Raw genomic sequence first — 56,417 nt, forward strand, 5'->3', positions numbered from 1 at the left:
ACCTCAAGCCGTCCTCATCACAAGACCCCAACCCGCAAGCCCGTAACGCAACGGCATTGGGCCTAGAGCGTGTCTCTTTTGTGAGTTGATCAACTGACCGGCGACCCCCTGAGGTCGTGCTCTCGGAGCGCGAGACGATCGCCTCCCTCCTGTCGGTGGCCCATCCGAGCGTTGTTTGGCGGCTGCGCGTTCGACCTCGATGGTCGGACTGCTGTGGCGGCTAGCGTGGACGCACCGTCCAGGTGCGGGCGTACCTCACTCGCCCCCGAACGGCCGTTCAGGCGGTGGCGGTTCTCCGACCTGCGAGCAATGGAAGGGCCTGACATGTCCAACCACTTCACCGGCCTCAGCCTTGGGCCACCACTGGGCGACCAGCGCCTCGATCTGTGCGACCTGTACGCCTTCGGGGCACCCGGCGATCCGAGCAGGACCGTTCTCATCCTCAATGCCAATCCAAATGCCGATGCCCTGCACCCCGACGCCGTATACCGACTGAACATCGACAACGACGGCGATTACCTGACCGACATCGCCTTCAGCTGGGTCTTCAGCCCGCCGGCATCCGACGGCTCCCAGACCTACAGCGTCTTCATGGCAACCGGTGCGGAGTCCTGTATGCCCGAGGCGGTCGGCACCAAGATCGTGTCGAACGCCGCCGTCTCTTTCGGCCCTCAGGCCAAGGTGGTCAGCAGCGGCGACTACAAGGTGGCCGCCGGTAGCCGCAGTGATGCCTTTTTCTTCGACTTCGACGGCATCAAGAATCTGTTCGATACCAGCGGCAACCGGAATTTCACCGCGCCCCATCTGGGTGGAAAGTCCCCGTGGACCGGCGTCGACTCCAACAGCACGGCCAACGTCTTCTCCATGGCCATCGAGCTGCCGACCGCGGAGCTGGCCCCCGAGCCCGAGCTGCACATCTGGGGCCGGTGCAGCGTCCTGCGCGACGGCGAACTCGTCCACGCGGACCGGGCCGGGCACCCCTCAATGAGCAGCTTCTTCAACACCGACGACACGAAGGAGGAGTACAACGCCAGCGAGCCGGTTAACGACCGGGCCAGGTGGACGGATCAGTTCGTCCACCTGTTGGGCCACACCGGCGGCTACTCGCGTGAGGAGGCGATCACCGCGCTCGACGAGCACGGCCTCCTGCCGGACGTGCTGCACTTCGACCCGTCCAAGCCTGCCGCGTACCCGAATGGCCGGACATTCACGGAAGACGTCATCGACGTCCGCGTCGCGTTCCTCACCAAGAACGAGGCGCCGCCCACCGGTCTGACGCCGCACACCGACACCCTGGACCGGTTCCCGTACCTCGGCAACCCGCACCCGGCAACCACCTCCTGACGGATCGCTGCGGGACGCACCCGGGGCTCCGACGGCCGAGCCGGGACAGGCCGATCGATCAGTAGATCGGACTGGCGCCTGTCCCTTTGGAGATTCCTAGGAGCGCCATTCCTGCTGGTAGGCGGGATGCTCGGCATACGACTGGGCAAGGACACGAATCGCGTGGTTGAGGCCCGCGTGACGCGAGTCTGCAGGGCCCATGGCCGTGTAGTCCCGTGCCGGCATGTCGATCAGATCGAGCATGGGCAGGTGGCTGTCGAGCAGGGCGTCTCCGCCGAACGTCTGGGCAACGTAGACGTAGGCGTGGTTTTCCTCCTCGATGCGAGCGCGGAGGAACTGCAGGAGGTCGTCCATGCGCTCATCTTCGCGCGCGGCCCTTCGCCTCTGTGAGGCGTGCCCGTAATCGTCTTCGTGGTCAGCTGCTGGTCCAAATGAGGATGGCGGCGAGGTGGAGTGCGGCCTGGTAGGCAAGGGCGAGTTTGTCGGTTCGCATGACCAGGCCCCGCCACTGTTTGAGTCGGGCGACGCAGCGTTCGACGGTGTTGCGTTCTTTGTATGCCTCGCTGTCGAAGCCCGGCGGGCGGCCTCCGGCACGGCCTCGCCGGAGGCACCGAACTGGTCGGCGGGCTGCGGGATGACAGCTCGGATGCCGCGCCGGCGGAGATGCGCGCGGATCGCGCGGGAGGAGTACGCCCGGTCGTCGAGGACGAGTGCCGGTCGAGTCCTTGGTCTCTCAAGTCCCGTTCGTGGAACCCGGATTCTGGCCATGACCGCCTCGAAGGCCGGGGCGTCACCGGCCTGGCCAGCGGTGAGGTGCAGAGCTTATGGTCGCGCTCGACTGTCACTGGCCAGGTGGACTCTCGTGCTCAGGCCGACGCGGGAGCGTCCGAGTGCGTGATCGTGAGGTTCTGAACGGTCGGGTGCCCCCTTTTCCTGGCTCCGGCAGCGGGTTGGTGGGCCCGGCAGATGGTTGAGTCCACCGACATCGTCCAGCCCACGTCGTCACCGGCGTCCGCCGAGGCGAGGATCGCCGAGAGAATCCGTTGCCAGGTGCCGTCAACGGCCCATCTGAGCAGCCGTTTATGTGCGGTCTGGAACGACCTGAGCTCACAGGGCAGGTCCCGCCACGGGGAGCAGGTGCGGTACTTCCACGCGATGGCCTCAAGGGTCCGACGGTGGTCGGCCCACCGTCGGCCACGGACCGGATCGGCCGACATGAGAGGCTCGATCCGGGCCCACATCGCGTCAGTGATCACTAACCGGACAGGCGCATCCGATCAACTGACCAACCCATCAAAGAGACATGCTCCAGATGCCTCGACACCATGAGCGAGGAAGAGTTCGAGGCTGTCGGACTTCTGGGCTGCTGATTGTGCCGAGCATGTACTCGCCTCATTCTCAGGGCTCGCGCGGCACCAACGGGCCGGCAGCGGTGTCCCCCTCCGCCGCCAGCTCAGCGTAAGACGGCAGTTCGCGCATCCGGCGCAGCGGCGACAGGAAAACGGGCAGGAAGGTGAGTGATTGGCCGACCGCCCCGGCCAGCAGCGTGCCGCGGACGCCGATCGTCGAGCCGAGCAGGCCGCCGAGCAGCGCCCCGAAGGGCATCGTGCCCCAGACCAGGAACCGCATCGTCGCGTTCATCCGGCCGAGCAGCCCAGGCGGGCACAGCGCCTGCCGGAAGCTGACCTGGTTGATGTTGTAGACCACGATGCCCATCCACATCGCTGTCTGCGCTGCCGCGAGCAGCCCCACCGTCCAGTCGCGCTGCACGAACGGGGTGACCAGCGCGCACGGTCCGGCGACCGCGCTCGCGATCCAGATGGCCGGGCCCTGGCCGACCTTTGCCGCGAACCGTCCGGCCACCAGCGCACCGATCAGGCCACCCACCGCCGCGGTCGAGGTAAGCAGACCGATGACGCCCGGCGAGAGCCGCAGTTGGCGGGCGAGCAGCACGTAGAAGACGGCGGAGATCACCGAACCGAAGAGGTTGGCCGAGCTGGTGCACATGGCGATGGCGCGGAGTATCCGGTTGGCGAGCACGAACCGCAGACCGTCGCGGATCTCCCGGAGCAGGTTGGGGTCGGGGCTGCGCTCGGGGCGCGGCGGCCGGACCTCGATCCGCGTCACCCACGCAGCCGACCACAGGAAGCTCACCGCGTCGACGAGCAGCGCATAGGGCGCGGTGAGCGCCTGGATCAACGCGCCGCCGAGGCTCGGGCCCGCGATCTGGCTGACCGACTCGCTGGCCTGGAGCTTCGCGTTGCCCTCGACCAGCAGCTCCCGGTCGATCAGCTGGGGCAGGTAGGACTGGTAGGCCACGTCGAAGAAGACCGTGCTCACCCCGGTGGCGAGCGTGACCACGTACAACTGCTCGATCGTCAGCACGCCGAGGAGCTGAGCCACCGGAACCCAGGCCAGCAGGGCGGCCCGAACCAGGTTGTTGACGATCAGCACCCAGCGGAAGCGCATCCGCTCCACCCACGCGCCGGCCGGCAAGCCCACGGCCACGAACGCTGCGGTCTCGCACGCCGCCAGCACACCGACCTGCCAGGTGCTGGCGTGCAGCACCAGGATGGCGACGAGAGGAAGCGCCAACTGGCTGACCATTGTCCCGAACTGACTGACCGTCTCACCGACCCACAGTCGACGGAAGTCGGCGTGCCGCCACAGTCCGCCGCGATTAGCCGGTCGGTCGGGCGAGGGCTCCGGAGCAGTCATGGGAAACTACCGTGGAAGAGTGATTGGGTTTTGTCAATCACTTATCCCCCCGGCCCTTAAGTAGGCTGCTGACCATGACCGAACGCCGGCTGGCGACCGACGCGGAGGCGAAGGCGCTCGCCTCCGCGCTCCGCCTGCGTATCCTGCGCATTTGCCTCGGCGAGGCGCGCACCAACAAGGAGATCGCGGCGATCCTTGGCGGCGATCCCGCCAGCGTGCTGCACCACACCAGGACGTTGGTGCGCACCGGTTTTCTGGAGGCCCAGGAGGAGCGACGCGGCGCGCGCGGCGCACGGGAGATTCCCTATCTGGCGACGCGGAAGTCCTGGCAGCTTGATGCGGCCGCGCAGGACCGGTCGATGCTCGACGCGTTCCTGGAGGAGCTGGCCCTGGCCCCCGCGACCGAGGTCGACAGCACCCGGCTCGGGCTGCGCCTGCCGCCGGCGGAGATGGAGGAGTTCCAGACCCGGCTCCGCGCCCTGCTCGAGGAGTTCGCCGCCCGTCCGGACGACCCGACCGCGCCCGCCTGGTCGCTCTTCATCGTGGTGCACCCCGACCCAAACCGGCCCTGACGATCCGACCCGGCCCTGACCGGACACGATCGCCTCCGGTGTCCGCTCCAGCCAAGTCAGGCAGCGGCGGATACCGTCCTCGATGTCCACCTGCGGGACCCAGCCCAGCACCCGACGCATGCGGGTGGTGTCGGGGCAGGCACCGAGCGGGTCGCCGCGGCCGGGGGTCTCGATGATCTGCGCGTCGGGATAGTGGTGGCGCACCAGGTCGGCGACCTGCCTGATCGATGTGGCGCGGCCGGTGCCGACGTTGAGTGTCGCCCCATCGGCGCCCTCGGTGATGGCCGCCAGGAGGGGCGCATCGGCGATGTCGTCGACGTGCACGAAGTCCCGGACCTGACTGATCGGGAGTTGCCGGTGTCACGGTTGCTGGTATGGCGTGCGGCAGGTTACGCGGACCAGCGCCCTCTGGCACCGTGGCGCCGACCGCTACCCCTACCTACGCGATGCGGTGGCTGCCTGGCTGAACGTCCTCACACTGGGCTGGCGCACCGGCACAGGCCGCGACAGCGGCCGCATGGCCGGATATTTTGTTTGGCTGCTCGCCGAGAGCTTTCTTCGGATGTCCTTGTCGGTTACGAACTGACCGCGCCGGCCTTCTCGTGCTTGCTGTTGTCCTGCTCGGTTTGGGGCAGTGCGGGAGCCGGGGTCTTCTCAGTCGCGGTCTGCATGGCAACTGACGTGTAGAGGACCGAGGCGCCCTGCTTCGACCGGTGAGCCTGGCTCTTGGCGACAAGGTTCTCGAGCGTGGTGCGCACGACGGTCGACTTGATGGTGCGCTGGGGGTGGGTCTGGGCCAGCGCCGAGGTGACCTCCGCTGCGGAGCGGGGTGCTGTCTGCTGGTCGAGGTGGGTGCGGATGAGGGCGATCAGTGTGGGCTGCGCCGATGCCGATGCCGATGCCGATGCCGATGCGGTAGCCGCCTTCGGCTCCGCGTCCTGGGTCTTCTCTTTCTTGGCCTGTGCAGTGGTCTTTTTCGTGCTGGGGGCCTTGGCTGCGGTCTTGGACGGGGCGCGCCGGGTGGTGGTGTTCTTGCCGGATGCCTGCTGCGGGAGGGACGTCGAAGGCTCCGGGGTGCTCGGCGCGGCTGCCGGTCGGCTGCCGAGCGTCTTCTGGATGCTGTGGAGCACGCTCTGGTCGTCCTGCAGGATGCGCAACTGCGCCTGCAGGGCGGAGAGCTCGGCGCCGATACGTTCTTGCTCTTTGGTATTGAGCTTGAGGTCCTGTGCGACCTGAGTGGCGTACTGAGATGTCACGCTGGTGATGGTGACGGGGTTGTCAGTCATGGTGTTGGCCTCTTTTCAGTTCGGCAGTAATGGCGGACCAATGTGGGTGCTGCCGAGGTAGGTGCGCCCGCCTGTTCGTGTACTGCCGTGGCGAATGGTGGTGTGGCGGCGTAGCGATAGTACGCATGGGTGATGGCTCATGTTCCCATCGAGTGATGGTTCCACCCTGCATTGAGGGTTGAACCTTCGCGCAGGGAGGCCCGATCCGCGAAGCCGTCGACCGGACGCTGACGTCGAAACTCGTTAACAAACGCTGTCGCAAGAAGTGTCGAAGCCAGTCCAATTTTGGGGCCCACGGGTACGTCATGAACATCGGCTTCGCCGCCTGACCTTCCACCTCATCGATTCGGCATCACCTCGTGCTGAGCCGAAACACGTCAGCTGTCACATAGGCAGGCTGGTTGAATCTCCGATTGGGCGTCCGGCTCTTGCTGGGAACTATGTCCAGCAGGGCGATGCTCCCGAATGGCGGGTCAGCAAACGCGGGTCAGTCCTCGCTCCGGTGGGTGACCGGAGCGTCGGTGCGCTCACCGGGGAACTCGTTCCTGCCCGCCGAGCGGGCCATGCTCACGTCATTGAACGGCCAGATCGCCCACGCCCTGGACCGCGCCGCCTCTACGACGCCAACCACACCATCGCCCATACCCTGTAGACCGGACTGCTGCCCCACACCCTGCCGCGCCTCCCCGGCTTTGACGTCTCCGCCCGCTTCCGGCCAGCCGGGTACGGCATGGGCATCGGCGGCGACTTCTACGACCTCATCGTCTCCACACCCACGACGGCCGCCGCGGTGATCGGCGACGTGCAAGGCCACAACACCACCGCCGCTGCCCTCATGGGACAGGTCCGCACCGCCGTCCACGCCTATGCCGCCACCGCCGGCGCCTCCCCCGGCGAGGTCCTCGCCTGCACCAACCGCCTCCTGGTCGACCTCGCCCCCGGCCTGTTGGCCAGCTGCCTCATCCTCGACCACACCCACCACCGCGCCCTTCTCGCCACGGCCGGACACCCTCCTGCCCTGTTCCGCCCCCCGACGAGCACGACATCCTCCGCGTGCCACCAGGGCTGCTGCTGGGCATCGACCTAGACGCCAACTACCCCACCACCGAGATCCCCCTGCCTCCCGGCGCCGTCCTCGCCCTGTACACCGACGGACTCGTCGAAACCCCCGGCATCGACATCGACGACGCCACCAACACGCCCGCGGGCCACCTGGCAGCAGCGGAACCCGAGAAGCTCGACGCCCTCGCCGATGTCCTCCTCTACCACGCCGAACAATCCGCGCCCCGCTATGACGACATCGCCCTGCTTCTCATCCGCCCGCACGACGGACCATGAGCCCGAACTGTGACGTGCCCGCCGGCAGCGCTTGCCGCACCCGGGGCGGGAAGACCGCCGCGAAGTACCACACCCCGCACTTCGTCCTCGTCCCCCGCTCCGCGAGGAACCGGAGATCCCAACCCGTTCGACGCCGATGCCTTTGAGGCCGGGGCGGGCCCCGACTTCACGCCCACTCTCCTGTAGGGCGCGACTCGGCTCAACTCATCCATTCCGCCTCGTACTTGGCGTACGTCCCGTCGTGCGTCGCCAGATGCACGAACTGGGTCACGTACTCCTGGAAGTCGCGGTCGCCGCGCGGCGTCGCGTACGCCTTCTCGGCGAACGTGAACGGCTTGTCGGGGTGGACCGAGCACAGTTCGGGGTGGAGCTTCGCCTGGTAGAGAGTCTCGCTCGCGTCGGTCATCATCACGTCCGCCCGGCCCGCCACGATCTCGTCGAAAATCGTGGTGTTGTCCGGGTGGACCTTGATGGTGGCCTGCTTGATGTTCGCGCGGGCGAACTGCTCGTTCGTGCCGCCCGGGTTGACGACCACGGTCGTCCCGGCCTGGTCGATGTCCTTGAGCGTCTGGTACTTGTCCTTGTCCGCGCAGCGCACGATCGGTGTCTTGCCGTCCTCGCGGGCCGGCTCGCTGAAGTACACCTGGCGGGCGCGGGGAAGCGTGATCGAGACGCCCCCGACGCCGATTTCGCACTTCCCGCCCACCAGGTCCTTCGTGAGATTCGCCCATGTGGTGTCCACGAAACGGGCCTTGGCGTCCAGGCTCCTCGCGAGGTCCTGGGCCATGTCGATGTCGATGCCGCTGTACGAACCGTCCTTCGGGTCCTTGTACGTGAACGGGCGGTAGTCGCCCGTGGTGCACACGCGCAGCACCTTGGACTTCGGCACGGCGTCCAGCAGGCTCTCCTGCGGCTTCTTCGCGGGGCGGTCCGCCGCCGACGGCGCGGCGGGCGCGGCGGCGGTCACGGCCAGCAGGCAGACCAGGGCGGACAGGGTGGCAGCACGTTGTCTGGACGCGCGGCGGCTCATCGCGACTCCTCGGCACAATGGTTGCAGGATGAAGTGATCACCCTGGCAGAAGAGTTCACGCAGGTGAAGACGGTGTCCACGTGCCGGGAAGGCTGAGCCGTGCGAGACGCGTCCTACCTGGGACGGAGAAGCATGACGCGCATGGAGGCGCAGTTCGGGCCCTGAGGGCCCGCGCCGGTGAGCGAGGTCGCCGCCCGATTCGCCGCGATGGACGCGTCCTGGTGGGCGGCCGGCGGGATCGCCATCGAACTGGCCGTGGGGCGGCGCCTGTGCGCGCACAGCGACATCGAGCGGGCCGCACACGTAGGCGCGGGTGCCCGGCGCGGAGATGTTACGCCGGCCACCGGGGTCACGTGCGTACCGCCCGACGCTGGCACGGCGACCAGGGCCAATCCACCTCATTGTGTCAGCCGCTGTAAGTCACTGGTATTGCGGCTATAACTCAAGCTGAGGCGAACGGTATCTGGTCAGCGGCGCTTTGCAATATCCGAGCGTGGCCAGCGCCCACTGCGCCACGATTGCCTCGAACACTCCTCAGCGCCGTGCGCTACGCCTGTGCCGTCCGGTTCTATCCGCTCGCACCGCGCCCTCGCGACTCGCCGCCGCCACTCGCCATCACCCAAAATTTCTGCTTCGGCACGATACTTACGTCAGGTGGCCGCAATAGCTGGCACACCACGGACATTAAGTTCGGAGAGGGTCAGAGATGAGCAATCCAGCACGGCGCAATATGCTCAAAGGGACCGCGACGCTGACCGCTGCAGTCACTCTCGGAGCGCTGGGGACGCCGGCCCAGGCGCTTGCGGCACGGGCGCCACTGCGCGGCGCTGGTGGGAGCGGGATTGACCCCTGCGGCCCCTCACCCTCCGGCCCCTCTCAGTCAGCGGAACTCGGCCCCCTTCAGTCAGTGGAGCTATTTGCCGACGGGGAGTCGATCGGATGGCTCGGGTGGGGTGGATTTACCGGTACATGGTGCGTGGTAACTTCTTCGCTTGACTCGGATTCCGCTTCAGTTCAATCCCTCACGGATAACGGCGTTCTCTACTATCAGGCTCACAACGGATCTTTGCTTAATGAGTACTTGTCGGTCAGTCGCCACAACTACGTAGGCGCCTACCACTGGATCGGAGCCACCGGCTGGACGGTGAGCGGAAATGTGATGACCTCGCTCTATACCGGAGACCAGCTATCGTATCGGACCGATGAAGCGCCTGCATACGTCTATGCATATTCGGGAAGCGGGTATACGCCCTTGACTGTCGAGTTCCATTCCCTGTGAGGGATAGCTCTTCAGCGGCATTTCGCTGTCCGACGTGTAGTTCTGGTGGCTTACGGCGTTTCCGCAGGTGAGGACGAGGCCCGAGCCGCAATGGTGTCAGCTGACCCCGACGACCAGGGCAACCTCGGGAGTGCTGAGTTGGACGAGCTGGAGCAGGTCAGCGCCTCTCGACAGCGACGGCATGCCGAAGAGACAGCACTCCTCACCCGCCACCGTCATGCGCATGCTGCGCGAGCACGACGAACAGGCCGGGGCGGCAGAGATCACATGATCATCCCGCTACTTTGCGGCTGGTGTCTGGGCTAGGACTACGAGCTCGTAACAAGAGCATGTTGCTGACACGGACTCGGCGGCGCGCCCCGAGGACCAGCTCCAGCCGTAAGAACCGGCTTGCACCGGGCGTTGTCAGAGGCGTCAGGCACACTGCGCCGTATGAACCTGGTGACCGCGCACGACTACGCCTGGATCCGCACCTCGCCGCTCTTCCGCCACATGATGGCGAGCGGATACTCCCTGACACTGATACGGGGGCGGACCCCGCGCGAGGTGCTGCGCGCGATGGAGGCGGAACCGCGCGGCACCGGGGAGGGAACGGCCGGGCTGATCGAGGCGGACGACGCTCACCGCGCCGAGGTGGATTACGACTACTGGGACGAGTCCTACGTCGCGGGTGCCTTCAGCGCTCCGGGCGAGAACGGCGACTGGACACTCGTTCTCGGCTTCGACGGTGGTCTGGGGGTAGCGGCGCCGTGCGTGGAGACGCTGTCGAAGGGCGGCCGGGTCGTGGCGCACTCGACCAACGGCGGCAAGCCCATCCACCTCTTCCACTGGTTCGAGGACGGTGAGCTTCGTACGACGTTCGAGGGCCCCTCGTCGCGCGACGGCAACTCTCCCGATGAACTGGTCCCCCTGCTGCGGGAAGTCGGCTTCCCTCTGACCTCCGAGGGAGAGCACGACGAGAGCGCCCCGGACGTCGACCGGAAGGCGGCGGTCCTCGCTCTGGCCGAGAGACTCACCGGCATACGCGTCACCGAATCCCTCCTCCAGGACGCTACGTACGAGCTGGGACTCGTCCCCGAACAGCCCGCCGAGGAGTGGACCAGCGTGGTCATCGACATCACCGATGCCCACGGGGAGCGCCTGCACAGGGAATGGACCTACCAGGAGATCGCGACGGCGTCGGACCGAGCACGGGCGGAGGCGAACGCGGCGGTGGTGATCACCTACAACGAGCCGCCGGCCATGGATCGTTCGGAGCACTAGAGAGGTGAGTAGTGAGCGAGCGCGTGGAGGGTGCCCCGGCGTACTCGCCGCCCTCTACAAGGGAGCGTGCCGCCACGGGGGCCTCTGCGATCCGCGTCCGGCAGCCTTCTTGAGCCGTCGCCGGCACCCCCGCACAGGAATCAATGAAGTCCCCGCCCGAGTTGGACGGGACCGAGACTGTCGCCGGCCGCCAAAGCGGGACTCGTGGAGGACGGACCCTCGAGTACCGCAAGGGCGAGAAGGGGCAAGACCTCGTCATTGCCGTGCGATGCCAAGGCAAGGGGGAGATCAAGGTCTCCCTGAAGCCGGTGAAGGTTGGCTTCCCACTCAAGTGCGTCGATGGTGAAGTCACCACCACCTACAACCAGGTTGGCGTCGTCGGAGTGGAGAAGAAGGGCACAGTCTCGGGTCCAAGCACCGTCAACGGTGCGCTGGTCAATGACGATGGGCCGCGGAGAGCCGCCGGAAGGCGCGGGGTAGGGCAGTCTGCCCCGCCAGAGTAAGAACTCCTAGCGAAATGATCTATGCAGTGGTTGGATCACCCCACGACTGCCGACCTGGGGGTGCGTGGTGTCCGTCTTCACGTTCTTCGTCACGCCCGCGATCACGCTCCTCCTCTTCGCCGTCGGCACACTCCCCTACGCATTGTGGGCGAGCCGGAGGAAGCCCTCGCGGCCAGCCCGCTGGGCTGCGATCGGCAGCGCTGCGGCGATCGCCGCCTATGGGGCTGCAACGGTCTACGGGCTTGCCTTCACGAACCCACTCGCCGTATGCGGGGACGAAACCAGCAACGGCCTGTACGCAGATGCCGAGGGGGATTCCCTTCTGACATCGGTGAGCGTGGACAGCTTCCCTCCGTCGATCACATGCCACTGGTCCGGTGGCCACAGCACCGACGCGGTGTGGTTCTGGACCCTGCCCCTGCTGTACGCAGGGCTGGCCTGCGCCGTAGGTTGCGTCGCCGTACTCCTCATCAAGCGGATGCGAAGACTCTGAGGAACTCTCCCGCGTCAGAGCGCGAAGATCACGGCCGTGGAGTACGTGATGGACGCGGCCGGCCTCGGTCTCAACCTCGACGAGCGCGCAGGCAAGTGGACCCTCGGCTGAGGGGCCTCGATGTGGACGTGACCTGGATGTGAGCAGCGGCAGCGGCCTTGCGTCGTGGAAAGCGGTTGCCCGGTTACGCCTGCCGGCCGTATCGCTGCCGCGGTGTCCACCATGGACGGAACCAGTCCTGCTTCGTCAGGTCGGGGCTGCGCTGGTGCTGTGCAGGTGAGGGGCTCCGCCGGGATCAACGCCCGGGCGGACCGACCGTCACCCCTTGGAGGTGACCTCCCGGATCAGCGGCTCGAACTCCCGCCGCACGTAGGTGTCGAAGGGCTCCCTCAGCGCGCCGTCGATCACCCGCCGCACCCCGTGCTCCGCCGCGAGCTCCTTGATCGCGGCGCGGGAGTCCGGCTCCACACCCCCGCCAATGATCAGCACTCCGAACTTCTCGGCCTCCAACAGCATCCGGGCCTCCTCGTCGGTGCTCACTCCCTCCGCGTCAAAACCGTCCCCGCGCAGCGTGGCCAGTACCTCCGTCACCCTGGCGGGCGTCCTTCCCAACACGAGCGTCCTCATGGCCGTTCCTCTCAGGTACGTCGACATCGCCGCACCCGAACCTAGAAGCTCAACTCGACTCGAGGTCAACCCCAACTCCCGGCCCCCCCCCGGCAGCCAGGTGATCCGCCGGAATAGGACCTAGCCCCCCACAGGAATGATCACGTTTCTGCTCTTGGCAATATGTCAGCCGTCCAACATCTGGCCCGGTGATTGACCGACCCCGGGAGCAGATCAATGGGGATTCCCGGTAACTGGCGTCTCATCTGACCTGGCCGTCGCAGGTGACGGCTGGCCGCTCGGACCAGATGGTTCGAGACGGGACAGGTCGGTGACCGGGCTCGGCTCAGGAACCGCGGCCTTCTCGACGACTGTTCGGCGTTCGACCAGCCCGAGGGCCACACCGGCGACGATGACCACGCCACCGAGGACCTGTGCGAGCCGGAGTGTCTCCTTGTTGATCACCACGGCACCGAGCACGCCGAACACTGGTACTAGGTTGAGGATGTTGACCGCGACGCTCGAAGTCATCCGGCGCAGGCCGTAGTTTCGCTGACTACCGTTCAGGCACAGGCAAGGTCACTGGCACGACGGCAGTGGGCCGGTAGGGTCACGATCGCTTGGCCTGCCGCATTGCCCCCGTGATGCGGCAGGCCAAGCGCTACTCATCTCAGGGAGTCCTGCTCGTCTCCAGGGCGCGCTTCGGGCGCGGCCTCGGTATGGGGCCGCTGAGCGGATCTCGCCCGCCCCGGACTTGATCTGGCGGCCGCCCCCCAAACCAGGGCCGGATCTCCGCCGCTCACCCTGCCCTACCCAGCGCCGCCCGATACCGTCGCCCTAAACCGGCGCCTGCGGTCGAAGCGGGCGACAGCGTAGGCCTAGGCCGTACGCGGGTTAGGCGTCATCGACAGCTTGTCCGGCTTGACTGTCACGATGGCCTGCGGCCGCGGGGGAGCCGAGGTGAGCGTCAGCCGCCAGCGCTGGAGCACCGTGGCGAGGATGATGAGGAGTTCTGTCCAGGCGAACTCTTCGCCGATGCATTTGCGGCGGCCGTCGCCGAAAGCAAGGAACGAGGAACGGTTGACGCCCTTGGCCCGCTCGGGTTCCCAGCGGTCCGGGTCGAAGGTGCCCGGGTCGCCGTAGACCTCGGGGTCGTGCTGATGGACGTACGGGCTGTAGATGACGTCCGCGCCCTTGGGTATCGGGTGGCCGTCCAGCGTGACCGGGCGCGTCGTGGTGCGCGTGACCAGCCAGGCGGGGCCGTACATCCGCATGGTCTCCTTCAGGACACTGCGCATGTACGGGAGGGAAGCCAGGTCCTCCTGGGTGAGTGGCCGGTCGCCGCAGGTCGCGTCGAGCTCCGCGTACAGGCTCTTCTCGACCGCCGGGTTCCTGCTGATCTCGTACAGCGCCCAGGCGAGGGTCGTGCCCGTGGTCTCGATGGCACCCGTGAGCAGCGTGATCGCCTCGTCCTGGAGCTGCTGATGCGAGAGCGGCCCGGTCTCGGGATCGTCGGCGGTGAGGAGGGTGGAGAACAGTCCGCCCCCGGGGCCCTGTTCGGTCGACTGGTGCGCCGGGCAGCCGGTCGGTACCTCGGAGGCGGCCGGCGCCGAGGCAGGCAGCAGCGCGCGGTGGTGGTCGATCGCCCGGTCGATCAACGCCCGCAGGCGCGCTACGCGTTGTTCGTGCGCGCGGTTCGCCGGCAACGGCAGTTTCGTCACCCAGCCCGGCAGGATCGTCTGCCGGATCGTGCCGCGCATGATCGCCGGCATCAGGTCCGTGAACTCTTCCTCTACATGGCCGGGCAGACCGGAGCCGAAGAGGGCGACCAGGAAGGTCGAGAGGGTGAGATCGTTCATGTCGTCGTACGTCTCGCGCGCGACCCCGGGCGTCCAGGCGCCGGTCGCCGCTCGTACGTGGTTGATCATGACGTCGCCGCGGGTGGCGATGTGCGCCTTGTTGAACATGGGCTGCATCAGGCGGCGGTGCTTCATGTGCAGGTCGCCGTCGGCGATCGTGGCGAGTCCGTCGCCGAAGAAGACCCGCAGCGCGTCGATGATCTTTCCGCCCTTGGCGAAGGCGTCGACCTCCGTCACCAATACCTTGCGGGTGACGGCAGGATCGGTCACCACGTAGGCGGGGGTGGGTCCGAGGAGGATCCGCACGACGCTCCCGTGCCGGCGCAGGGAATCCATGAAGTCCAGCGGGCGGCGGGCCAGCTGGTGGGCGTGTCCGATCAGGGGCAAGCGGCCGGGCGCGGTGGGTGCCGCGGCGGGGGAACCCGACAGGCGACTCATGCGTAAGCTCCTCAAGATCATTCCGAGTGGGGTCGAGCGTGGCATGCATGCCCCTGCTGATCGCTGCTTACCCCAACGGTCTGATCACTGCCGACCGTTCAGTCGTTGCGCTCCCCTCGTGGTTGCGTTGTCGGCGAGGGGATTTGTCGATGTGAGCGAACCTGTCCGAGCGTGACCGAATACCCGTTGGTACAGGGAGGGGACTTGATCCTTTCGATCACATAACCGATAAGCTCCCCTGCGGCGCTGCGAGTTGACGACTCCACGTTCGGGAGCTTCGCGCTGCGTTCCCCCGACGCATGCGGCGCACACACCCCTTGTCTGATCGTGTTGCTTGCGAAGGATGCAGATGGAACATGCCACTCCGCCCCCGGCGGCGCGAGCGCCCGTCGCCTGGAACAACAGTTGGTGGCTCATGCCGCTGGCTTTAGGCGCTGGAACGGTAGCAACCGCTGTCGCGGGACCCGACCCGGTCCAGATACCTGCGACGTTTGCAGGCATTGCGGCCACCGCGGCCAGCGGCGCCTGCGTGCGCCTCCTGGTCCGCTCCCAGGCGAAACTGAGCCGGGCTACTGCTGACGTCGCCACCGCACAAGCCGAGCACCATCAGCAGGCCGAGAACCAGCGGCAGCAGTGGGAGCGGTATGTGGCGGGCCTGAAGCAGGAGTTCGCTGTTGAGCGCTCCGCCCTGGAGGCTCAGCTCGCTGAAGAGGCGCATGCCCATGAAGCGAGGCTGGGCGTTGAAGCCGAGAGGCAGCAGGCCGTCTTCGCGCGACTCTCCGACGCGCATCTGCCGAGCGCGCTTGAGCGTCTGCGGGCCGGTGACGCCATTGACGACGTCCTGGCCGAAGTCGACGAGCCGGCCGCTACGCCCGAACTGCGGGCCGAGGTGCGCAAGGTCCTGCGCACCGCACTGATCGCCGTGGAGGAACAGCTCGACCGCGCGACCTCAGCTGAGCACTCCGTCGTCAGCATCGCCAGCCGCCTCCAGGCCCTGATCAGCGGCGTGCGGGGTCGCCTGCATGATCTGCAGACGGAACACGGACAAAGGCCGGCGGTTGCCCAGGGCCTCATGGACCTGGACCAGCGCCTGGGACCCGCCGACGGCCTCGCGGCCAGCGTCGCCGTGCTCGGTGGCTCGGTCCGTCCCGGACGACAGTGGCAGGAACCGCAAAAGCTCCTCAGCGTGGTCCGGGGCGGCCAGGGCCGGATCAAGGACTTCGACCGTGTCAAGGTCGACGCCCTGCCCGAGCTCGGCGTCGATGGCGGGCTGGTGGACCACCTCACGCTGATCTTCGCCCACGTCCTGGACAACGCGGCCCGCTACTCGCCGCCGTCCGAGCCGGTGCAGGTATCCGGCAGGCAGGTCCCCGCCGGCGTCGGCATCCAGATCCAGGACGCGGGCAAGGGCCTGAGCGAGGAGAAGAAGCGCGAAGCCGAACAGGCCCTGGCGGGCACCGCAGCGGGCCCCGGCCTCGGCGGGATCTCCGAGAATGCGAACCTGGGCCTGCGCGTGGTGGGCATCCTCGCGCGCCGCTACGGCATCCGGGTCACCTTCACCGACTCCCCCTGGGGAGGCACCTCGGTGGTCGTTCTTGTCCCCCACAAATACTTCAGCCCCCTTCCCGCCGCCGCGCCCAAGCCCGTTGCGGCGGCCGTAGTGGCAGAGCCGAGCGCCGAACCCGCCCCGGTCCTTGCCTCCGCGGCCACAGACACAGACACCACGCCCGGCGGCCTGCCCCGGCGCAAGGGCCTGCGCAGCGCCAAGGCAGAGCTGCTCGGGCACGCCGTGCACACCGACGAGGCCGTGTCGGATGTGCCGTCGGAGGCGTCCTTCGACGGCCTCGCCGCCTTCGCCACCGCAGGCCGGCAGAGCGGCCCGCCGCGCGAGAGGCACGCGGACCGCGACGCAGCTGGCAGCGGCGAGAGCGCCGGACGTGACACTGAAGAGAGCGACTAGTCCTTATGACTCAATCAACCGACGTGAGCTGGGCGCTGCGTGACCTGACGGAGAGCATCCCGGAGATCCGGTTCGCTCTTGTGGCATCCAGTGACGGCACGGCCATCACATCCTTTGGTGCCGAGGATCCTGATGACGTGGACCGTTTCGCCGCCGTCGTCGCGGGCCTGCAGGCGCTCGCCCAGCCGGTGGCCCAGCAGTTCCCCAAGAAGGGCCAGCTACGGCTCGCGATGATCGAGGTCGACGGAGGTCACCTCTTCGTGGTGAGGGCCGGCGTAGAGACGTACCTGGGAGTACTAGCCAAGGAAGGCCTCGACCAGGGTGTTCTCGGCCACCAGATGATGGACTGTGCCCATAGGATGGGCGAGCTCCTGGGCACAACTCCGCGCCTGGACGAGAATTCTGGATGAGTGCCCCCCGGCCCACGGACCCGTCCGGTCTCGAGCGCTACTACGTCCTCACGGGCGGCCGCAGCGGACCGGACGGCCCGGCCTCAAGCCTTGACGTGGCGACCCTCATCGTCTCCCGCACCGCGCCCGTACCCGGGATGCAGCACGAGCACGAGGAGATCATCCGGCGCTGCCGCGACCCGCTGGCCGTAGCCGAAATCGGCGCCCATCTCGGCCTGCCCTTCCACATTGTCGCGGTGCTCCTGGCCGATCTCCTGGACGCAGGCCGCGTTGAAGCCCGTAACCCCATCCCGGCCTCAAGCACCGGAAGCGGGCCGGACCTTGAGCTCCTCGAGGAGGTTCTGAGTGCACTCCAAAAGCTTTGACAATCCCGACCGGCAGCAGAGCGGAGGCACCCGCTCGGTGAAGGTGATGATCGCCGGTGGCTTCGGCACCGGCAAGACCACGCTGGTGCGCTCGGTCAGCGACATCACGCCGCTCACCACCGAGGCGGCGCTGACCCAGGCCAGCGCCGGCGTCGACAACCTGATCGGTGTGGCGGACAAGGCGGAGACCACCGTCAGCCTGGACTTCGGCAAGATCGGAATCAACGACGAACTCGTCCTCTATCTCTTCGGGACGCCCGGCCAGGAGCGGTTCTGGTTCCTGTGGAACGGCCTGTTCAAAGGCGCCCTCGGCGCTGTGGTCCTGGTAGACACCCGGCGGCTGGCCTCCAGCTTCCGCGCCATCGAGGAGATGGAACGCCAGGACGTCCCCTTCGTCATCGCGCTGAACGTCTTCCCCGACTCCAAGAACCACCCGGTCGAAGAGATCCGCGACGCGCTGGACATCTCCCCCCACACCCCGGTCGTGGAATGCGACGCGCGCGATCGCGCATCCAGTCGTGACGTCCTCATCGCTCTGATACGTCACCTCAAGGAACGGACCGCGGTCGCTGAGGAACGCTCTGCTGTCGCTCTGGAGTCCCGATGAACAATCAGCCCTTAAACGGCACTGACACCCCTCGCGGATGCCCCGTCGCACACGGAGACGGGGGCGACCTCATGCGGCTGTACGGCCCGGAAGCGGCGCTCGACCCGCACGGCATCTACGCGCGCCTGCGCAAGGAGCACGGGACGGTTGCGCCGGTCCTTCTGGAGGGCGACATCCCCGCCTGGCTCGTCCTCGGGTACCGGGAGAACCGGCGCGTGCTGGACAACCCCCGCCAGTTCAGCCGCGACTCGCGGATCTGGCGAGACTGGAACGACGGCCGGATCGAAGCCACCTCACCGCTGATCCCGATGCTCGGCTGGCGCCCCGACTGCGTATCCCAGGACGGCGAGCCGCACCGCAGACTGCGCGGTGCGGTGACCGACGGCCTGCAAACGGTCGCCGGGCGCGGCATCCGACGCCATGTCACACACTTCGCCAACAAGCAGATCGACGCCTTCGCTGAAACAGGCAGCGCCGACCTCGTCAGCGACTACGCCGAGTACCTGCCGATGCTCGTCCTGACCCGGCTGTTCGGGCTCCCCGCAGCCGAGGGACGCAACCTCGCCGTCTCCTGCGCCAAGCTCATCAAGGGTGAAGACGCCGTCGCCCACAACGACCGCATCATGCAGATCCTCGCAGACCTCGCGTCGCGCAAGCGTGACGAGCCCGGGGCCGACTTCACGACAGGGCTCCTCGGGCACCACGCGGACCTCGACGAGGACGAGATCCTCAGCCACCTGCGCCTGGTACTGATCACCGCACACACCACCACCAGCAATCTGCTGGCCCGGGTTCTCCAGCTCATCCTCACCGAAGCCTCCCGTCTCGCCGGCCTCGTGAGCGGACAGCTCAGCGTCTCCACGGTCGTCGAGGAGGTCATGTGGAACACGCCGCCGCTGGCCGTCCTACCAGGACGCTTCGCCACCACTGACCTGGAACTCGGCGGCCAACACCTCAAGGAGGGCGACCTCCTGGTGCTCGGGCTCACCGCAGGAAATCTCGACCCCGAGATCAGGCCCGACGCCGGTGTCTCACTCCAGGGCAACCAGTCGCACCTGGCGTTCAGCGGCGGCCCGCACGAGTGCCCCGGCCAGAACATCGGCCAGGCCATCATCGAGACCGCCGTCGACGTCCTCCTGCACCGGCTGCCCGGCCTGCGGCTGGCTGTGCCAGCCGATGAGCTCACCTCGACGGCCTCCACCTGGGAGGCACGACTCGACGCCCTGCCGGTGGAGTTCGCGGCGCAGACCACCGGAGCGTGAGCGCAGGGGAGCCACGAACGCACGTGGCTCCCCTGATGTCGGCGTACAAGTGAACCTGCCCGACCGTGACCTCATCTCCCTCAACGGCCCCAGCGACCAGCTGTAGGACCAGCTCGCAGCCAGACGCGCAGGATCCAGGTCATCGGTCCCACGGGCGAACCGGGCGCTCTTCTACAGTCTCCGCAGGTACTTCCTCACCGGCGTCGCCCGTACCCGTTGCCGGTGCCCCGGGGCCATCGCAAGTTCCGGGAGTGGGGGTGCTTCAGGAGCGTTCCGCCCGATCACAGCGCGCGTACCTCCGAGAGCCCCGTCCCGGATGTTCAGCTTCAACGCCGGACGATGCGAAGTTGTGCTTGCGACAGTGCCGCCCGCTTCGACGCCTTCTGCCCCGGCGGAGACCTTGACCTTGCCGTCGCCGCCTTTACGGAACTCCACGGTCAGCTTCAGCTCCGCGCTCTCGACCTCGAAGCGGAACCGCTCGCCCGACCCGTCCTCCTGAGCTTGGTACAGCTCCTCGCGATGCTCGGCCAACGCCTCAGACAGTCCGATCCCCACCCCGACACACTCCTCTGTGCGTGCGAAAAGGCCTATGGCGATGCTCAGCCTGCCGCAACCAGAACTGCCCGAAGCTGTGATCGCTTGCATGCGACAGCTCGCCTGCTACGGACCTGACGTGAAGAAATAGGACCGCGCTGCCGCCACGGTGAAGGCAACGAGCATGCGGCACACGACTCATCGTGGGGTGAGCGACTGACGTGGGCGCGGAGCCCGCCCGTCCTCTTGAACGGGCTCCGCACCGTGCGTGGGGTGCTCCTTCTGCCCGCCGTGACGATCCGGGCGGACAGAGAGAGTGGGTCACACGGCGAGCAGGTCGTCCAACGATCCCTTGCCTGCCAGCTCCGCGGTGGCGGCGGGGCCTTCCTTCGATGCGGCGTAGCGACCGGAGATGAGGCCCCACTCATAGTTGCCGTTGATCCAGTGCTGAATTGCCTCCACGCCCATCTGGACGTGGGCGCGTTGCTCGGCGGTGAGGCCGAGTTCGTCGCACATGTGAGGGACGCGGGCTTCGAGTGCGAGGTACTCGTCGAGGCAGTCGGTGGTCATCCGGTATGCCTCGGCGGCGGCTTCCTCCCAGCTGCAGCCGCGTTCGCGGTGCAGCACGGCTATCAAGTTGTGGCCGTCTCCCCGACGCTTCTCGCGTTCGAAGGAGTGGATGTCGTTCATGAACCCGATGGTGTCCGCGGCGAGATCGCGCATCCGGACCATGAGCGGATGGGCCTGCACCTGCGGCGGCACTTCGAAGCCACGGCTGCGCTCGCCGGCGTCGATGCTGTGGTGGATGCCCACCGTGCGGCGCCGGAACTCGGCGTACTCCTTGAGGCCGAGCGTGCCCGCCAGACCTCGCGCTGCCAGGTCGACTTCCTCCGTGTGTGCCACTAGGAAGCGCCCCCAGGAGGCAGCGAAACGACTCCGCCAAGTCAGGGACATGCCATCCGAGAGGCGGGACCAGACCTCGGCCCAGGCGACAGTGATCGGGCACACCACGCGTGGAGTGGTCCCGGCCGGACGGAGCGGAGTAGCTATCAGCTCTCGCGCGACCTCCGCTATGCGGTCCGCGCGGTCGGGCCTGCCAGTGTCGAACTGGTCATCGAACAGGAAGGCCAAGCTGAACCAGTTCATCAGGACGACCATGTCGTCGGCCGAGGCATGAGGGTAGGTGCGTGCAGCGGCCTGGGGGAGGTCCCAGGACTGGTACTCCTCGAACCCGGGCTGGCTGCGCACCAGCCCCATGTCCCACACCCAGCGCAGATGCCGCTCTCGGGCATACTCCAAGTGCGCGCTGACCGGGGTCCTGAAGGGGAGCTCGAACCTGACGTCCTGTGGCATTCGCGTCCTTTCTTGAGACGAATCACAGGCCCCCGCCCCTGCGAACAGGCGATCGTTATCGTTCGCCCGGTGACTCGAACTGCTCCACCAGAGTCGATAGTTGATGACTCAAGTGCACTTCGAGACTGCCCAGAGCCTAAACGATCTATGGTGTGAGATCTGCAACTCGTGATGCGGGGCGTGATTGACCTCAGGGTGTTTCGCCGCAGGTGGCCGAGGGCCGGCACCCGGTGGCGCGTGGACGCCTGGCTCGCATTTGAACTGAGTCTCGGCGCCGTCGATCCGCAACCGGATCCCCGCGGCCTCGGCGTAGGCGAACAAGTCCGCCAGGGTCCGAAGTCGCACGCCGGAGTGGTCGGGGATTGCGAAGCCACGCATGGCCAGCAACGGGCGGATCTCCCGGATGGCGCGGGAGATCATGGAGCGGGCGATGCCGTACAGCTCGGCGAGCGCGGCGTGCGGGAGTCCGGTGCGTCGGTGGACCAGGGCGACGAGCAGGCGGTCGGTGAAGACCAGGTCGTGCTCCGCGGGAACTGTCCGAATTGGGGTCTTCCCTGCAGAAGGGCAAACGCAGCCGGCGAGGCATCGGCCGGAGCATCAGGGCCTTAGCAGTCCGCCTACCCACCAGTCGTGCGGCTTGCCATCGTTGGCGATGCTGCGATTGCGCAGTGTCCCTTCGACGGTGAAGCCGAGTTTTTCGGCGACGGCACGCGAGCCGGTGTTCCCGGCCATGGCCCACCACTCGATGCGGTGCACGTCGAGCGTGGCCCAGCCCCAGTCACACAAAGCCTGAGCGGCCTCAACCGAGTACCCGCGTCCGCGCTGTTCCTTGACCGTCCAGTATCCGAGCTCCCAGACGCCGCGGCTGATGAGGGTCAGGCAGTACGAGCCGACCAGGGCGCCGGTGTCCTTGCGGAACGCGCCGAGGGTGTAGTCCTTGTCCTCGGCCCACTGGGCGGGCAGCTTCTCGCCGACGAGCTTCTCCGCGTCCGCGCGCCGGTACGGCACCGGCACCGGGGTGTAGAACTGGATGTCTTCGTCCTGGCAGGCTTCGTACACCGCATCCACGTCGGCAGGTGTGAAGGCCCGCAGCAGCAGACGGTCGGTCTCGAGAGTCACTGGATCCATCGCGGCAGTATGACCACCATCAACAAGCAGCGACCAGCGAATATCCCGACCGAGCACCGCCCATCACAACACCCCGGGCTGGTCAACGCTCGTCGCAACACCCAGATCAGCTGCCCCGAGACGGAGCTACACCCAGCATCAATCGCGGACCGAGCCGTTACCCACGCCCCGGATCGCACGACGGCACAGGACCATAGGCAACATCAAGGAGAGCCTGGGCTGCCTCGGCATCCTCGCGCTTCTGGCAACGGGGGTGGTCTACGGCCTGCCGGCCGCTGGAGCCTAGGACGACAGTCTCGGCCTGACATGCGGACAGGCTTGAGACGGTGTTGGAGCGAGAAGTTCAAGATCGTAGCCAACGGCTGCGACCGGTTTCGTGCCGTGGACCGTCCGCGCCGCCACTGAAGTGCCAAGACGCTCTCTGCAAGGGGCAGAGCGTTCTCTTGCGTCGGCATGGGCGCCAGTTCCGTAGCGGGCGGACCGCTGAGGATGGTCACGCAGGGGGCGGCTCGCCCCGCACCAGGTCGGTCGACGCTGCGGTCGGCGGAGGAGGGGCGCCATACACGCAAGCGAACCCACGCCAGACTCAACGCGAAAGGGGAAAGTCGCCGCCACCTAGCCCGCGGTGGCGGTGTCGGCGTGCCGGGCCTCCATCGCGGCAATCACCCGCTGACGGGCCAGCCGTCGGGCCTGCTTGAGCTTCGAGTCGGCCAGCAGGAGGGGCGCGAACCAGATCCAGCCCCACACGCTGTAGGAAACGGTCCCGCTCAGAACGAGTGCCTTGTTGGTGGCGAGGACCAGCACGAAGGTGGCGACGTACGCGGCCACCCGGTGGCGGACCATGAGCCGGAGCGGGGCCCGCCACGGGCCGGCCAGCAGTTCCAGCGCGGCCGCCACCTCGGCTGCCCGCAGGTCCTCAGGATGCGCGGGCGCTTGGCCGCCCTGTTCCAGCGCTTCGGCGACATCGGCGCTGTGGGACATCAGCGTCGCCCGCTCGGCCCGCGCGGTGGCCGTTCTCTCCCGCACGTCCTGCCAGTAGCCCCGGCCGGCCCAGCCGAGCGCGGCCTCCACCCGTGCCGCCTCGGGCGATCCGGCCGGAGCCAGCACGGCGATCCGCTCCTTGAGCAGGCCCGCTCGACCGCTGCGCCCGGGGTACGTCCACTCGTCGGCCCGCAGGCACAGCTCCAGGTAGGAGACGAGCAGTCCGAGGTCGTCCGGCCACTGTGCGAGCCCGGTCTCGTAGGCCTTCTCCGCGTCGGCATCGTGGTCGTCCTCGTCCTCCGCCGCGTGTGCGAGGCCGAGCCACCGGTAGAGCACCGGATCGGGTCCGAGTGCCTCCAGGCCGGATTCGGCCAGCTTCCGGACCTGAGAGAATCCGCCCACCGCGAAGAGCTCCTCGCAGTGGTCGGTGTATTCGTCGTGGGTCATGCTTCCCGCCCCAGTCGATCAGTAGGGCCACTTTCAGCCACACGAACCGGCTGGTCAATGCATGTCGGAGGGAGCCCGGGCTCAGACGTCACCCCGGCCGTCGCCCGCTCCTGCGCATCGGCCGACGCTTGGGCAGTTCGGGGCCGAGTAACAGGGCATCAAGGATGTTTCGGCGTGGAAGTCACTGTGATCGCTCCCGCCATCGCCACCGCGAGCCAGCCCAGGGCCCGCACCGCGCGCAGCCCGTAGCCGGACAGCAACCAGCAGCCGTGCAGCAGGCCGCGCTCGGCCCGCGTCGTGCCGGTACGGTCGCGGTGGCGCATCTCCATCTCGCCGTAGTAGAAATCCGCCGCCCCCGGCTCATTCTTTCCGTCCTCGAACCCCTTGCGTAGCGCCCGGTAGACCGGCGCCCTCGTCAGATCAACATCGGCGAGCACGAGATGAGCCGCATCGACCCCACGCAGCGAAACCATCCGCACCGTGGCATCGGTCCCAGCAACAGCCTGCTCGTCCAGCGCCTGGCTGTCGGCGAGCAGGAAGGGGGCGGCTTCGCCCGCAATCGTCAGGGGGTACTCGAAGACGGCATGGGAGAAGTCCACCGTTGCGTAGCGCAGACGTAGTTCGGCTGTCGACATCCAACGGGATCGCCGGCACTCCACCCGACGTGCCACGCACGACAAGATCAGCGGACCGTCGAACACCGCACCAACCAACGACACCCTTCCGGCACACACAAACGGCCCAAGGTCAACCGGACTCTTGAAGGTCGCTGCCCCGAACCAGGCGTCGCCCTCGAAGGTCGCCGACTCGAACCTGGCGCTGCCCTCGAACGTCGCCGTCCCGAACCCGGCGTGGCCCTTGAAGGTTGCCGCCCCGAACCAGGCGCGCTTGAACGTTGTCGACTCGAACCCGGCCCTGCTCTTGAAGGTGGCCGACCCGAACTAGGCGTGGCCAAGGTGGGGTTGTCCGGTGTCAGGGTCACGAAGAGCTCGGAGGAGCTCGTGGAGAAGTTGGGCCGTGAAGGACGTGCCGCGGTGCTCGACATCGGCTCCAGGCTGCAGGCCGGCCAGGGGCCAGGGGCCAGGTAAGCATCCCGCTCGGTGTCAGCAAGATGAGCCAGACAAGCGGTATAGCCGCCTACGCGAATGCCGCAACGGCCCACAGGATCGTCCGGGGCAGCTCCGTGACCGCAGTGAGGCCAATCGGGCGGCTCCGGGGATGGTGTGGTCATACGCCAAGGGACGATCGAGCACGGCCGACAGTTGCCGTCTGGCTCTGTTCACGAGGTGCGACAGCAAATGTGCACCTCCCCGAGCAGCGTGTGGACGGCGGCGTGTTCGATGTTCATGAGAAATGACAGCGGCCGTGGGGCGGTCGGCCCTGTAGTCGCATCCGCCGGTCGAGGGCTGTGCTCGTTCACAGCCGGGTGGCCAGCCAGATGGCCACGGCCGTGGCAACGGTGAGTCCGGCGTTGAGTGAGATCCGGCGGTCTTCGCCCATCAGGTGAACGGCGATCGCGCCGGTCTGCAGGAGTACGAAACCGATGGCCGCGGCCGTCGCCAACGAGGGAGCGATGCCGGTCAGCTTCGGCAGGATCAGGCCGGTCGCGCCGAGTATTTCGACCGCCCCCAGCGCCCTGAGAGCAGGCAAGGGTATGCGGTCGACCCAGGCCATCATCGGCCGGAGTTGATCACGGCTGCGGATCACCTTCAGCGTGCCTGCGTAGAAGTAGAAGAGCGCGAGCAGTCCCGCGACGATCCAATAGGCGATGTTCATCGTTCCCGTTCATAGGCCACCGGTTCATGGGGCCCTGTCGATTGGCTCGCTTACCAGAAGAGCCCTCGTGAAGGCCCGGTCCGTCGTCCGAGGGACGCGGACACGCGGGTCGCCGCTGGTGGCGAAAGGCGGCGGCGCCACCGGCCTGCCGGTACGAGGGAGGGTGGCCGGGCACATGCTGTGCCGTCGGCTTCAAGCGAGGTCGGAGGCGGGCTCGGTCGCGTAGCGGCTCATCGCGTCGATGTTGGCCTGTTGCGTCAGCGGCCGGCCGCCGGCGAGCACCTCCTGGAGTTCTCGGAAGTACTGCACATAAAGGTCGGGGGTGAATGTGCTGAGCATGATGGCGGGTTGGTCGGTCAGGTTGGCGAAGGTGTGCGGGGTTCCGGGCGGAACCATCACGAGCGTGCCCGAGGCTGCGTCGTAGTCCTCGTCCCCGACGGTGAACCGCACGGTGCCGGAGAGGATGTAGAAGCCCTCGTCGTGTCGGGCATGGCGGTGCTGCGGCGGCCCCTGGGTGTGCGGGGCGAGGACGGACTCGGCGATCGCGAGGCGGTGCCCGGTGTGACTGCCGTCCTCCAGAATGCGCATGCGTGTGGTACCCAGAACGATCATCTCGCCGTCGCCGGGACCCACCACCGACACAGCGGGGTGGGTCTGCGGCTCGCTGCTCTTCGCTTCTTCGGTCATGCTCCCAAGTGCACCGCCCGAACACTGCCGGTGTCCAAGACCCATCCCGCGGCGCCGATACCTCGTGGGTATCGTTGCAGCGTGGAGCTACGGACCTTGCGCTACTTCGTGGCGGTCGCCGAGGAACTCCACTTCGGCCGGGCCGCCACCCGACTGCACATGAGCCAGCCGCCGCTGAGCCGGGCGATCAAGCAGCTGGAGGCCGATGTCGGGTCCCTGCTGTTCGTCCGCTCGCCTACGGGAGTCACGCTCACTTTGGTGGGCTCGGTGCTGCTCGACGAGGCGCGGGCCCTGCTCGACCATGCCGACCGCGTCCGGGTACGCGTGAGCGCGGCGGCCGGCGTCGCGACCATCACCATCGGCATTCTGGGCGACGGCACCGACCCAGGAGTGGCCAGGATGGCCGCCGCCTACCGTCGAAGCCGCCCCGGCATCGACATCCGCATCCGCGAGACCGATCTGACCGACCCGACCTGCGGGCTGCGCGCCGGAACGGTCGACGTCGCGCTGACCCGGGCGCCGTTCGACGAGACGGCCCTGACGGTGCGTGCGCTGCGGACCGATCCGGTCGGCGTGGTCCTGCGCGCCGACGATCCGCTGGCCCGCCGCGACGGGCTGCGGCTGGCTGAGCTGAGCGACCGCCGCTGGTTCCAGTTCCCGCAGGGCACCGACCCCATCTGGCAGTCGTACTGGAACGGTGGCAGGCCGCGCGAGGGCCCGGTGGTGCGCGCCGTCCAGGAATGCCTGCAGGCCGTGCTGTGGAACGGCACGGTCGGCCTGGCCCCGCTCGGACACGACCTGCCGGCGCAACTGGCCGTGGTGCCGCTGATCGACATGCCGCCGAGCCGAGTGGTGGCGGTGTGGAACGAGGGTGACACCAACCCTTTGATCCGGTCCTTCATCGAGATCGCGACAACCGCGTACCGGCGCTGAGCATCGGCAACCGGTGCTGCCGCAGCTCGTGAACAATCCGAACGCTGCGGCCCCAGGGACCGCCTCCCGAAGTGGTGAACATTTGCCGCCCCTTCTCGCGTACAGAGCCAGCTGGCTTTATTCACCGGTAATGCCGTTGGTTGTTCACGGGTTTGGAAGGCACCCAGATCCACGGGCGGGTGATGTTCACGAGTTTTAGCAGCGCTGGGGGTACTTGCCAGGGCAGCATCGGGGTGCTCCTGGTGAAAGGTCCTGGTCATGCCGCACCGCCTGACCTTCAACGGCACGATCATCGAGACCGGCACCGACTCCTAGCGCCTCGCCAGCACCCGGGCTCGGGCCGAGAAACCCGCCAAGGCGGCTGACATCTGCCCGCCGGGCGGTGGAATCACCTACTCGCCGGCGCGGGCTACGAGCAGCGGTTGGAAGAAGCCCGTCTCCTGCGGCATCCGCCACCCGGCGTCGGCAAACCCGGCCTCGGCTGCGAGGCCGGCCAGCCGGTCCCGGCCGAGTGCCCAGTAGGTGGTCCGACGGACCTGGACGCGCCATTCTCCACCTGCCGGAAGGAGTTGGAAGTGCTCCAAGTCGTAGTGCTCGCCGTCGTCGTGCCAGTGCCAGAGCTGGAAGGTGACGGTTCGTTCCCCGTCGTCGGCGCAGTCGGCGATCCGGTGGACTTGTGGAGGCGTCGACGTCGGGCGGTCGCGCAGCAGGTCATCGTAGGGGCGTGTGCTGACCAACAGCAGGCCGGCCGGACGAAGCACGCGGCGCATCTCGACCAGGGCGGCGTGCACATCCTGCTCTGTCAGCAGGTGAGGCAGCGAGTTGTCGGCGCAGACGACGGTGTCGAACTGTCCATCGGCAAACGGGAGGCGTCTCATGTCGGCGGCGGCCGTGCGCAGACTCAGGCTCCGGCGGGCGGCCTCACGGGCAGCGCGGGCGGCGGCGCGGGAGCTGAGGTCGGTCCCGGTGACCCGGTGCCCGCGCAGCGCCAGGCCGATGGCCTGCGTGCCGATGCCGCAGGAACAGTCGAGCACCGCCGCGCGATCCTGGCCGATCAGAGCGTCCAGGGCGTCCCCCTGCCGGCGGATGCTCGCGTCCCAGTCTGAGTAGATCAGGTGGTAGTCGTCGGCCAGTTCGTCGTAGAAGTGCGCCACCGATGTCTCAGGCATGGCCCGAGACTACTGTGCCTGATTCCCGGAGGCGCTGGTCGCCCCAGTGATCGGCACGAACGTCCTCACTGGCCACAGTGCCGTCATTTTCCGTGAACATCTGCGAGCGCGCTGATCGCCAACTGCTGTTGGAACTCATCGACAAACGCTGCTGCTGAACGTGAACGAAGCCATGTCCCGGATCCCGCAGGCGTACAAGTACGCCACGAACCGCTCGTACTTGGGCAGCTCCAGCTCCTCCGACTTGAGCATCGCCCCGACGCTGCTCTTGCTCAGGCGACCCCGACCGCGCATCTCCAGCGTGCACAGCGACGGCGACCCGGCCCAGATCCGTACGGCACGAAGGGCCTCGACGAGCTGGGCCGGCGTGGCCACCGTCAGCGGGTCTGGCTGGCCGAACTGCGGCAGCGGAATGGCGCTGCGGAATGCGAGTTCGGGTCGCTGCTCCCTGCGGGCCCCTCCTTGCCATTGCGCCTCGTCCCCGAGCACGTCCGCTGATAGCACGTACGGCTACCGGCCCGTGCACGCCACAGCTGGCCCGCGGGGGGCGTGACCGCTGGCCTGGAGCTGGTGCGTCAGGTCATGCGTGCCCTGGCTTGGTGCCCTGCCAGCCGAAGCCCAAGCGGTGGTCGTTGACTCGGGCCGCGGCCGACGCCGTGCCTGACCTGGTCGGCCTCGGGTCCAGCCCGAGGCTCCCGGCGAGAGGCCGGTCGACGACATCACTTGCGTCGCCCGGGTGACATGAGGCATGTCGGGCATTTGCCTCCCGCCCTGGTTGCCAGAAGATGCACGGCATGGTTCCCTCCCTCCCGTCCTTCGTGCCGCGCCGCACGGCCCGGCTCGCGCCCGTCCTGAGTGCCGCACTGGCACTCGCCCTGACATCCACGCAGCCGGCTCAGGCCGCCCCGGAGGAAGACACCAGCGGACCCACTCGCGCCGAGGCGAGCGTCTCGGCATACCTGCGAGGCGTACGCGACCGGCCCGAAAAGCTGGCCGCCTTCTTCAGGGCCCTGCCCAAGGGCGCAGACCTCCACAACCACCTTTCGGGCGCGGCGACCACCGAACTGCTGCTGCGCATCGCCGTCGAGGCCGACTACTGCATCGACACGACCACTCTCACCGCGAGCGCGCCGCCCTGCACGGAAAACACCCGCCCCGCGGCCGACACTCTCACCGACCCCGCCTTCCGGCGTCAGGTCATCCGCGCCTGGTCCATGCAGGACTTCACGCCCAGCCAGGGCGAGAGCAGCCACGACCACTTCTTCGCCACGTTCGGAAAGTTCGGCGCGGTCAGCGGACTCCATCCCGGCCGGCTGCTGGCCCAGGTCTCCACCTCGGCCGCGAAGCAGCACCAGTTCTACCTCGAGACCATGTGGACGCCCGCCTGGTACGCCGCTGACGCCCTTGCCACCAAGGTCGGGTACCACAGTGACCTGGCCCTGATGCGCGACAAGATGCTGGCCGACGGCGGCATGGACGCCGTCGTCCAAGAGGCGATGAGCGAGACGGACTCGATGGTCAAGGAGTTCCGTACCGCCGCGCACTGCGATACCGACCACCCCGACGCCGGGTGCGCGCTGCCGGTACGGTTCATCGCCCAGGTCGACCGGGGCGGACCGCCCGAGCTGGTTTTCGCCCAGATGCTGCTCGGCGTGGAACTGGCCCGGCACGACCCCCGCTTCGTCTCGCTGAACCTCGTGGGCCCCGAGGAGAATCCGATGGCGGTCGCCGACTACCGCCTGCACATGCGCATGCTGAACTACCTGCGCGGTGTGTACCCCGACGTTCCCCTCACCCTGCACGCGGGAGAGCTCGTACCCGGCCTGGTCAAGCCCGAGGACCTGCGCTTCCACGTCCGCGACGCCGTGCTCACCGCCCACTCCGACCGCATCGGCCACGGCGTCGACATCCGCCACGAGGACGACTACCGGGAACTGCTGCGCCTGATGGCCCGGAAGCATGTGCTTGTGGAAGTCCCGCTCACCAGCAACGCGCAGGTCCTGGGTGTCACGGGCCCGGCCCACCCCTTCCCGCTGTACCGGGCGAACCACGTTCCGGTCGCCCTGGCCACCGACGACCAAGGCGTCGAGCGAACCGACATCAGCCGCGAGTACCAACGAGCCGCACGCACCTACCAGCTGGACTACCCGGTGCTGAAGGACCTGGCCCGCACCTCCCTGGAGTACGGCTTCCTGAGGGGCCGCAGCCTGTGGCGCGACCGCAACGGCCACCAGCCCGTCCCCGCCTGCGCCGGAGACCGCCTCGGCGACGCGACCCCCAGCAAGCGCTGCGCCCACTTCCTCGCCTCCAGCGCCAAGGCCACAGTGCAGTGGAAACAGGAAGACGCCTTCCACGCCTTTGAACGCACCTTCGCCGCCAGAGCGCCACAGGCCGCATCCCGCACCACCAACACGCGCGCCGACGCCACACGATGATTCCCGCACAACCGAGGGGGTCCAAGTGGCCGAAGTGAAGTTGGTGGCTCAAACGTGCGCAGACCAGCCGATTCCAGAGGGTCGGGGCTGCTGACCTGGGGCTTCGTCATCCTAGGCCCCCGCTCACACCACACGGCGCCCCCTTGCCTGCGGCCTGCCGGTCGGTTTGGCCGATCACGTACTCCGCCAGGTTGTGCCCCACCGCGAGGACCGCCCACACCGCCCCGAACGTCGTCAGCGCCGCGACCGGCTCGATCTGGCGCTGGTGGTAGTGCTGAAGAGCTACCAGAAGCTGGGCTACTTCCCGGACTTGGCCGAGGTTCCGCCGCTGGTGGTCGAGGCGAACGCGTCCGGAGCCCGGGTCGGGTACGGACGCGTGTCCACCCAAGGGCAAAGGGTCTCAACAGGTTTTTGGACACACCAAGTTAATGACACCCCGGACACCCTTCTTGGACACTGCAAGCCTGTTCCCCGCCCGCGGCGGGTCGCGTACAGCATGTTGTCCAACAACCGATCGATTGTTGGACGGTGACGACCACTACGAAGGCGGAGCCGAGCAGTGCGACGACGGTCTAGATGATCGATTTCAAGGGATCGTGTGGGATCTCAGATTGGCTGGCCGAATCTCACGGCCGGTGGCCATTCCGCGGCCGATCGGCCACGGAACTGAGACTGGCCGGGCGGCTTGTTGCGCTCAGCCGCTCCGTGGCGGACGCCCCGCCACCTGCCAGCCGCTGTGTGATCCGGTCGAACAAGTCCGTCAGCGGCGCACCGACGTCCTGGCCGAACTCAGTCAGCCCGTAGGTGACTTGGGGTGGCGTCGTCGGCTCGACCTTCCGCCAGACCAGGTCGTCCTGGACCAGTGCGCGCAGTGTCTGAGCGAGCATCTTCTCGCTGATGCCCTGGATGCTGTCGCGCAGCTCGTAAAACCGAAGGTCGGTGCTACGCAAGGAGATCAGAACCCAGATACCCCACCTGCTGGTCACGTGGTCGACCACGTCGCGCGCAGGGCAGTCGGTGTGAAACACCTCATACCGATTGCCCGCCTCGGCCTGCCTCAGCTGCGCGCCTTCCCTCATGTCCGGAGCTTACCTCTGGGTATGTTCTTACGAAAAGTAAGCCTGCCTCCTAGCGTCAATTGCCGTAGTGCACAACGGACTAGGAGCTGAACATGATCGTGGTGACCGGGGCTACCGGGAATGTGGGCCGGCCTTTGACGCAGGCCCTGGCCAAGGCGGGCGAGCAGGTGACGGCGGTGTCACGGCACGCGGCGGCAATGCCGGACGGGGTCCGGCACGTGCCGGCTGACTTGGCCGAGCCGCAGGGCCTCACCCCCGCATTGGACGGGGCGAAGGCGCTGTTCCTCCTGCTGTCCGGCGACCTGCACGCCCCCGAAGCCAGGCCGACCGACCTTATCGATCTGGCTGCTGCCAGCGGGGTCCGCCGAGTCGTCCTGCTGTCTTCGCAGGGCGTGGCGACGAGGCCGCTCGGCCCGTCGCGGATCGCGATGCGCGCGGTGGAGGACGCGTTGAGAGAGTCCGGCCTGCACTGGGCCGTCCTACGACCGGGCGGCTTCGCCTCCAACGCCTTGGCGTGGGCGGAGTCCGTCCGCACGCAAGGAACGGTCGCCGCACCCTTCGGCGATGTCGGGGTGCCGATCGTCGACCCGGCGGACATCGCCGAGGTCGCGGCGGCCTGCCTGCTGGACGACCGTCACACCGGCGGAATCTTCGAGCTGACCGGGCCCGAGGTGATCACGCCCCGTCAGCAGTCGGAGGCCATCGCCGCGGCGCTCGGCTCGCCGGTGCGGTTCCACGAGCTCACCCGCGAGGAGGCCAAAGCCGCGATGACCCAGTTCGTGCCGCCGGAACTCGCCGACGACACCCTGGACATCATCTCCGCCCCGAACCCCGCCGAACTGCGGATCAGCTCGGACGTGGAACGAGTCATCGGCCGCGCCCCGCGCCCCTTCAACAACTGGGTCGCCCGTAGCATCGCCGCCTTTCGCTGAGGCACAACTCAGCCGAAGCGCCCGGGCAGCCTCGTGCGACCACGGCCGCACGGGGCGGCCCCGTCACCGCGTACCACCAGTCAGAGCTCAAGAGCGGAGCGACCTGACAGGGGCCTACTGGTGTCCTGCGCCGGAGATCCGTTGGCAGGAGCGGGCGAGGAAGTCGAGGATCTCTTCGGCTGTTTCGGTCCAGGTGAACGGGGTTGAGTTCTCGTTCCACATCTATCAGCACGAACCCGACGGCCTGCCTGCCCTGCTGCCTGAGGTGTGTCTGCACTGGGACCACCAAACCGTCGGCCGGCGACGCGAGCGCGCGCAGCAGAACATCCGCATGGACTTCCTGATGCTCCTGCCCGTTTGGCAGCGCGTTGTATTCGAAGTCGACGCGAGCCAGCACTTGGTGCACGTCAATCCGGCGTACACCTCCCGCACCTGCGCCGAATGCGGGCACATCGAACCGGGTCTCCCAGGCCCGTTTCGTATGCCGGTTCTGCGGTGTCGTTGCACACGTGGACTGGAACGGCTCCCGCAACATCCGCCACCGTGCGGAAGAGTTGTGGCGACGCGGGGCGCAGTCAACCGCCCCAGACCCGCCCCCGAACACCGGGCGTGGGACAGGACCTAAACCCAGCACCACAGCCAGTGGCGCCCCTTGTGCAAGCCCGGGACTCTGAGTCCCGGTCGTCAACATGGCCTCGGACTCCTACCTCGGACACCAGGCGCAAAGTAGGTGCGTCTTCGCTGGTCAGCGGTTCGGTCGACGGTGAGGGGAGAACACTGTCACCGGCTTCGATGAGCCGGCGCACCGCCTCGACGGCGGTCGGCTCGCCCCAGTCAAGATTGGCGAGCGCCTTCTCGGTCGCGTCGCTGCAGAAGGCGTGGGTGCGGGCTCATGACTTCGTTGCCTGCCGACCGGGCCGGCCGAAGCCTGTGCCGCGTCTGACTAGAAGGGCGGTGACGGCGGAGGGGTGCCCGGAAGGGCCGGATTCTCCGGGTGCCGTATGTCGCCGCTGCCGAGCAGGACGCGGGCCCGGACCCGCATCGGCTCGTCGCCGTGCCGGGAGAGCACGACCAGTTCGTCGACCCGGGTCGTCATGGGGCCGAGGAGGGCCTCCACCTTGCGGGCGAGGAGGTGCGGGTCCGGGGTACGGCCGAGGGACAGGTGCGGGGTGAAGTCGTGCGAGTGCGATCCGCACAGCGGGAAGCGGAGCTCCAGGGACTCCCGCAGCCGTGCCCAGGGCTCGTGGTCGGCGGCGGCCGGGTCGAGCCAGACGGTGGCGTCCTCGCGGTGTCCGAACCAGTGGACGCCCGCCAGGCGGGCGGTGAACGGCGGCGTCTCGGCGAGGGCCGCGGCGACCAGCGGCAGGGCTCGGGCGAACTCGGTCTCGGGGACGAAACCGAAGAGCACGTTGACGTGTGGCGGCCAGCGGCGGATCTGCCGGTCGTGTTCGCGGCGAATGTGCTGGATCGGCGGCCACAACTTTGCCGGCGGCCGCCAGGCGACGGCGGTGCGGTTCGTCGACGGGACGGCGAGGACGTCGCAGGGTGCCGGGGCCGGTACGGGACCGACCTGCTCGAAGAGGGTCTCGTCGAGCCGGTCGACGCCGCAGGCGCGGTCCCAGACGACCTGGCCGTCCGCCTCGAAGAACACCACCCGGTGCCACGGGATCTCCCCGCCCGGCACGAAGTCGCCAAGCAGGATCCGCTTCGGCGGGGCCCCGCGCTCGGCGACCCCCATCACGAACCGCTCGGGGTCGAAGCGCGGGTCCCAGAGCACCCGGTGGTAGATCTCGTCGCTGGTGTGCACGTCAGCCACCTGCCCTCGACTATCAGGGTGACGCGCGCCCGGTCGACCCTGCAAATCAACGCCCGGCCCGCCCACCTCGCCGCGGTTACGGCAGGAGGGCGAGAGACAGCGGCGGTTTTCGCCCCGAGACTCCCACCTCGGACAGGGGACAAGTAACCCGCGAGTAGGACTGTTGACGCCCGCCGTTTGCCGACTTTGATTCCCGACACGGTTGCCGACACTGCCGACCTGCGGAAACTCTCTGGCCGGCTGAGTGTCGACAGACTCTTGTTTCCCAGTACTTGTCCATTGCGGCTGGTGACGCGTTCTTCCCTTGCAGTGGGCCGGACCGCTGGCCAGCGAAGACGTACCTACTTTGCGCCTGGTGTCCGAGGGAGGAGTCCGGGGTCCAGATGGCTAGGAGGGCGGCGCCATCACCCTTGTGTGTGATGGCGCCGGGACCTCTGACCGGCCAGTCTCAGATTCGTGGCCGATTGGCCATTGGGTGGCCACGGTTCGTGAGACTTGGCCACGGGATCTGAGATCCCACAGCTGGAGGTCCGCCAGGGGGCTGGATGCCTGCCATGCCCCACGCCGTGTGGTCCGGTGCGATCAGCTTTGGCCTGGTCACTTCTCTGAACTGAGCCAGCCCGGTTCCGCCTGTGAGCCTGTCCGCCCCTTTGAATAGGGTGAGCGGATGCCGCACAGCCTTCCTCCCCTCATTCCCGAGACGACGGCACTGTCCGTCGCCGGAGCCGGATTCCATCGGTACGGGATGGGTTCGGCGCTCATCGCGACGGGGGCGGACGCGACCGTGGTCATCGTCGAGGCCGGCGACAGTCCGGGGGTTAGCGGCGTTCAGGACTCCACGAAGGTGCTGCTGCGTGGGGACACGGTTCCGGTGCTCTACCCACGGTTCGACTTCGAATCTCCACTACCCATCCGGCTCTTCGCGCGTATGGATGGTGGCTGCCTCCCCTTGGGCGCCGCGCGGTGCAGGGGACTGTCGGATCCTGCCAACTTCGACTACGCCGCATTGGAGCTCGACCAGCCGCTGACCCGCGAGATGCTGGACGTGGTCCGACCGGTCCCAGCACCTGGTGCGGTGCCGGATGTGGACTGGGTCGACCACGTAGACGCGGATCCGATCCGGGCTCTGGAGTCGTTCGCCCTCGGTTGGTTTCCTGCCGAGGAGCCGGAGCTGGCCGAGGAAGGGAATGCGGCGGGCGAACTGGGCAGCCTCCCGGAGGCGTTGGTCGCCTTCCGCCGCGTGGCCCGTCTCCGCCCGGCACTCCGCAGGTTTCATGATCCAGTGCTGGAGCAGCCCAAACGTGCTTCCGGGCCGTTCGGCGACCGGCTGGTCTTCGCCGTGCAGGACGGGGCCGGCATGGACTGGTCCATTCCGTGGCCGGTGGAGGGACCAGGCGTAGCAGATCCCCGCGTGTGGTGCACCGATGATCCCTGTGGTAGCGAGCCGGAGGCGTTCATCGAAGAGGAGCCGCTGAGCCGCTTCCTCCTGCAGTTCACCCTCTACGAAGCCACGATTGCTGCCCCCTACCAGGCGTGGACCTACTGCATGCCTACCGCGCGTCTGGACACGTTGTGGAGCATGCTGCGGCCCATACCCCTGAGTCCATTTCTGCCGACCTACACTGCCGAGAAGTTCTTTGTGGCCCCGGGGCTGCTGATGTCAGCCAGCATGGATGAGAGCGAGGCGGTCGTGGCTTTCGGCGCACTCCACCGCGCAACCCTGACGCCCTTGCTTGAGCACGGATTCCGCTGGTCCCGCTTCGATGGGTGAGGCGTGTCCCCATGGCGGGCCGCCGGCACTTGTGGTTCATCCCGTGCTGCGAGGGAATTGGTCCGTACGTGCACCACGTGCGGAGATCAGGGCTTCTTCCGCGGGGCGGGCGGGCCCAGGTTCACTGGTCCGCCGAGCTGTACGGCGTCGATCTGACTGATCTTGGAGTCCGCGCCGGCCAGGCTGACGCGGAGTCCTTCGATCTCGCCCAGCCAGCCCTCACTCTCAGCTTCGGCGATGCGGTCGATGAGGTTGTCCCGGATCTCCACCAGTCGACCGCGCTGGGCTGGGTCGGGGCGGAGGAGGCAGCAGATGGGGGATGAGGTGGAGCGCCGGCAAAGCCTCCGGGAAGTCAGGTCCCGCATGGTCGGGTCCGGAGGCGGCCTGACTGCCTGCGGACTGTGCCTGGGAATGACCAGCTCAGTATCTGTCGGCGGCGATGAGCGGTCCGTAGTAGCGGCCGGGGATGGGCCGGTGTGGGTCCCCGAAGAAGCCGTACCGGCGATCGTGGTCGTTGTATTTGCGTGCGTCGTTGACCAGCTCGCGAACGTTGCGGGCGGGGGAGGAGCTACCGCACCGGCGGGTGTCGATGCACAGGGCGAGCACGCCGGACACGACGGGGGCGGCGAAGCTGGTGCCGTCGCCGAACGCGTGGTGGTGGGGGAGAGGGAAGTTGCTCTCGTTGCAGACGCCGGGCGCGGCAACAGTGTGCTTGCGATCGGCCGCCGACCGGGCGAAGTTGCTGAACGGCAGAGAGGCCTCGTCGTCGGCGTCTCCGAAGAAGCCGAAGTCGCGGCCGTAGCAGATGGGTGCGACCTTCGCGCCGGGCCTGCCGTCGAAATCGGCCATCGCGGTGGTGGTGATCACCTCGTCGTATGCGGCAGGAATGACGCTGGCCACGTCGGCGTGTTCGTTGCCTGCGGAAGCCACCGGTGTGACGCCGGCTGCCACGGTGTTGCAGATCGCGAGGTGGAGGGGGTCCTGGTTCACCACGCCGCACTGACCGTCGTCCTTTTCTGTCGGTGTGGACTCACTGCCGAGGCTCATGTTGAAGAGGGCGATGTCGTTGTCGGGGTCAGCGTCCGTACGGGTGGAGACCACCCAGTCGATCCCACACAGGAGGGCCGCGTCCGTGATGAGCCCCTGGTCGTCGTCCGCGACCTTTACCGCCCACTGCGGAGTGCCTGGCGCGACTCCCACGAGGCCTTGGTCGTCGTCCCTGCCGCCGATGATCCCGGCGACCATGGTTCCGTGGCCGCTCGGATCCTGCAGGCTGGTGCCGGGAAAGACAGGACTGCCGCTCAGACAGTCAACGCCTCCTTGGACGTTGAGGTCGGGCACGTCAGCCGCGATGCCGCTGTCCAGGACGGCGACGTTCACGTCGACCGATCCCTTGCCGTTGCCGGACCGGGCAGAAGAGCGGTCGGCTCGGACCCGGTCCACGAACACCGGCTGACACTGCCGGATGGGGGGAACGTCGTCGAGCACTTCCTGGCAGTCGCGCAGCGGGGGAGCCGGCAAGGGAGGTGGGGAAACCGGCTGAGGAGGTGGGGAGACCTTGTACGTCCGCTGCGCGGCGACGAACCGGACCTGAGGGTCCTTCTCCAGCGCGGTGGCCTGGGCCGGAGTCATGGTTGCCGCGTAGCCCTTGAGCGCGTGCCCGTACACCACCGTCGCGCCGGATCCGCCGTAGGCGCGGGTCTGCCGACTTGCAGCGGCCTTCGGGTCAGCCACCGAGTCCTTGAGAACGACCACGTAGCCGCGCTCGTCCTCAGCGGCCGCCGCCGTGTGCAGTGGCAGGCCAGCCAGGCTGCTCAGGAGAAGGCAGGAGATGCTCAGGGCTGTCCTGCGGCCGAGACGGTTCATACGATTCCTCTGGTCGTAGCCTCCCGGTCCCGCAGACCGAGCACGAGGCATCGTGACCGTGCAGGAACGAACGGAGCCGCAACCTCCCCCATATGTGGGCGTGCCCTTGGCCGATCCAGCCGATTGCCCTGGACAGCCGCTTCCCTCCCGACACCGAACCGTGCCGCGACCGGATCGTGATCGCGGGGTGCGAATGTCGGTAGACGGTCCCCGGGTGACCGGCGTGGCCTCCAGCCGTTCGTGGAGCGCGCGGACGAGGCGGGCCCGAGGAGGACAGCTGAGCTCGCTCACGGACTGATCAAACCCGCCTCACAGCTCCTTACCGCGCGCCACGATCACCGTGTGCCCAACCTCTTCGAGCGCCGCCCCAAGCCGCAGGGAGGCCACACTCCGAACCTGTGGCCTGCGTAGGCCGTCGCCCCGCTCACCCTGATAGTCGTCGGCGCACTCGCGTACGGCCTCTACCGGGGCGCCGATGCGCTCCTCACCGCCGAGAACACCAGCAAGAACCCGGTCGACGTCCAGGACGTCATCAAGACCGCCGTCACCGTCATCACACTGATCGGTGCCGTCCTCGCCGGCCTGTACGCCTACCGCAAACAGCTCCTCTCCGAAGGCGACTCACACCGCGCGGACGCAAGCCAGCTCGCCGAGCGGTACTCGCAAGCGGCCGAGCAGCTCGGCCACGATCAGGCCGCCGTCCGCCTCGTCGGGGTGTATGCGATGGCACGCCTCGCCGATGACTGGCCGCAGCAGTTGATCGGCTGCCCATGCCACAGCCGATCAAAGACCAGGACAGGCCGTCCAGCGACTGCCCGCACACAGGAGTCCTGATGGGCGCGATGCCGCAGGATGGCGATCTAGCTCAGGAGGCCGAGGTCGTGTGGCTGGAAGACCCCACCGACCTCGAGTACGTCCGCCAGGCCCTCGACAAGGTCAGCATCCGCAAGGGCAAGCCTCGATACGAGCGCGACTGCCGCCTCATCGGCTACACCAACCTCCCCCCAAGGCGACGCGCACCGCTGTCAGCGCAGGTACACCAGGCCGACGAGCGCGCGTTGGTGCGGCGGGAGCTTGCAGCGGCGGTCACCCTCGCGGGTGACGATGAGCATGGTGACCCACTCAACCAGCGCGCGCGGCATGTCGAGTGCGGGAGGATAGAGAACCAACGAGGCACCTAAGCCGATGAGTTGAGACTTCGAACACCTCCCTCAACAGCGGGGGCCTCGTGCGTTGCGTCCTCGCCGCCGTCACCCATCACTGAGCCTTTGCCAACTTGCACCGTGAGCAGGTCAGTTGGTTCGACACATGAGTGAAGCCCCTGGTAGACGGGTTCACGGCCAAGATCACCCGGTACCCACCAGAGGCTTCACGTGCTTGTCTACCCGTGCGGGCTGGACGTGTCCAGTCGGTCCCTGACCTTCCTCGCCGCTCGTCTGCGAGAACACCGTCGTCGGATCGGAAGTCGCTGGCGTCGACTCTCGGTCGACCGTCAAGCCCTGCTGGTGTTGGCGCATCTGCGCAACGGGACCACGTACACCCAGCTCGCAGCGGGTTTCGAGGTCGGGACGAGCACGGTCTACCGCTAGATCAGCGAGGCCGTCGACGTGCTGGCCGCACTCTCACCGACCATCGACGAGGCCGTACGTGCCGCTTCGACGAAGGCCTACGTCCTGCTCGACAGGACGCTCCTGCCGATTGACCGGATCGCGGCCGACCGGCCCTTCTTCTCCGGCAAGCACAAGAAGCACGGCATGAACGTGCAGGTCATCACCGATCCGTTGGGCCGGCCGCTGTGGGCCTCGCCCGCACTGCCAGGGGCTGTCCACGACGTTCGCGCGGCCCGCGAGCACGGCATCATCGACGCCCTGGACCAGGCGCACATCCCCTGCTGGGCGGACAAGGGTTACCAGGGCGCCCGCGTCACGGTCCGCGTTCCGTTCCGCGGCCGATGACAGGCGCTTTCCATCGGTCAGCAGGCCGTCAACCGATCCCAAGCCAAGATCCGCGCCCTTGTCGAAAAGGCCATGGCCACTCTCAAGTCATGGCGGCTACTCCGCAAACTCCGCTGCTCGACCAACCGCACCACGAGCCTCGTCCAGGCCGTACTCACCCTGCATCACGCCAGCTCAACCGCAGGTTGAAAAGGCCTCACTGGCTACTCCGAAAATGCTCAATGATCATGAAACGGTCATACCGGCTTCACGCCGACACTCTGGATCCCCACCTCTTGCCTTCTTTCCTCAAATTAACCTCAGGTGAATCCCAGAAGACGAGAAAGCATATCGGGCATATTGTGTCATATAAACCCGAACTGAGAAGTAGATCTGTGAAGAAACCTTGAAGGAGTTCCCACCTATGCTTTCATTCTCTTCACGGAAGGCCGGACGGGATTCGGCCTCTAGGGGCAGGGGGGAACCCGAGTGTCATCTAGTAATTCTCGAAGACGGGCCCGGCTCATTACGAGCGGGATTTTCGTTGCAGCCTTGACTGCAGGCACCATCACGGCTCCGCAGCTCACGGGGGGAACCAGTGCTGCTGCTGAAGCGTGCCAGACGAAGGTATCGACCTACCTCATAAATGCCGACGGCGACAAGCTGCAGAAGTACGTCGACTGGAATCCGTCGAATGCCACTGAGTCGGCCCTCCTCGATACCGGCAAGTCGGCATCGCTGAAGAGCGATAGCTATTACTTCGCGGGTGGACACGGCGTGATCTACGAGGTCACAGCGGACGGGGTGCTCAAGTCCTATCAGGACCGTAGCGACAGCGGAGGAAGCGTACTCACTCCGGTCAAGACGTACGACGCCAACTGGACAGCACGCCACAACCGCGTTTGGTCGAATGGCGACCTCATCTTCTCCATCCACGGCGGCGGCAAGCTGGAGGTATTCCAGCAGAGTTCACCGCTCACCGGTGACGGCGAACTCAAGCTCGATGCGTTCCCACTGACCGTCAGTAACCCGGCAGTCGTCGCGTTCACCAGCGCCGACGACGTCTGGGCAGTTGGTTCGACTACCTACACCCTCACGGACGGGGTGATCCGTGCCTGGGCTTACACAGCCAGTCCGCACCCCAGCTTTCCCGCCCAGGGAACGGTCGTGGCGACCACCGACACCACGCAGAGGCAAGGCTGGGGCGTCGGCCCGGGAACTGTGCGGACTGCCATGAGCGACGGCACCGTGCAGGCGTATGCGGGAACTCCGAATCTCACCGTCACGAACAGTGAGTACGGTGTGGGGCTTTTCGGTGAAGTCCTCGCAGATACCGCTACGTGCCTTGCGGACGCAGGTGACGAAAAGCCCACCTTGGGCGCCGCGGGAGATGACCCTGACGCACCTGCCGCTGTGGCCGAGGAGCCCGGCGAGCCCCCGGCCCCGGGTGCCCCGGAAGTACTCAAGGGCAAGTTCACCCTCGGAAACGGCACACCGGCCGCTGGATTGACTGTCAAGGTCGAAGCCACCGACGCGGTCCCAGAGGATGGCGCTGAGGTCGACCTACCGTCGCTCGGTACCGCCGTGACGGCCGCAGACGGCAGTTGGTCACTGACCCTGCCCAAGACGCTGCCTGCCGAAGTCCAGCAAGCCGCGACCGAGAACGGCGGACTCGTCAACGCGATGGCGACCGTCACGGGCCAGACGTCGACCGGCGTCCCCATGGGAGGTATCACACACCTCACGGCGGCGCCGGCCACCGCGACCGCCTCAGCGCGGAGCCTCGCCGTGGCTGACGACGAAACCGCCGAGCCAGCGGAGCTTCTGCCCCTGGGGACATCCTCCGACAGCAGCGAAGTGTCCAGCCTGAGCGAGGCACAGGACCCAGCGGTCAACGTCAAAATGGCTGCGGGTTACGCCAAGAGCTGGGCCGCGAAGCGGGAAGCAGAGCCTACCGACACACTCGGCGACAGCCCGCTTCCCAAGTGGCAGAACGCTACGGGTAACTTGCCGACCGGCTACAACCCCTACATCGTCAACGGGCAGGACACCAAGGGCTTGGTCGTGCGACCGATGGACGGCGGATGCGACCGCACAAAATCCAAGGTCATCGACAAGAAGATCTACTACACCACCGTGGGCGAGGGTCACGCCTACTGGGACGCCAAGGCGTCGGTCGACTACGACAGCAAGCTGTCCTCCACTGTGGACGTCGCAGCGAAGACCGGCGGCAACTGGACCATCACCGGAAGTGTGAGCCTGGGCTCATCCATGAGCGTCACCACCGGATACACGGCCAAGGGCCCGTACTTCGGGAAGCAATGGAAGGTGCCGATCAAGTACACCAAGTACAAGGAGACTTGGAAGTGCGGAGGCAACAACTCCTTCACGCGGTACGTCATCAAGCCCGGTAAGTACACGATTCCGGCGGGTGGCGCCACCGGGAAGTACGGCAAGGACGTCAGCTCCAAGGACGGAAGCGGATACTGGGACGCCCCTAAGTCTCACCGCGCCTATGTCACGCGAGGCTCCTACTTCCAGCTGAGCAAGAATCGCAGCATCAAGTTTTCCGGCGCCGTCAGCGCTTACGGCGTTTCCCTGGGCGGGTCCACGGGCTACGATCGCGATCACAAGCAGCGCATTACCGCCGGAAACAAGTCCAGCTACAAGCATTACATATGGGGGAAGAATGGCAGCCCCTCGGGCAAGCCGGGCGTCTTCTATTCCGACTAGAGCGGCCACGCTTCTGGCGTGCGCGCTTCTCGTCAGTTGCTCCGCCTCTCCGTCCGGTGGACAGGCGCTGGACGCAGAGGGATCGCAGTCCAGTGGGACAGTCGGCAACACGCACGCCAAGGTGGGCCAAACCTGGTACTTCGCCCTTCCCGTGCCGCACAACGTAAGCGGCAAGAGCATTGAGATCACGGGCGCGAGTGTCGTTGACCCGCCCAAAGGCCTCAAGGTACTTGGTTACGCGGCCTACAACGTCAATGACACCGAGGGGCTGCCCCTCCTAGCCCTGGGCGGCGAGTCAGACACGCCGGACTTTGCCCACCTCAAGGACTACGCGAAGTCCGAAGTCAAGGTTTCACCGAAGAAGCAGAGTGAAATATTCTTCCAAGCAAAGATTCGGATCACCTCACCACCCAAGAAGAATATTGAGCATTGCCAGTTCCAGTACCGCCAAGGAGGTCAAGAGTTCACCCAAATCCTTGACTGCGAAATGGAACTGAAGGTGAGCTAGCCCCGAAGATGCGACACGTCCCCCCTCAGCCGTCCAGGTTGGAGGGGGTACGTGCGTAGCGGGCAGTGAGCATTTTTTCAGCGGATTCTTGGGAGGAACCCCGGGCGTTCACGCCCGGGAGGAATCGCATCCACGGGATGCGACGCGGAGCGTCGCCGTGATGTGCCGCAGGCCATGACGGCCGCGGAGCGGCCCGGGGCGTTCCGGCGGAGCCGGGCTCTGCCGGTGTGCGGTCAGGGCCGTGGCCGGTATCGCTCGTTCGGGTGAGGTGGGGCGAACGTGTGGTGGGTCTTCGTCCAGGTGTATAGGTTCGCTGATCGTGAAGCTGGTAGTGCGGGTGAAGCTGCTGCCGACGCCCGTACAGGCGGCGGCACTTGAGGCGACCCTGTATGCCTGCAATCAAGCGGCGACCTGGGCGGCCGGGGTAGCTTTCGAGGAAAACGCGCGACGTCCGCTTGAGCTCCGCAAGCACACCTATGCCGAGTTCCGGGCCAGGTGGCAACTGGGCGCCCAGGCCGCCCAGCACGCCATCAAGAAGACCTGCGATGCCTACACCACCTTGAAGGTGAACCTGCGTAACGGCCGGTACGGGCGGCCCGGCACGAAGCGTCATGCCCGGGCCTCGGGCAAGCCAGTGGTCTTCCGGCCTCAGGCGGCGCAGCCGTACGACGACCGGATGCTGTCCTGGCAGCACGAGCAGCAAACGGTGTCGATCTGGTCCACGGCCGGACGGCTGAAGGGCGTGGCGTTCACCGGGCAGGCCGAGCAGCTGGAGGTCCTGGCTGCGCACCGCAAGGGTGAGTCCGACCTGGTGTGCCAGGGCGGGAAGTGGTTCTTGATCGCGACCTGCGACATCGACGAAGCGACCGCGAGCACTCACCCGGTCGGGTTCCTCGGCGTCGACCTGGGGATCGTGAACATCGCGGTCACCTCCGACGGGGCACGCCACTGCGGCAGGCGGATCAACCGCAAGCGCGAGAGTGACCGCAACCTGCGGTCCAAGCTGCAGAAGAAGAACACCAAGTCCGCCAAGCGGCGGGCGAAGAAGCACGCGGGCAAGGAAGCCCGGCGCGCCAAGGACATCAACCACAAGATCAGCAAGCGGATCGTGGCGGAGGCTGAACGCACCGGTCGCGGGATCGCCCTGGAGACACTCACGGGCATCCGCGAGCGGGCACGGCTGAGAAAGCCCCAACGCGTCAAGATCCACTCCTGGCCCTTCGCGCAACTCGGCTCGTTCATCGCCTACAAGGCGAAGCGGGCCGGGGTGCCGGTCGTCTACGTCGACCCGGCGTACACCAGCCAGGAATGCGCCCAGTGCCATCACACCGCACGCGCAAACCGGCCCTCCCAGGCCGGCCGGGTCTGCGGCTTCGTTGAGCACGCAGACCACAACGCGTCCCACAACATCCGCCAACGCGGCTGGATGGCATGGGTCTGCGGGGCCCAGTCAACGGCCCCTGAACTCACCCTCATCGCGTGAGAACTGGACGCAGCCGACCCCATCACCACCAGTGATGACTCGAGCAGCAAGCCCGGTCGTTCACGACCGGGTAGTTGACGGCTTGACCTTTCAGGCCGGCGGAAGCGAGGTCGGAGGGGCTGGTGTGTGAAAGCCGTTGCGGCAGTCCACGTTGCCCTCGTCCGACTGCCCGGTCTTGTCAGTCGAGCAGGACACCGGGGTTGAGGATGCGGTGGGGATCCAGGGCGTCCTTGGCGGCGTGCAAGGCCAGCGCGAAGGGCTCCGGGCGCTGGAGGTCGTAGCTGGGGCGGTGGTCGCGGCCGACGGCGTGGTGGTGGGTGATGGTGGCGCGGTGGCGGTGCAGGACTTCACCGGCGACGGCTTTGATGTCGTCCCAGATCTTGACCTCGTCGTTGGGCCGGCCGGCGACGGCCACGGTGAAGTAGGGGGCGGCTCCGTCCGGGTAGACGTGGGTCAGGCGGCAGTTGATGGTGGCCGGGTGTCCGGTGGCCTTGAGGGCGGCGGCGCCGACCTCGGTACGGACCTCGTCGATCAGAGCGGGGATCTTGTCCCAGGTGGCTGCGGTTTCGAAGGTCTCGACGACGGCTCCCATGCGGGCCAAGCCGTCGCGTAGGTAGGGCATGCGCAGGAACGCCGAGCGCCAGGCGCTCACGGCGGAGTCGGCCGGGGCGTTGCGGTCGGCCGTATGCGTCTGGCCGTGTCCGCCATGGGTGCGGGCCAGGTCCACGGCGCTCGTGAGGCGGTCGTCGACGGGGCTGGTGGCGGATTCGAAACCCAGGACCAGGACGGTGGAGCCGTTGTGGGAGGCGCCGGAGAGCAGGGCCTCGCCGGGGTCGAGCAGGCGGCAGTTGGCCGGGGCGAGATCGGACTGGGCGATGACACGCACGGCGTCCAGCGCGCGGTGGAAGTCGGTGAAGGCCACGGATGCGGAGGCTTTGTGGCGGGGGCGCTCCTGCAGGCGCATCCATGCCTCGGTGATGATGCCGAGCGTGCCCTCGGATCCGAGGAAGAGCCGGTCGGGCGACGGTCCGGCGCCGGATGCGGGCAGGCGCCAGGACGTGCCGGCTCCGGCGGGCGTGATCACGCGCAGGGACTGGACGAAGTCGTCGATGTGGGTGTGGACGGTGGCGTAGTGGCCGCCGGCGCGGGTGGCCAGCCAGCCGCCGAGGGTGGAGAACTCGAAGCTCTGCGGGAAGTGGCGCAGGGTCAGGTCGTGGGGCCGCAACTGGGCCTCCAGCACGGGGCCGAGGGCCCCGGCCTGGATGCGGGCTGAGCGGCTGGTGGTGTCGATCTCCAGGACGCGGTCCATCGAGGTCAGGTCGAGCGACAGCACGGCGCGGTGGGCGTCGCCGCGGTACTCCACGCCGCCGACCACCGAGGAGCCGCCGCCGAAGGGGATGACGGCCACATTGTGGTTGCCGGCCCAGTCCAGCAGGTCGGCTACCTTCTGGTCGTCGGTCGGGTGGGCGACGAGGTCGGGGATCCGGCCGGGACGACCGCGCAGGGCCCGGATGACGTCGCGGTATGCCTTGCCCATGGCGCGGGCGGCGCGCGCCCGCGGGTCGGCGGTGACCAGGTGTGCCAGGGAGGGCGGGGGCATTACGACGGGGCGAACGATGGGCAGGTCGGCGATGCGGGGTATCGGCAGCGGACGGTCCAGGGTGCCCGGCAGCAGGGCTCCCATCGCGGCGCATTCGGCGTCGTCGGGATGGGCGTCGGCATAGCCCCAGCCCCACCAGGAGCGGGTGCGGGAGATGCCAAGGTCGGTCGCGGTGGCAGGCATGAGTGCGCTCCAGCGGGTCCAAGTAATTTACCCAACAGTAAATTACCCTAGGGTAAGATCGGGATCATGACAACGCCCTCTTCTAAGGCCGGCACCAAGGGCGTGCCGAGAGCCGACCGCGAACAACAGGTCCTGGCCGCGGCCACCGAGGAATTTGGCCACCACGGCTACGAGGCCACCACCGTGGCCGCCGTCGCCGCCCGCGTGGGCGTCACCAAGCCGCTGGTGCATCAGTACTTCGGCAGCAAGCAGGACCTCTACCTCGCCTGCCTCGAACCGGTCGGCGACCGGCTGCTGGGCGCCGTCCGCGCCGCGATGGCCGAACACGAGACCGGCGCGCCGCCCACGCCCCTTCGCGTACTGAACGCCCTGTTCACCGCCCTGAACGGGCAGCGAGAAACATGGTTCGTCCTCTACGACCCCTCGCTGCCGCCCGGCAGCAACGCCGCCCACCGCGCGGCGTACTACCGCGACGCCATTGACGACCTCGCCGCGATCGGCACCGCCGACCTCGTGCACGCCGCCGAAACCAGGGACCCACTCGACGCCGACGCCCTCAAACACGCATGGCGCGGCCTGTGCACCGCTCTGGTCCGTTGGTGGATCAAGCACCCCGACCAGTCACCCGAAGCAATGTCCCAGCGCTGCACCCGGCTCTTCGAGGCCGGCCACACCATCCTCGCCGCCGGCGACGACAGCACGTAAGCCAGACCGACCCGCCACCTCTGCTGTCAAAATTCGTGAACATCCGAGTGTCGCTCCATCCGCGAGATGTTTCCCGAAGCCGCGCACAAGCGCTGTCGCATCTCGGGTTCTGGCTCAACTTCCGTGAAAACCATGCCGACCGGGCTCGCGCCAGCCTCTGGACGAGCCGCTGACCTGCCGGTTGAACAAAGCCAGCCCCGCTACCCGGCCGCCGTCACCGGCGTCGGCGGGCACCTCCAAGCCTGGAAGGCGACCATGATGGTCGTCGGCGGCAACATGCTCGTCGCCCTCGACACGTCCCGCACCTACCAGATCACCGCCCCGGCCTTTGCCGGCGGAGCCTTCGAGGACGTCGACTTCCAACTCCGGCTCACCGCAGGGGGACTGGCCGACCAGATCCGATTTGACCCCCAGATGGCCACCGGTTACCGCGACCAGCTGACCGCCCGCAGCCTGCTACGTATGAGCGTTCTGTTCGGGCAGGGACTGGCCCGCTGCCGTCACCTGCACGGCCCCCGCTTGTGGCAGCTATCGAGATGGAAACCCGGCCGCACCCTCACCACCACCGCCCGCGCCCTTCTTCCACCGAGGTCGTGCGAATCCCCCGCCGGCTACGAGGGTTCGAGCTCGTACGGACCTTGGTCGCGCCGGCGTATGGGGCGCTCGGCTAAGACAGCTCCTGCCGCGCGGTGCCCGCCGCGGCAATGGTCAGGCCCCACCGCTCAGCGGCCACACGGGAGGCAGCGGCAAGCTGCGCCGCGCCGCGCTCGCCCCAGCGCAACAGCTCGGCCGCGTCGGCCGGTGAGACCAACACCCGTCCGTAGGCACGGCCTGTGCACGGGTCCGGCGTGATCGGATCCGCCTTGTCCAGCAGAGCCGCGTATCGGACCTGGACGTACGGGGCTTGCCCGTCCTCGCGCACCAGCTGGTAACCCACCGGGGCCCAGTCCGAGAGGACGAGCTGGCTCTCCTCATGCACCTCTCGGCGCAGTGTCGCCACCAAGTCCGCGTTGTCCTCAGGCTCAGGCGTCCCGCCGGGCAAGTTGTACCGGCCCTCGTCGTCCTGCACGACCACCGCGCCGCTGACAGGGTGGAAGACGATCCCGTACACCTGACGCACCTTGAACTCGGGAGGCGGCGGCCACGCTTCCACCCAGCGGACCGCATTCACCAACAGTGCTATCGCCTTCTGCCCCAGAGGGTGGGACTTCTCTGGGCACCTTCTGCGGTGGGGGGTCAGCTGACGGTCCAGTCGCGGAGCTGACGAGCGATGCCGGCCACGCCCACCTGCGTGGAAGCGGCGTCGCGGACGAGTTCGACCGCAGCCTTGACGGGGTAGTCGAGACGACTTCCGTTGAGGATCAGATACGCCTCAGTGGCGTGCCAGGCGAAAGCAGCATTCGAGTGCTCGAGGCAAGGGAGCCTTGCCAGGGTCTGCAGGAGTGCGCCCGCCTTCAGGTTCAGCGTCCCGTAGATGTCGTGCTCCAGGGCGCGCGCATTGACGCGTGCGACGGCCGCGTACAGAGGCCCGTAGTCATCGACCTGGGGGTCGCCATCGAGGAGCTCGGCGGCGTGGAGCAGGAAGGTGACGTCGAGTGGGTGCTCGGGGACGGGCTGGGTCACGCGGCGCGCTCCTGCCCGTGCGTATCGAGATCACGCCGCGCGCGCTGTTCGGCCGTCCGGTGCTCAGGGCTCGGGTCCAAGCTGTCGGACGCGGAGCGGAAAGCGTCACCGCTGCGGGCGATGGACTCCTCGAATGCCGCCAGGAACTTCCGCTCGACCGCAGTCGCCTTATCAACGGCGGCGGAGAGGATGTACTCCTGCAGGCTCATCCCTTCCTGTCGGGCGGCCGTTTCGATTGCTTCGCGCTGCGCCGGGTCGGGGAACCGCAGGTTCAGGGCCTTCGGATTGTTCGCCATGGTACCGATGGTACTACTGGCCCCAACGTTGGGGCTAGGTGCGCCCCTGGCGACCGGGGCGGCGCAGCGGCGAGAGCGAAGCCCTCCCCGCGCGTACCGGCGACACAGGTGAACATCAAGGCCGGCGCGACTCGCCGCCCGGAACCGCCAAAGGTCCGCTGACCTGCACTGTCACCGATCACGGATCACCAATCGGAGAGCCCGCCTCATGAAAGCGCGAGGCTAGGGTCGCGGCGGGTCATGCCGCTGTGCGCGGCCGATCGCTTCCAGCAGGCGGAGGACTGCTGCGTCGGCATCGGGACGGTATACCGCGAACACCGTGGTCTCCAGATACGGAGATGACCCTTGCACTGGAACGAAGGCGATCCCGGGAACGCCGAAATCCCGCAGACCTTCGGACAGGAGACTCACACACAATCCGGAGGCGACGTAACTGAGCAGGCCGCTGAGGTCGTCGGCCACGGCGCGCCTGCGGGGAGTGAACCCTGCTTGACGGCAGGCGAGCTGGACTTGTTCGGCCAGTGCGGGAAGGACCGTCACGCTCGGAAGAACGAAGTCCTGGTCGCGCAAGGCCTCCAGCCCGATTGCGTCGGCCTCGGCCAGCGGGTGATCCTGCGGCAGTGCCGCGGTCAGTCGCTCGACGGCGAAGACCTCGCTGGCCAGATCGCTCGATAGGACAGAGGTGTCGCGCAGGTACCCCAGGTCCAGCGTGCCGGAGCGTACCTTCTCGGCGATGGCGGCCGACGAGTCCTGGTGCAGGTGCACCCGCAGTCCGGGCAGTTCCTCAGCCACCGCCCGCAGCAGTCTGGGCACGTAGAGGTGGCTGACGATGGTCACGTACCCCACACGGATGTCCCCTTCCAGGCCGCCCGCGACCCGTCGGACCCGCTCGATGGCCGCCTCCTGCGCATCGAGGAGCCGCCGCGCGTCCACGACGAAGGCCGCACCCGCCGGAGTCAGACGAACACCTCCCGGGCCCCGCTCGAACAGCCGCACATCCAGACCGCGCTCCAGGCGCTGTATCGACTGGCTCAGCGGCGGCTGGCTCATGCCAAGACGCTCCGCTGCACGCCCGAAATGCTTCTCGTCGGCCACGACCAGAAACTGCTCCAACAGGCGTTTGGTCAGAGAAATATCATTAAACATATCGACCATGCCGATATCATATATTGGACAGGATGGCAGGGATTAGTGTCGACTGGTCCCGCTATCGCACCTCACCGAGCGGGAAAGCCGGCGACCTGCGCGAACTCCTACCAAGGCAGGAAGATCAATATGAGCGACGTGCGCGAAATGGCGACCCCCGTTCACATCATCGAGGAGACGCCGGCCTACTGGCGGGCCCTGTTCGACAACCCGCCCCTCAACGTGGCCGACCAAGCCGTCTTCGAGGGTCTGCAGGACCTGCTCGCACGGATGGACGCCAGCCCGGACCTCCGCGTCGTCGTCTTCGAGAGCGCGAACCCCGACTTCTACCTCGCCCACACTGACATGTCCGGCGAGTCCAGGAACTACACCAACAGCGGTGGTCCTTCCGGCGTGAGCATCCTTATGGACACCCTCGTCCGCCTCACCAAGTCCCCCGTGGTCAGCATCGCGAAAATCCGCGGCCGCGCCCGCGGTTTGGGCAGCGAATTCGCCCTCGCCTGCGACATGCGCTTCGCCTCCCGCGAGAACGCCATCCTTGGTCAGCCCGAGGTCGGCGCCGGGGTCATCCCCGGCGCCGGTGGCACGGAGCGTCTTCCCTGGCTGAGCGGCCGGGGCCGTGCGCTGGAAATCATTCTCGGCGCGGACGACTTCGACGCCGACACCGCTGAACGGTACGGCTGGGTCAACCGGTCCCTTCCGGACAGCGAACTGGACGGTTTCGTCGACACGCTCGCACGGCGCCTCGCCTCTTTTGACCGGCGCCCGATCGAGGCGGCGAAGAACCTCGTGAACCAGGTTTCCCTGCCTCCCCTCGACAGGCTCCTCGACGGCCGCAACGCGTTCCTCGCCACCCTTGCCTGGCCCGAGACCCAGCAGCGAGTCGCCGCCCTGTTCAAGCGCGGGATGCAGCAGGAAGGCGACCTGGAAAACCGATTCGGCGCACACGTCGCCGATCTGCGCGACGACGGCCCCAAGGCCGTGTAGTCAGCCGGCTCCTGTCTCCAGCCCGCATCCGCGCAGCCCGCGACACCGGCCCGCGAAACCTCCCCCTGCACGAGATTCGCAAGCCGCGGGCGGTGCTGCGAGACCACACCCCGAGCGTTGCGCTCAACGCGGACAGGCGGGTATGACCCGCTACGCTTCTTCACCTGGAGAGTGCAGCTTTCCTGACGACGACAAGGACCTTCGACAAGCCCTATCATCCCAGGTCAGAGGGGCTCTCCGTCTTTTTGGTCAGTCCCTGGACGGCCCTGCTCGTGAAAGCGCGAGGCTAGTACGCGACCGAGGTCGCGCTCCCGGCAACGGGGACATGGAAGAACCCGGGCGTGGGCAGCGCCCGCGCTGTTGCCGCTGTGGTGGCCCCGGAGCACGGGGTGCCGCTGCTGTTCATCGAGGCCGACAACTGCCACGAGGACGCGGCGACGATCGCCGCGAAATTCGACAAGTACATGCGGTTCTACCAGCGCACCGTGAAGTACACCGACGGCCGGGAGCGGCCGATGTGGCACACCCGCTGGAGCGCCCCCCAAGTCCAGCGGAACGTCTCGCCGGCCATGCCGCCGGTGCTGCTCGTCTTCCACCAGATCGGCGCCCGTCCGGCGCGCACGCAGATGCAGAAAGTCGCACGCCTCACCCGCGAGCACTGGCAGGGCCGATGGGACAGCGACGGCGCGTTCCACACCTACGAACAGAAGATCCCCCTCGTGGCGACCACGCTGGAGCTGCTACGCGAGCAAGGCCCGCACGGGAAGATCTTCTGGAGGTTCAACCGCCGACATCTGCAGACGTTGTGGGATGCGATCGGCACCCCCCGCCTGGACGCTGCCCTGGAACGCCGGCGCGAACAGGCACAGGCCTGGCACGAAGCCCACCAGGCTGAACAGAAACGCCTCGCCGCGCAGCAGGCCGCGGAACACGAGGCGCGGCGGCCGGTGTGCACGGTGTGCGGGGCGAAGTTCCCCGACGACCGCTGGGAGATCGTGCAGCGCTATCCCCGGCCCAGCAACGAGTGGCGGCCGCACCCGTGAGTGAGTCACTGGTAGATAGACCCTGTTCCCGCTCGCTGCGAATTCCTTCGACTTCTGCAGCATCCCTCAGCGACCTCCTCGGCCGTCGCCCCCGCAGCCGCTGTACCATCCAACTGCTTTGTGATGGATTGGCTAATCTTCATCGATCCAGCGCGAGCCGGTCCCGGGGACGTCGACGATGCGGGTGGCCGTCGCGGGCCGGCCGCAGGCGACGCACGGCTGAGGGGCGCGGCCGACCCGTGCGAAGGCCTCCGCTCCGCTGGTCGTGTCCGGAGCGGGTGGGAGCTGGCGGGGATCCACATCCAAGATCCGCAACGTGCCGCTGACGTCCATCGCTGTCCGTTCCGTTCGCCCCCTGGCTGCCGTGGTCGGCGCCCCGCCGCGGAGGCCCCGCACATCCACCCCAACACCATGCGCTACCGGTTGCGCCGTATCCGCGAGGTCTCCGGGCTGGACTTCGCCGATGCCGATGCCGATGCCGATGCCGATGCCGATGCCATGCTGCTCGCGCACCTCCAGCTCCGGGTGTGCGAGCTGCGGACGGGCGCTTCCCAAGGCTCCGGCTGACCTCGGAACGAGCGCGTGTAGCGGCACCCGTCCAGGTCGACCCAGAGCACCGCGCCGTCCAGGGCGGGGCCGGACGTCAGGCGCTCCGGCAGCCGGGGGTCGGCTCCGATGCGGAACGTCCCGTCGTCGAGCGGGACAAGTTCCGGTTCGTCGCAGGGCGCTTCCACGCCGGTCGCGGCGATCATGTGCAGTCGTCCCGCCCGCTGCACGATGCTGAAGCTGGGATACCAGGGGGTGTAGCTCCGGTAGTGACCTGCGAGTGCATGCGGGGGAGCGGTCGGCGCGGAGGGGCTGGGGCCCAGTGACTCGGGTCCGTAGAGCCAGCGTCCGTCCAGAGAGTGGTGGTAGGCGGACCATCCTGGGTGATCGCACACCAGCCGTCCGTCCCCCGCGTCGTACAGCCTGCCGGTCACCTCGTCCGAGGTGAGCGAGAGACGGTCGTCCCCCGTGGCCTCGACGCAGATCTGACGCGGCGTCGTTCCGTGTATCCCGACGTAGCGCTGGGCGTCGGGGATCCGCTCCGGGTCGAACAGCGCCGGGTCCGCCGGGGCTCCCTGGACGACGGCGAGCACATGGCGGGCGAAGCGGTCGATGATCTGGGACTCGCCGGGTGCGTTGGTCAGCACGACGACACCGTGCCCGCCGTCGGTGTCGACGGCGAGGTACGAGCGGTATCCGACCATCCCGCCGGCGTGCGTCAGCCAGGTGTGGCCGTCGATCACTTCCACGTCCACGCCGAGCGCGTAGCCGGAACTGACCGCGTCGCCAGGCACCGTGACGATCTGTCGGAACCGCTCGGGACCTATGATCCTGGTGCCGTCCAGGGTGCCCCGGCCCAGCAGCATGCGGGCGAACAGGCCCAGGTCGGACGCGGTTGCCAGTACGTTCCCGTCGGCCGCCGAATACTCGAAGAAGCCGGCCGGCGCGAGCGGGGCCGACGGCAGCGGCGGGCGGTCGTCGCGCAGGAACCGGTACCCGGTGGCGAGTTCGGCGATGCCCTCGTGAGTGATCCGCGCCGCCGAGTCGCGCATGCCCAGGGGCCGCAGCAGCCGTCCGGCCATGGCGTCCGCCAGCGATTCCCCCGTCACCTGCTCGACGATCAACCCCAGCAGGTTGTAGCCCTCGTTGGAGTAGTGGAACAGCTCACCTGGTTCGGCCCAGGTCTTCGCATCGCACAGCGCGTAGCCGCGTGCGGCGGCATCGGGCAGCGCGTCGGCCCCGGCCACCAGGCCGGAGGTGTGCTGCAGGAGGTGCCGGACGGTGATCGCGCGCGAGCCGCCGTTCGGGGCGAACCAGGGCAGGTGGTCGGCGACCGCCGCGTCGAGGTCCACTTTGCCCTCGTCCGCCAGTATGCCGAGCAGGAAGGCGGTGAAGGTCTTGCTGATGGAGCCGATCTCGAACCGCGTGCGACGGGAGACCGGCGCGCCGGACTCCGCGTTCGCGCATCCTGCGGTGACGAACGCGGACTCGCCGGTCCCGTCGACGACGCTGATCGTGATTCCCGGCACCGGCCACCAGGTCCGCAACTGCTCCGCAAGCCCAGAGAGCACCCGTTGCACATCCATCAGACGCCCGCCTTCCGCGAACCGAATCCCGCGAACCGGTCCGGACCCAGCTCGACCTGGGAGGAGTCGATAGCCGCGTCCGGCCGGTCGCCTTTGACGAACCGTCGGCACAGCGGGTACAGCAGCACGGCCAGCAGCGCCACCGCGAGACTCGTGCCGAACGTCGCGGCCTCGTCGACCGCCGTACTCCACGCCAGGTACACGATCATCGCTGTGGGCAGCACGACGACCAGGACCGCGCCGGGCCAGCCGCCGGGGACCCGAACCGGCCGGAGCATCTGCGGATATCTCCAGCGGAGGACCAGGAAGGCCACGAATTCCAGCAGGATCGAGGCCAGGGTGAGCAGCACCGTGGCTCGTAGGATCGAGCTGAAGTCGACGGCGGAGAGCACGACGACGACGGTGGTGCTCGCCAGCAGCGCACCCACCGGCGTGTTGAACCGTCTGCTGTCCCGGGCCATCCAGCGCGGCAGGTACGCGTCCGCGGCGAGCGCCCGCGGCACCCGGGTGCTCGTCAGCAGGATCGCCATGAACAGCCCCACCAGGGAGAGCGCCGATCCCAGGGAGATCAGCACCTTCAGCCAGATTCCGCCCAGGGCGCCGCCGACCACGATGAAGTCGCCCTGGGCCCAGTCGGCGGGCGAGCCCCGGTGCAGCCCGCTGCCGATGGCGGCGATGGTGGGCAGCAGGTAGGCGGTGATGATCAACGGAACCGAGATGACCAGGGCCCGGGTGTAGGTCCGGTGCGCGTCGGCGACCTCGCCCAGCACGGTGCTCGGGCCGTCGAAGCCGAGGTACAGCCACACGATCACGCTGAGCGCGCCGGCCACAGACGAGTGGGCGCTCTGCCCCGGCACCATGAAGGGCGAGAGCACGTTGATCCCGTTGCCGACCGCATGCCAGATGCCCAGGACCGCCAGCACCGCGAACGGTGCGAGGATCAGAAGCATCATCCCGACCGAGTACTCGCTCACCGCCTTGGAGCCGCGGTAGTTCAGGTACGCCATCGGGACGATGAGGGCGACGGTGACGATCCAGTGCAGGTCCACGACGAAACCGCCGTGGAACAGGTCCACGATCACCAGCCCCTTCCCGCGGGCGATGTCCGGGACCCAGGTGGCCAGGTAGTCGACCAGCAGGATCGGGTAGAGGGCGAGGTTCAGCACCGACCCGATCGAATTCCAGGCCCCGAACACGAAGGCCGCACCTCTGCCGAGCGCGAGCTTCGTCCAGTAGTAGTAGCCGCCGTTGACCGGTATCGCGGCACTCAACTCCGCTGCCACCAGTGCGTTCGGCACGCCGAAGACCACCGGCACCAGGACGATCATCAGCAGGGTCATGCCCGGACCGGCGCTGGAGAGTGAGGCTTCGAGCCCGAAGGGGCCTCCGGACACAGTGAAGAAGAAGATTCCGACCAGGGGCAGCACGCCGAGCGTGCGTCTGCCCGCCCCGGGCGCCGACCGCGTGTTTTCCGACGGGATCAGTTCGGTCATCCTGGGCTCCACTCTCCGTTCGCGCCTGGTCGGCACAACGTACGGGGGCGTCACCGGGGCCGTCCTCGTCGTGCGCGCCAAAGCCGCGGCCCGTCAGTTGTCGCTGCCGCCAACGTCGGGCTGATCCACCCGGAACACGACGAAGCCCCGGGCGAGCCCGCCGTCTGCTGCAGCGTCTCAACCGTGGCGGCAGAGGCACCCGCGTGGAGATACATCCGGTCAACCAAGCCCAGGTCCGCGTCCGCTGCAGCGGGTGGTGGAGCACCGGGCGATGAACGTGCGCCGCTGGGACCGGGTCGTGGGCGCGTGGG

General features: G+C 67.6%; 49 protein-coding genes and 8 pseudogenes (1 of these 57 running past the window's edge). 25 read left to right on the forward strand and 32 right to left on the reverse strand.

The genetic code is table 11. From position 1 onward, the window contains the following. Positions 1 to 324: 324 nt before the first annotated feature. Positions 325 to 1,344 (forward strand): DUF4331 family protein, encoded by a 1,020-nt coding sequence (locus CG723_RS41275; protein ID WP_100598702.1) that lies wholly within the window; start codon positions 325 to 327, stop codon positions 1,342 to 1,344. A 96-nt stretch (positions 1,345 to 1,440) separates the two neighbouring features. Here the strand turns inward: CG723_RS41275 and CG723_RS41280 are convergent, their stop codons facing one another. From CG723_RS41280 to CG723_RS41290, 3 genes and pseudogenes are all read right to left on the reverse strand, one after another. After that, entirely contained in the window at positions 1,441 to 1,698 is a 258-nt protein-coding gene (locus CG723_RS41280; RefSeq protein WP_100598703.1) for a DUF6221 family protein, read from the reverse strand. A 61-nt stretch (positions 1,699 to 1,759) separates the two neighbouring features. Continuing rightward, a pseudogene (locus tag CG723_RS41285) lies at positions 1,760 to 2,585 on the reverse strand (IS5 family transposase). A 157-nt stretch (positions 2,586 to 2,742) separates the two neighbouring features. After that, a complete protein-coding gene (locus tag CG723_RS41290; protein WP_100598704.1) occupies positions 2,743 to 4,062 on the reverse strand; it encodes an MFS transporter in 1,320 nt (439 codons plus the stop codon). Positions 4,063 to 4,136: 74 nt separating this feature from the next. Between CG723_RS41290 and CG723_RS41295 the strand changes: the two genes are divergently transcribed. Continuing rightward, positions 4,137 to 4,634 (forward strand): ArsR/SmtB family transcription factor, encoded by a 498-nt coding sequence (locus tag CG723_RS41295; protein ID WP_100598705.1) that lies wholly within the window; start codon positions 4,137 to 4,139, stop codon positions 4,632 to 4,634. A gap of 575 nt (positions 4,635 to 5,209) precedes the next feature. Here CG723_RS41295 and CG723_RS41305 read toward each other — a convergent pair. Then, positions 5,210 to 5,920: a hypothetical protein gene (locus CG723_RS41305; RefSeq protein ID WP_199842091.1), complete on the reverse strand. Its 711-nt coding sequence runs from the start codon at positions 5,918 to 5,920 to the stop codon at positions 5,210 to 5,212. A gap of 542 nt (positions 5,921 to 6,462) precedes the next feature. Between CG723_RS41305 and CG723_RS41310 the strand changes: the two are divergent. Next, positions 6,463 to 7,258: pseudogene (locus tag CG723_RS41310) on the forward strand (PP2C family protein-serine/threonine phosphatase); the annotation flags it as partial. Positions 7,259 to 7,457: 199 nt separating this feature from the next. Here CG723_RS41310 and CG723_RS41320 read toward each other — a convergent pair. Continuing rightward, on the reverse strand, positions 7,458 to 8,288 hold the full coding sequence (locus tag CG723_RS41320; RefSeq protein ID WP_100598707.1) for a transporter substrate-binding domain-containing protein: 831 nt from the start codon (positions 8,286 to 8,288) through the stop codon (positions 7,458 to 7,460). A 1,711-nt stretch (positions 8,289 to 9,999) separates the two neighbouring features. On the opposite strand from CG723_RS41320, the gene CG723_RS41325 reads away from it, so the two are divergent. Both CG723_RS41325 and CG723_RS41335 read left to right on the forward strand, forming a co-directional pair. Then, positions 10,000 to 10,830, forward strand: a complete 831-nt coding sequence (locus tag CG723_RS41325; RefSeq protein WP_100598708.1) for a DUF6461 domain-containing protein — start codon at positions 10,000 to 10,002, stop codon at positions 10,828 to 10,830. A gap of 570 nt (positions 10,831 to 11,400) precedes the next feature. Next, positions 11,401 to 11,826, forward strand: a complete 426-nt coding sequence (locus tag CG723_RS41335) for a hypothetical protein (protein WP_100598709.1) — start codon at positions 11,401 to 11,403, stop codon at positions 11,824 to 11,826. A gap of 318 nt (positions 11,827 to 12,144) precedes the next feature. On the opposite strand, the gene CG723_RS41340 is transcribed toward CG723_RS41335, so the two are convergent. From CG723_RS41340 to CG723_RS41350, 3 genes are all read right to left on the reverse strand, one after another. Further along, a complete protein-coding gene (locus CG723_RS41340; protein WP_100598710.1) occupies positions 12,145 to 12,453 on the reverse strand; it encodes a hypothetical protein in 309 nt (102 codons plus the stop codon). 213 nt (positions 12,454 to 12,666) lie between these two features. Continuing rightward, the gene (locus tag CG723_RS41345; protein WP_324907279.1) at positions 12,667 to 13,005 is read right to left on the reverse strand and encodes a DMT family transporter; all 339 of its coding nucleotides are present in this window, start codon (positions 13,003 to 13,005) and stop codon (positions 12,667 to 12,669) included. 305 nt (positions 13,006 to 13,310) lie between these two features. Further along, on the reverse strand, positions 13,311 to 14,729 hold the full coding sequence (locus CG723_RS41350) for a cytochrome P450 (protein WP_100598711.1): 1,419 nt from the start codon (positions 14,727 to 14,729) through the stop codon (positions 13,311 to 13,313). A gap of 349 nt (positions 14,730 to 15,078) precedes the next feature. On the opposite strand from CG723_RS41350, the gene CG723_RS41355 reads away from it, so the two are divergent. Genes CG723_RS41355 through CG723_RS41375 form a run of 5 tightly spaced genes read left to right on the forward strand, consistent with a single transcriptional unit; the run spans position 15,079 to position 19,333 of the window. After that, positions 15,079 to 16,689, forward strand: a complete 1,611-nt coding sequence (locus tag CG723_RS41355; protein WP_100598712.1) for a sensor histidine kinase — start codon at positions 15,079 to 15,081, stop codon at positions 16,687 to 16,689. A 5-nt stretch (positions 16,690 to 16,694) separates the two neighbouring features. After that, entirely contained in the window at positions 16,695 to 17,099 is a 405-nt protein-coding gene (locus CG723_RS41360) for a roadblock/LC7 domain-containing protein (protein ID WP_100598713.1), read from the forward strand. Continuing rightward, complete coding sequence (locus tag CG723_RS41365) at positions 17,096 to 17,464, forward strand: DUF742 domain-containing protein (RefSeq protein WP_100598714.1); 369 nt, start codon at positions 17,096 to 17,098, stop codon at positions 17,462 to 17,464. The genes CG723_RS41360 and CG723_RS41365 overlap by 4 nt, the downstream gene beginning before the upstream one ends. 46 nt (positions 17,465 to 17,510) lie before the next feature. Next, complete coding sequence (locus CG723_RS41370; RefSeq protein ID WP_442802639.1) at positions 17,511 to 18,071, forward strand: GTP-binding protein; 561 nt, start codon at positions 17,511 to 17,513, stop codon at positions 18,069 to 18,071. Beyond that, a complete protein-coding gene (locus tag CG723_RS41375) occupies positions 18,068 to 19,333 on the forward strand; it encodes a cytochrome P450 (protein WP_100598716.1) in 1,266 nt (421 codons plus the stop codon). The genes CG723_RS41370 and CG723_RS41375 overlap by 4 nt, the downstream gene beginning before the upstream one ends. Before the next feature lie 171 nt (positions 19,334 to 19,504). On the opposite strand, the gene CG723_RS41380 is transcribed toward CG723_RS41375, so the two are convergent. From CG723_RS41380 to CG723_RS48345, 6 genes are all read right to left on the reverse strand, one after another. Next, on the reverse strand, positions 19,505 to 19,888 hold the full coding sequence (locus CG723_RS41380) for a trypco2 family protein (protein ID WP_100598717.1): 384 nt from the start codon (positions 19,886 to 19,888) through the stop codon (positions 19,505 to 19,507). Between the two features lie 300 nt (positions 19,889 to 20,188). Next, positions 20,189 to 21,220: a 7-epi-alpha-eudesmol synthase gene (locus tag CG723_RS41385; RefSeq protein ID WP_100598718.1), complete on the reverse strand. Its 1,032-nt coding sequence runs from the start codon at positions 21,218 to 21,220 to the stop codon at positions 20,189 to 20,191. A 108-nt stretch (positions 21,221 to 21,328) separates the two neighbouring features. Beyond that, positions 21,329 to 21,763: a helix-turn-helix domain-containing protein gene (locus CG723_RS41390; protein ID WP_100598719.1), complete on the reverse strand. Its 435-nt coding sequence runs from the start codon at positions 21,761 to 21,763 to the stop codon at positions 21,329 to 21,331. 54 nt (positions 21,764 to 21,817) lie between these two features. Continuing rightward, positions 21,818 to 22,348, reverse strand: a complete 531-nt coding sequence (locus tag CG723_RS41395) for a GNAT family N-acetyltransferase (RefSeq protein WP_100598720.1) — start codon at positions 22,346 to 22,348, stop codon at positions 21,818 to 21,820. 615 nt (positions 22,349 to 22,963) lie between these two features. Then, positions 22,964 to 23,776 (reverse strand): hypothetical protein, encoded by an 813-nt coding sequence (locus tag CG723_RS41400; RefSeq protein ID WP_100598721.1) that lies wholly within the window; start codon positions 23,774 to 23,776, stop codon positions 22,964 to 22,966. Between the two features lie 158 nt (positions 23,777 to 23,934). After that, positions 23,935 to 24,411 (reverse strand): hypothetical protein, encoded by a 477-nt coding sequence (locus CG723_RS48345; protein ID WP_234374801.1) that lies wholly within the window; start codon positions 24,409 to 24,411, stop codon positions 23,935 to 23,937. A 124-nt stretch (positions 24,412 to 24,535) separates the two neighbouring features. Here CG723_RS48345 and CG723_RS48350 point away from each other — a divergent pair, with 124 nt between their 5' ends. After that, on the forward strand, positions 24,536 to 24,721 hold the full coding sequence (locus CG723_RS48350; protein WP_234374802.1) for a hypothetical protein: 186 nt from the start codon (positions 24,536 to 24,538) through the stop codon (positions 24,719 to 24,721). A gap of 471 nt (positions 24,722 to 25,192) precedes the next feature. On the opposite strand, the gene CG723_RS41410 is transcribed toward CG723_RS48350, so the two are convergent. Beyond that, positions 25,193 to 25,552, reverse strand: coding sequence for a DoxX family protein (locus CG723_RS41410; protein ID WP_100598722.1), 360 nt, complete (start codon positions 25,550 to 25,552; stop codon positions 25,193 to 25,195). A gap of 192 nt (positions 25,553 to 25,744) precedes the next feature. Next, a complete protein-coding gene (locus CG723_RS41415; protein WP_199842093.1) occupies positions 25,745 to 26,239 on the reverse strand; it encodes a cupin domain-containing protein in 495 nt (164 codons plus the stop codon). Positions 26,240 to 26,320: 81 nt separating this feature from the next. Between CG723_RS41415 and CG723_RS41420 the strand changes: the two genes are divergently transcribed. Beyond that, a complete protein-coding gene (locus CG723_RS41420; protein WP_442802637.1) occupies positions 26,321 to 27,172 on the forward strand; it encodes a LysR family transcriptional regulator in 852 nt (283 codons plus the stop codon). 392 nt (positions 27,173 to 27,564) lie between these two features. On the opposite strand, the gene CG723_RS41425 is transcribed toward CG723_RS41420, so the two are convergent. Together CG723_RS41425 and CG723_RS41430 are read right to left on the reverse strand one after the other, a co-directional pair. Next, a complete protein-coding gene (locus tag CG723_RS41425) occupies positions 27,565 to 28,341 on the reverse strand; it encodes a class I SAM-dependent methyltransferase (RefSeq protein ID WP_100598725.1) in 777 nt (258 codons plus the stop codon). A gap of 135 nt (positions 28,342 to 28,476) precedes the next feature. Next, positions 28,477 to 28,845 carry a hypothetical protein gene (locus CG723_RS41430; protein ID WP_100598726.1) on the reverse strand — a complete coding sequence of 123 codons (369 nt, stop codon included), beginning with the start codon at positions 28,843 to 28,845 and terminating at the stop codon, positions 28,477 to 28,479. A gap of 290 nt (positions 28,846 to 29,135) precedes the next feature. Here CG723_RS41430 and CG723_RS41435 point away from each other — a divergent pair, with 290 nt between their 5' ends. Continuing rightward, positions 29,136 to 30,776: an adenosine deaminase family protein gene (locus tag CG723_RS41435; protein ID WP_234374803.1), complete on the forward strand. Its 1,641-nt coding sequence runs from the start codon at positions 29,136 to 29,138 to the stop codon at positions 30,774 to 30,776. Between the two features lie 106 nt (positions 30,777 to 30,882). Here the strand turns inward: CG723_RS41435 and CG723_RS41440 are convergent, their stop codons facing one another. Next, the gene (locus CG723_RS41440; protein WP_159032666.1) at positions 30,883 to 31,164 is read right to left on the reverse strand and encodes a hypothetical protein; all 282 of its coding nucleotides are present in this window, start codon (positions 31,162 to 31,164) and stop codon (positions 30,883 to 30,885) included. A 238-nt stretch (positions 31,165 to 31,402) separates the two neighbouring features. Next, the gene (locus CG723_RS41445) at positions 31,403 to 31,855 is read right to left on the reverse strand and encodes a winged helix-turn-helix transcriptional regulator (protein ID WP_234374804.1); all 453 of its coding nucleotides are present in this window, start codon (positions 31,853 to 31,855) and stop codon (positions 31,403 to 31,405) included. Positions 31,856 to 31,947: 92 nt separating this feature from the next. On the opposite strand from CG723_RS41445, the gene CG723_RS41450 reads away from it, so the two are divergent. Then, on the forward strand, positions 31,948 to 32,787 hold the full coding sequence (locus tag CG723_RS41450) for an SDR family oxidoreductase (RefSeq protein WP_100598729.1): 840 nt from the start codon (positions 31,948 to 31,950) through the stop codon (positions 32,785 to 32,787). A 997-nt stretch (positions 32,788 to 33,784) separates the two neighbouring features. Here the strand turns inward: CG723_RS41450 and CG723_RS41460 are convergent. Then, a pseudogene (locus tag CG723_RS41460) lies at positions 33,785 to 34,594 on the reverse strand (RNA repair domain-containing protein); the annotation flags it as partial. A 676-nt stretch (positions 34,595 to 35,270) separates the two neighbouring features. Here CG723_RS41460 and CG723_RS41465 point away from each other — a divergent pair. Further along, positions 35,271 to 36,374, forward strand: coding sequence for a hypothetical protein (locus CG723_RS41465; RefSeq protein ID WP_159032667.1), 1,104 nt, complete (start codon positions 35,271 to 35,273; stop codon positions 36,372 to 36,374). A gap of 86 nt (positions 36,375 to 36,460) precedes the next feature. Here CG723_RS41465 and CG723_RS41470 read toward each other — a convergent pair whose 3' ends face one another. The 3 genes from CG723_RS41470 to CG723_RS46635 form a co-directional block, all read right to left on the reverse strand. Next, positions 36,461 to 36,643 carry a hypothetical protein gene (locus CG723_RS41470; RefSeq protein ID WP_234374805.1) on the reverse strand — a complete coding sequence of 61 codons (183 nt, stop codon included), beginning with the start codon at positions 36,641 to 36,643 and terminating at the stop codon, positions 36,461 to 36,463. Between the two features lie 151 nt (positions 36,644 to 36,794). Continuing rightward, positions 36,795 to 38,240 (reverse strand): S8 family serine peptidase, encoded by a 1,446-nt coding sequence (locus tag CG723_RS41475; protein ID WP_159032668.1) that lies wholly within the window; start codon positions 38,238 to 38,240, stop codon positions 36,795 to 36,797. A 621-nt stretch (positions 38,241 to 38,861) separates the two neighbouring features. Next, complete coding sequence (locus CG723_RS46635) at positions 38,862 to 39,017, reverse strand: hypothetical protein (protein WP_159032669.1); 156 nt, start codon at positions 39,015 to 39,017, stop codon at positions 38,862 to 38,864. 65 nt (positions 39,018 to 39,082) lie between these two features. On the opposite strand from CG723_RS46635, the pseudogene CG723_RS41480 reads away from it, so the two are divergent. Next, positions 39,083 to 39,247, forward strand: a pseudogene (locus CG723_RS41480) (DUF6009 family protein); the annotation flags it as partial. A gap of 21 nt (positions 39,248 to 39,268) precedes the next feature. Here the strand turns inward: CG723_RS41480 and CG723_RS41485 are convergent. Next, positions 39,269 to 39,409 (reverse strand): annotated as a pseudogene (locus tag CG723_RS41485) (IS5/IS1182 family transposase); the annotation flags it as partial. 204 nt (positions 39,410 to 39,613) lie between these two features. On the opposite strand from CG723_RS41485, the pseudogene CG723_RS41490 reads away from it, so the two are divergent. From CG723_RS41490 to CG723_RS41505, 4 genes and pseudogenes are all read left to right on the forward strand, one after another. Next, positions 39,614 to 40,384, forward strand: a pseudogene (locus tag CG723_RS41490) (transposase family protein). Positions 40,385 to 40,726: 342 nt separating this feature from the next. After that, positions 40,727 to 42,907, forward strand: coding sequence for a hypothetical protein (locus CG723_RS41495; protein ID WP_159032670.1), 2,181 nt, complete (start codon positions 40,727 to 40,729; stop codon positions 42,905 to 42,907). A gap of 151 nt (positions 42,908 to 43,058) precedes the next feature. Then, positions 43,059 to 43,415 carry a hypothetical protein gene (locus CG723_RS41500; RefSeq protein WP_100598735.1) on the forward strand — a complete coding sequence of 119 codons (357 nt, stop codon included), beginning with the start codon at positions 43,059 to 43,061 and terminating at the stop codon, positions 43,413 to 43,415. A 319-nt stretch (positions 43,416 to 43,734) separates the two neighbouring features. Next, entirely contained in the window at positions 43,735 to 44,898 is a 1,164-nt protein-coding gene (locus tag CG723_RS41505; protein ID WP_100598736.1) for an RNA-guided endonuclease InsQ/TnpB family protein, read from the forward strand. Positions 44,899 to 45,076: 178 nt separating this feature from the next. Here the strand turns inward: CG723_RS41505 and CG723_RS41510 are convergent, their stop codons facing one another. Continuing rightward, the gene (locus tag CG723_RS41510; protein ID WP_100598737.1) at positions 45,077 to 46,681 is read right to left on the reverse strand and encodes an FAD-binding oxidoreductase; all 1,605 of its coding nucleotides are present in this window, start codon (positions 46,679 to 46,681) and stop codon (positions 45,077 to 45,079) included. Positions 46,682 to 46,747: 66 nt separating this feature from the next. Here CG723_RS41510 and CG723_RS41515 point away from each other — a divergent pair, with 66 nt between their 5' ends. Beyond that, positions 46,748 to 47,386, forward strand: coding sequence for a TetR/AcrR family transcriptional regulator (locus tag CG723_RS41515; RefSeq protein WP_100598738.1), 639 nt, complete (start codon positions 46,748 to 46,750; stop codon positions 47,384 to 47,386). Between the two features lie 667 nt (positions 47,387 to 48,053). Here CG723_RS41515 and CG723_RS41520 read toward each other — a convergent pair. From CG723_RS41520 to CG723_RS41535, 4 genes are all read right to left on the reverse strand, one after another. Continuing rightward, complete coding sequence (locus CG723_RS41520) at positions 48,054 to 48,557, reverse strand: NUDIX domain-containing protein (protein ID WP_324907283.1); 504 nt, start codon at positions 48,555 to 48,557, stop codon at positions 48,054 to 48,056. A gap of 65 nt (positions 48,558 to 48,622) precedes the next feature. Further along, positions 48,623 to 49,009, reverse strand: coding sequence for a fic family toxin-antitoxin system, toxin component (locus CG723_RS41525; protein WP_100598740.1), 387 nt, complete (start codon positions 49,007 to 49,009; stop codon positions 48,623 to 48,625). Then, entirely contained in the window at positions 49,006 to 49,305 is a 300-nt protein-coding gene (locus CG723_RS41530) for a type II toxin -antitoxin system TacA 1-like antitoxin (RefSeq protein ID WP_199842094.1), read from the reverse strand. The genes CG723_RS41525 and CG723_RS41530 overlap by 4 nt, the downstream gene beginning before the upstream one ends. A 222-nt stretch (positions 49,306 to 49,527) precedes the next feature. Beyond that, positions 49,528 to 50,460 carry a LysR substrate-binding domain-containing protein gene (locus CG723_RS41535; protein ID WP_234374807.1) on the reverse strand — a complete coding sequence of 311 codons (933 nt, stop codon included), beginning with the start codon at positions 50,458 to 50,460 and terminating at the stop codon, positions 49,528 to 49,530. 120 nt (positions 50,461 to 50,580) lie between these two features. Between CG723_RS41535 and CG723_RS41540 the strand changes: the two genes are divergently transcribed. From CG723_RS41540 to CG723_RS49055, 3 genes and pseudogenes are all read left to right on the forward strand, one after another. Then, complete coding sequence (locus CG723_RS41540; protein WP_100598742.1) at positions 50,581 to 51,438, forward strand: enoyl-CoA hydratase/isomerase family protein; 858 nt, start codon at positions 50,581 to 50,583, stop codon at positions 51,436 to 51,438. A 341-nt stretch (positions 51,439 to 51,779) separates the two neighbouring features. Further along, on the forward strand, positions 51,780 to 52,481 hold the full coding sequence (locus CG723_RS41545; RefSeq protein ID WP_159032671.1) for a hypothetical protein: 702 nt from the start codon (positions 51,780 to 51,782) through the stop codon (positions 52,479 to 52,481). 123 nt (positions 52,482 to 52,604) lie between these two features. Next, a pseudogene (locus CG723_RS49055) lies at positions 52,605 to 52,910 on the forward strand (hypothetical protein); the annotation flags it as partial. Here the strand turns inward: CG723_RS49055 and CG723_RS49060 are convergent. Further along, positions 52,898 to 54,613 carry a serine hydrolase domain-containing protein gene (locus CG723_RS49060; RefSeq protein WP_100598744.1) on the reverse strand — a complete coding sequence of 572 codons (1,716 nt, stop codon included), beginning with the start codon at positions 54,611 to 54,613 and terminating at the stop codon, positions 52,898 to 52,900. The pseudogene CG723_RS49055 and the gene CG723_RS49060 sit on opposite strands and share 13 nt — an antisense overlap. Further along, positions 54,613 to 56,106, reverse strand: coding sequence for an APC family permease (locus CG723_RS41555; RefSeq protein WP_100598745.1), 1,494 nt, complete (start codon positions 56,104 to 56,106; stop codon positions 54,613 to 54,615). The genes CG723_RS49060 and CG723_RS41555 overlap by 1 nt, the downstream gene beginning before the upstream one ends. Positions 56,107 to 56,261: 155 nt before the next feature. Here CG723_RS41555 and CG723_RS48360 point away from each other — a divergent pair. Next, positions 56,262 to 56,417: pseudogene (locus CG723_RS48360) on the forward strand (transcriptional regulator) (its annotated part continues 107 nt past the right edge of the window); the annotation flags it as partial.

The organism is Streptomyces sp. CB01635 (genome assembly GCF_002803065.1).
Classification (GTDB): domain Bacteria; phylum Actinomycetota; class Actinomycetes; order Streptomycetales; family Streptomycetaceae; genus Streptomyces.

Coding starts and splice junctions, on each gene's coding strand:
- CG723_RS41410 (WP_100598722.1), bottom strand. CDS start 25,552: ATGAACATCGCCTATTGGATCGTCGCGGGACTGCTCGCGCTCTTCTAC.
- CG723_RS41530 (WP_199842094.1), bottom strand. CDS start 49,305: ATGGCGAACAATCCGAAGGCCCTGAACCTGCGGTTCCCCGACCCGGCG.
- CG723_RS41385 (WP_100598718.1), bottom strand. CDS start 21,220: ATGCCACAGGACGTCAGGTTCGAGCTCCCCTTCAGGACCCCGGTCAGC.
- CG723_RS41425 (WP_100598725.1), bottom strand. CDS start 28,341: ATGCCTGAGACATCGGTGGCGCACTTCTACGACGAACTGGCCGACGAC.
- CG723_RS41350 (WP_100598711.1), bottom strand. CDS start 14,729: ATGAGTCGCCTGTCGGGTTCCCCCGCCGCGGCACCCACCGCGCCCGGC.
- CG723_RS41365 (WP_100598714.1), top strand. CDS start 17,096: ATGAGTGCCCCCCGGCCCACGGACCCGTCCGGTCTCGAGCGCTACTAC.
- CG723_RS41475 (WP_159032668.1), bottom strand. CDS start 38,240: ATGAACCGTCTCGGCCGCAGGACAGCCCTGAGCATCTCCTGCCTTCTC.
- CG723_RS41280 (WP_100598703.1), bottom strand. CDS start 1,698: ATGGACGACCTCCTGCAGTTCCTCCGCGCTCGCATCGAGGAGGAAAAC.
- CG723_RS41290 (WP_100598704.1), bottom strand. CDS start 4,062: ATGACTGCTCCGGAGCCCTCGCCCGACCGACCGGCTAATCGCGGCGGA.
- CG723_RS41375 (WP_100598716.1), top strand. CDS start 18,068: ATGAACAATCAGCCCTTAAACGGCACTGACACCCCTCGCGGATGCCCC.
- CG723_RS41370 (WP_442802639.1), top strand. CDS start 17,511: ATGATCGCCGGTGGCTTCGGCACCGGCAAGACCACGCTGGTGCGCTCG.
- CG723_RS41395 (WP_100598720.1), bottom strand. CDS start 22,348: ATGGATCCAGTGACTCTCGAGACCGACCGTCTGCTGCTGCGGGCCTTC.
- CG723_RS41510 (WP_100598737.1), bottom strand. CDS start 46,681: ATGCCTGCCACCGCGACCGACCTTGGCATCTCCCGCACCCGCTCCTGG.
- CG723_RS41295 (WP_100598705.1), top strand. CDS start 4,137: ATGACCGAACGCCGGCTGGCGACCGACGCGGAGGCGAAGGCGCTCGCC.
- CG723_RS41445 (WP_234374804.1), bottom strand. CDS start 31,855: ATGAGGGAAGGCGCGCAGCTGAGGCAGGCCGAGGCGGGCAATCGGTAT.
- CG723_RS41340 (WP_100598710.1), bottom strand. CDS start 12,453: ATGAGGACGCTCGTGTTGGGAAGGACGCCCGCCAGGGTGACGGAGGTA.
- CG723_RS41435 (WP_234374803.1), top strand. CDS start 29,136: ATGGTTCCCTCCCTCCCGTCCTTCGTGCCGCGCCGCACGGCCCGGCTC.
- CG723_RS41355 (WP_100598712.1), top strand. CDS start 15,079: ATGGAACATGCCACTCCGCCCCCGGCGGCGCGAGCGCCCGTCGCCTGG.
- CG723_RS41320 (WP_100598707.1), bottom strand. CDS start 8,288: ATGAGCCGCCGCGCGTCCAGACAACGTGCTGCCACCCTGTCCGCCCTG.
- CG723_RS41515 (WP_100598738.1), top strand. CDS start 46,748: ATGACAACGCCCTCTTCTAAGGCCGGCACCAAGGGCGTGCCGAGAGCC.
- CG723_RS41450 (WP_100598729.1), top strand. CDS start 31,948: ATGATCGTGGTGACCGGGGCTACCGGGAATGTGGGCCGGCCTTTGACG.
- CG723_RS41360 (WP_100598713.1), top strand. CDS start 16,695: ATGACTCAATCAACCGACGTGAGCTGGGCGCTGCGTGACCTGACGGAG.
- CG723_RS41465 (WP_159032667.1), top strand. CDS start 35,271: ATGCCGCACAGCCTTCCTCCCCTCATTCCCGAGACGACGGCACTGTCC.
- CG723_RS48345 (WP_234374801.1), bottom strand. CDS start 24,411: ATGTCGACAGCCGAACTACGTCTGCGCTACGCAACGGTGGACTTCTCC.
- CG723_RS41400 (WP_100598721.1), bottom strand. CDS start 23,776: ATGACCCACGACGAATACACCGACCACTGCGAGGAGCTCTTCGCGGTG.
- CG723_RS41535 (WP_234374807.1), bottom strand. CDS start 50,460: ATGGTCGATATGTTTAATGATATTTCTCTGACCAAACGCCTGTTGGAG.
- CG723_RS41540 (WP_100598742.1), top strand. CDS start 50,581: ATGAGCGACGTGCGCGAAATGGCGACCCCCGTTCACATCATCGAGGAG.
- CG723_RS41555 (WP_100598745.1), bottom strand. CDS start 56,106: ATGACCGAACTGATCCCGTCGGAAAACACGCGGTCGGCGCCCGGGGCG.
- CG723_RS41275 (WP_100598702.1), top strand. CDS start 325: ATGTCCAACCACTTCACCGGCCTCAGCCTTGGGCCACCACTGGGCGAC.
- CG723_RS49060 (WP_100598744.1), bottom strand. CDS start 54,613: ATGGATGTGCAACGGGTGCTCTCTGGGCTTGCGGAGCAGTTGCGGACC.
- CG723_RS41325 (WP_100598708.1), top strand. CDS start 10,000: ATGAACCTGGTGACCGCGCACGACTACGCCTGGATCCGCACCTCGCCG.
- CG723_RS41415 (WP_199842093.1), bottom strand. CDS start 26,239: ATGACCGAAGAAGCGAAGAGCAGCGAGCCGCAGACCCACCCCGCTGTG.
- CG723_RS41305 (WP_199842091.1), bottom strand. CDS start 5,920: ATGACTGACAACCCCGTCACCATCACCAGCGTGACATCTCAGTACGCC.